53 protein-coding genes and 1 other RNA gene (2 of these 54 running past the window's edge) are annotated in these 57,091 nt (G+C 72.3%); 34 read left to right on the forward strand and 20 right to left on the reverse strand.

Annotated elements, in window-relative coordinates:
- Positions 1–945: the 3' end of an ATP-dependent helicase gene (locus A6A25_RS30575; RefSeq protein WP_073896037.1), read on the forward strand. Its footprint begins 2,508 nt before the window's first position; the window shows 945 of its 3,453 coding nt (coding positions 2,509–3,453); its start codon lies beyond the left edge, outside the window; it ends in the stop codon at positions 943–945.
- A gap of 10 nt (positions 946–955) precedes the next feature.
- Here the strand turns inward: A6A25_RS30575 and A6A25_RS30580 are convergent, their stop codons facing one another.
- Complete coding sequence (locus A6A25_RS30580; RefSeq protein ID WP_073896039.1) at positions 956–1,495, reverse strand: hypothetical protein; 540 nt, start codon at positions 1,493–1,495, stop codon at positions 956–958.
- Between the two features lie 79 nt (positions 1,496–1,574).
- Complete coding sequence (locus A6A25_RS30585) at positions 1,575–1,955, reverse strand: DoxX family protein (RefSeq protein WP_073896040.1); 381 nt, start codon at positions 1,953–1,955, stop codon at positions 1,575–1,577.
- A gap of 69 nt (positions 1,956–2,024) precedes the next feature.
- Between A6A25_RS30585 and A6A25_RS30590 the strand changes: the two genes are divergently transcribed.
- Complete coding sequence (locus A6A25_RS30590) at positions 2,025–3,437, forward strand: M20/M25/M40 family metallo-hydrolase (protein ID WP_073896042.1); 1,413 nt, start codon at positions 2,025–2,027, stop codon at positions 3,435–3,437.
- Complete coding sequence (locus tag A6A25_RS30595) at positions 3,434–4,498, forward strand: potassium channel family protein (RefSeq protein WP_073896044.1); 1,065 nt, start codon at positions 3,434–3,436, stop codon at positions 4,496–4,498. The genes A6A25_RS30590 and A6A25_RS30595 overlap by 4 nt, the downstream gene beginning before the upstream one ends.
- On the opposite strand, the gene A6A25_RS30600 is transcribed toward A6A25_RS30595, so the two are convergent.
- Complete coding sequence (locus A6A25_RS30600; RefSeq protein ID WP_241828990.1) at positions 4,465–6,228, reverse strand: ATP-binding protein; 1,764 nt, start codon at positions 6,226–6,228, stop codon at positions 4,465–4,467. The genes A6A25_RS30595 and A6A25_RS30600 overlap by 34 nt on opposite strands.
- Positions 6,225–6,902, reverse strand: a complete 678-nt coding sequence (locus A6A25_RS30605) for a response regulator transcription factor (protein ID WP_443217072.1) — start codon at positions 6,900–6,902, stop codon at positions 6,225–6,227. Before A6A25_RS30605 ends, A6A25_RS30600 begins: the two co-directional genes overlap by 4 nt.
- Before the next feature lie 796 nt (positions 6,903–7,698).
- On the opposite strand from A6A25_RS30605, the gene A6A25_RS30615 reads away from it, so the two are divergent.
- Positions 7,699–8,136: a hypothetical protein gene (locus tag A6A25_RS30615; protein ID WP_143193496.1), complete on the forward strand. Its 438-nt coding sequence runs from the start codon at positions 7,699–7,701 to the stop codon at positions 8,134–8,136.
- Here A6A25_RS30615 and A6A25_RS30620 read toward each other — a convergent pair.
- Positions 8,106–9,005, reverse strand: a complete 900-nt coding sequence (locus tag A6A25_RS30620) for a neutral zinc metallopeptidase (protein WP_073896052.1) — start codon at positions 9,003–9,005, stop codon at positions 8,106–8,108. The two genes, A6A25_RS30615 and A6A25_RS30620, sit on opposite strands and share 31 nt — an antisense overlap.
- Before the next feature lie 15 nt (positions 9,006–9,020).
- Positions 9,021–10,076 carry a neutral zinc metallopeptidase gene (locus A6A25_RS30625; RefSeq protein ID WP_073896054.1) on the reverse strand — a complete coding sequence of 352 codons (1,056 nt, stop codon included), beginning with the start codon at positions 10,074–10,076 and terminating at the stop codon, positions 9,021–9,023.
- Positions 10,077–10,370: 294 nt separating this feature from the next.
- Here A6A25_RS30625 and A6A25_RS30630 point away from each other — a divergent pair, with 294 nt between their 5' ends.
- From A6A25_RS30630 to A6A25_RS30650, 5 genes are all read left to right on the forward strand, one after another.
- Positions 10,371–12,011: a DUF2207 domain-containing protein gene (locus tag A6A25_RS30630; RefSeq protein WP_073896056.1), complete on the forward strand. Its 1,641-nt coding sequence runs from the start codon at positions 10,371–10,373 to the stop codon at positions 12,009–12,011.
- Between the two features lie 346 nt (positions 12,012–12,357).
- Entirely contained in the window at positions 12,358–13,644 is a 1,287-nt protein-coding gene (locus tag A6A25_RS30635; protein WP_073896058.1) for a M16 family metallopeptidase, read from the forward strand.
- Positions 13,641–15,029, forward strand: a complete 1,389-nt coding sequence (locus A6A25_RS30640) for a M16 family metallopeptidase (RefSeq protein ID WP_073896061.1) — start codon at positions 13,641–13,643, stop codon at positions 15,027–15,029. Before A6A25_RS30635 ends, A6A25_RS30640 begins: the two co-directional genes overlap by 4 nt.
- Entirely contained in the window at positions 15,026–15,988 is a 963-nt protein-coding gene (gene nudC / locus A6A25_RS30645; RefSeq protein ID WP_073896063.1) for an NAD(+) diphosphatase, read from the forward strand. Before A6A25_RS30640 ends, nudC begins: the two co-directional genes overlap by 4 nt.
- A 137-nt stretch (positions 15,989–16,125) precedes the next feature.
- Entirely contained in the window at positions 16,126–17,328 is a 1,203-nt protein-coding gene (locus tag A6A25_RS30650) for an ROK family transcriptional regulator (RefSeq protein WP_073896065.1), read from the forward strand.
- A gap of 40 nt (positions 17,329–17,368) precedes the next feature.
- On the opposite strand, the gene A6A25_RS30655 is transcribed toward A6A25_RS30650, so the two are convergent.
- Positions 17,369–18,442: an alkene reductase gene (locus tag A6A25_RS30655; protein ID WP_073896067.1), complete on the reverse strand. Its 1,074-nt coding sequence runs from the start codon at positions 18,440–18,442 to the stop codon at positions 17,369–17,371.
- A gap of 112 nt (positions 18,443–18,554) precedes the next feature.
- Here A6A25_RS30655 and A6A25_RS30660 point away from each other — a divergent pair, with 112 nt between their 5' ends.
- A complete protein-coding gene (locus tag A6A25_RS30660; RefSeq protein ID WP_073896069.1) occupies positions 18,555–18,932 on the forward strand; it encodes a MerR family transcriptional regulator in 378 nt (125 codons plus the stop codon).
- Positions 18,933–19,093: 161 nt separating this feature from the next.
- Here the strand turns inward: A6A25_RS30660 and A6A25_RS30665 are convergent, their stop codons facing one another.
- Genes A6A25_RS30665 through A6A25_RS30675 form a run of 3 tightly spaced genes read right to left on the reverse strand, consistent with a single transcriptional unit; the run spans position 19,094 to position 25,949 of the window.
- The gene (locus A6A25_RS30665) at positions 19,094–23,305 is read right to left on the reverse strand and encodes an SbcC/MukB-like Walker B domain-containing protein (RefSeq protein WP_073896071.1); all 4,212 of its coding nucleotides are present in this window, start codon (positions 23,303–23,305) and stop codon (positions 19,094–19,096) included.
- Entirely contained in the window at positions 23,302–24,468 is a 1,167-nt protein-coding gene (locus A6A25_RS30670) for a TIGR02678 family protein (protein WP_073896073.1), read from the reverse strand. The genes A6A25_RS30665 and A6A25_RS30670 overlap by 4 nt, the downstream gene beginning before the upstream one ends.
- Positions 24,468–25,949, reverse strand: a complete 1,482-nt coding sequence (locus A6A25_RS30675; protein ID WP_073896075.1) for a DUF2397 domain-containing protein — start codon at positions 25,947–25,949, stop codon at positions 24,468–24,470. The genes A6A25_RS30670 and A6A25_RS30675 overlap by 1 nt, the downstream gene beginning before the upstream one ends.
- Before the next feature lie 51 nt (positions 25,950–26,000).
- On the opposite strand from A6A25_RS30675, the gene A6A25_RS30680 reads away from it, so the two are divergent.
- Positions 26,001–26,993 carry a cobalamin biosynthesis protein gene (locus tag A6A25_RS30680; protein WP_073896077.1) on the forward strand — a complete coding sequence of 331 codons (993 nt, stop codon included), beginning with the start codon at positions 26,001–26,003 and terminating at the stop codon, positions 26,991–26,993.
- Here the strand turns inward: A6A25_RS30680 and A6A25_RS30685 are convergent.
- The 4 genes from A6A25_RS30685 to A6A25_RS30700 all read right to left on the reverse strand — a co-directional run bounded on the left by A6A25_RS30685 (position 26,911) and on the right by A6A25_RS30700 (position 30,244).
- Positions 26,911–27,738, reverse strand: a complete 828-nt coding sequence (locus tag A6A25_RS30685) for an SURF1 family cytochrome oxidase biogenesis protein (RefSeq protein ID WP_073896079.1) — start codon at positions 27,736–27,738, stop codon at positions 26,911–26,913. The two genes, A6A25_RS30680 and A6A25_RS30685, sit on opposite strands and share 83 nt — an antisense overlap.
- Before the next feature lie 16 nt (positions 27,739–27,754).
- Entirely contained in the window at positions 27,755–28,318 is a 564-nt protein-coding gene (locus A6A25_RS30690; protein WP_073896081.1) for a DUF1349 domain-containing protein, read from the reverse strand.
- A gap of 4 nt (positions 28,319–28,322) precedes the next feature.
- Positions 28,323–29,126, reverse strand: coding sequence for a fructosamine kinase family protein (locus A6A25_RS30695; RefSeq protein WP_073896227.1), 804 nt, complete (start codon positions 29,124–29,126; stop codon positions 28,323–28,325).
- Between the two features lie 662 nt (positions 29,127–29,788).
- Positions 29,789–30,244: a low molecular weight protein-tyrosine-phosphatase gene (locus A6A25_RS30700; protein ID WP_073896229.1), complete on the reverse strand. Its 456-nt coding sequence runs from the start codon at positions 30,242–30,244 to the stop codon at positions 29,789–29,791.
- Positions 30,245–30,309: 65 nt separating this feature from the next.
- Here A6A25_RS30700 and A6A25_RS30705 point away from each other — a divergent pair, with 65 nt between their 5' ends.
- The 8 genes from A6A25_RS30705 (at position 30,310) to A6A25_RS30740 (ending at position 38,123) form a co-directional block, all read left to right on the forward strand.
- On the forward strand, positions 30,310–30,777 hold the full coding sequence (locus tag A6A25_RS30705; RefSeq protein ID WP_143193498.1) for a hypothetical protein: 468 nt from the start codon (positions 30,310–30,312) through the stop codon (positions 30,775–30,777).
- 296 nt (positions 30,778–31,073) lie between these two features.
- Complete coding sequence (locus A6A25_RS30710) at positions 31,074–32,063, forward strand: polyprenyl synthetase family protein (RefSeq protein WP_241828991.1); 990 nt, start codon at positions 31,074–31,076, stop codon at positions 32,061–32,063.
- Between the two features lie 40 nt (positions 32,064–32,103).
- A complete protein-coding gene (gene cobC / locus A6A25_RS30715; RefSeq protein ID WP_073896084.1) occupies positions 32,104–33,147 on the forward strand; it encodes an Rv2231c family pyridoxal phosphate-dependent protein CobC in 1,044 nt (347 codons plus the stop codon).
- A complete protein-coding gene (locus A6A25_RS30720) occupies positions 33,144–33,971 on the forward strand; it encodes a Nif3-like dinuclear metal center hexameric protein (protein ID WP_073896086.1) in 828 nt (275 codons plus the stop codon). Before cobC ends, A6A25_RS30720 begins: the two co-directional genes overlap by 4 nt.
- Positions 33,968–34,705, forward strand: a complete 738-nt coding sequence (locus A6A25_RS30725) for a zinc ribbon domain-containing protein (protein WP_073896088.1) — start codon at positions 33,968–33,970, stop codon at positions 34,703–34,705. Before A6A25_RS30720 ends, A6A25_RS30725 begins: the two co-directional genes overlap by 4 nt.
- Positions 34,702–35,829: a bifunctional RNase H/acid phosphatase gene (locus tag A6A25_RS30730; RefSeq protein ID WP_073896090.1), complete on the forward strand. Its 1,128-nt coding sequence runs from the start codon at positions 34,702–34,704 to the stop codon at positions 35,827–35,829. Before A6A25_RS30725 ends, A6A25_RS30730 begins: the two co-directional genes overlap by 4 nt.
- A gap of 82 nt (positions 35,830–35,911) precedes the next feature.
- Positions 35,912–36,312: RNase P RNA component class A (gene rnpB / locus A6A25_RS30735), an RNA gene on the forward strand.
- A gap of 200 nt (positions 36,313–36,512) precedes the next feature.
- The gene (locus A6A25_RS30740; RefSeq protein WP_073896092.1) at positions 36,513–38,123 is read left to right on the forward strand and encodes a DUF6345 domain-containing protein; all 1,611 of its coding nucleotides are present in this window, start codon (positions 36,513–36,515) and stop codon (positions 38,121–38,123) included.
- A 294-nt stretch (positions 38,124–38,417) separates the two neighbouring features.
- On the opposite strand, the gene A6A25_RS30745 is transcribed toward A6A25_RS30740, so the two are convergent.
- The gene (locus A6A25_RS30745; RefSeq protein ID WP_073896094.1) at positions 38,418–38,762 is read right to left on the reverse strand and encodes a hypothetical protein; all 345 of its coding nucleotides are present in this window, start codon (positions 38,760–38,762) and stop codon (positions 38,418–38,420) included.
- Between the two features lie 383 nt (positions 38,763–39,145).
- Here A6A25_RS30745 and A6A25_RS30750 point away from each other — a divergent pair, with 383 nt between their 5' ends.
- From A6A25_RS30750 to A6A25_RS30805, 12 genes are all read left to right on the forward strand, one after another.
- Positions 39,146–39,421, forward strand: a complete 276-nt coding sequence (locus A6A25_RS30750) for a hypothetical protein (RefSeq protein WP_053721548.1) — start codon at positions 39,146–39,148, stop codon at positions 39,419–39,421.
- 3 nt (positions 39,422–39,424) lie between these two features.
- Positions 39,425–39,898: a hypothetical protein gene (locus A6A25_RS30755; RefSeq protein ID WP_143193500.1), complete on the forward strand. Its 474-nt coding sequence runs from the start codon at positions 39,425–39,427 to the stop codon at positions 39,896–39,898.
- A gap of 25 nt (positions 39,899–39,923) precedes the next feature.
- Positions 39,924–42,740: an ATP-binding protein gene (locus A6A25_RS30760; RefSeq protein ID WP_073896232.1), complete on the forward strand. Its 2,817-nt coding sequence runs from the start codon at positions 39,924–39,926 to the stop codon at positions 42,738–42,740.
- Between the two features lie 73 nt (positions 42,741–42,813).
- On the forward strand, positions 42,814–44,718 hold the full coding sequence (locus A6A25_RS30765; RefSeq protein ID WP_073896096.1) for a hypothetical protein: 1,905 nt from the start codon (positions 42,814–42,816) through the stop codon (positions 44,716–44,718).
- A complete protein-coding gene (locus tag A6A25_RS30770) occupies positions 44,718–45,326 on the forward strand; it encodes a hypothetical protein (protein WP_073896098.1) in 609 nt (202 codons plus the stop codon). The genes A6A25_RS30765 and A6A25_RS30770 overlap by 1 nt, the downstream gene beginning before the upstream one ends.
- Before the next feature lies 1 nt (position 45,327).
- On the forward strand, positions 45,328–46,329 hold the full coding sequence (locus A6A25_RS30775; RefSeq protein ID WP_143193502.1) for a C40 family peptidase: 1,002 nt from the start codon (positions 45,328–45,330) through the stop codon (positions 46,327–46,329).
- A 12-nt stretch (positions 46,330–46,341) separates the two neighbouring features.
- Positions 46,342–46,869 carry a hypothetical protein gene (locus tag A6A25_RS30780; RefSeq protein ID WP_073896100.1) on the forward strand — a complete coding sequence of 176 codons (528 nt, stop codon included), beginning with the start codon at positions 46,342–46,344 and terminating at the stop codon, positions 46,867–46,869.
- A gap of 37 nt (positions 46,870–46,906) precedes the next feature.
- The gene (locus tag A6A25_RS30785) at positions 46,907–47,095 is read left to right on the forward strand and encodes a hypothetical protein (RefSeq protein WP_241828992.1); all 189 of its coding nucleotides are present in this window, start codon (positions 46,907–46,909) and stop codon (positions 47,093–47,095) included.
- Between the two features lie 20 nt (positions 47,096–47,115).
- Positions 47,116–48,525, forward strand: a complete 1,410-nt coding sequence (locus A6A25_RS30790) for an RNB domain-containing ribonuclease (RefSeq protein WP_143193503.1) — start codon at positions 47,116–47,118, stop codon at positions 48,523–48,525.
- Complete coding sequence (locus A6A25_RS30795) at positions 48,522–48,770, forward strand: TetR/AcrR family transcriptional regulator C-terminal domain-containing protein (RefSeq protein ID WP_143193504.1); 249 nt, start codon at positions 48,522–48,524, stop codon at positions 48,768–48,770. Before A6A25_RS30790 ends, A6A25_RS30795 begins: the two co-directional genes overlap by 4 nt.
- 52 nt (positions 48,771–48,822) lie before the next feature.
- A complete protein-coding gene (npdG, locus tag A6A25_RS30800) occupies positions 48,823–49,491 on the forward strand; it encodes an NADPH-dependent F420 reductase (RefSeq protein WP_073896106.1) in 669 nt (222 codons plus the stop codon).
- Positions 49,491–50,240 carry a helical backbone metal receptor gene (locus A6A25_RS30805; protein ID WP_073896108.1) on the forward strand — a complete coding sequence of 250 codons (750 nt, stop codon included), beginning with the start codon at positions 49,491–49,493 and terminating at the stop codon, positions 50,238–50,240. The genes npdG and A6A25_RS30805 overlap by 1 nt, the downstream gene beginning before the upstream one ends.
- Here the strand turns inward: A6A25_RS30805 and pip are convergent.
- The 3 genes from pip to A6A25_RS30820 form a co-directional block, all read right to left on the reverse strand.
- Positions 50,230–51,171 (reverse strand): prolyl aminopeptidase, encoded by a 942-nt coding sequence (gene pip, locus A6A25_RS30810; RefSeq protein ID WP_073896110.1) that lies wholly within the window; start codon positions 51,169–51,171, stop codon positions 50,230–50,232. The genes A6A25_RS30805 and pip overlap by 11 nt on opposite strands.
- Positions 51,172–51,263: 92 nt before the next feature.
- Positions 51,264–52,118, reverse strand: coding sequence for a 3-methyl-2-oxobutanoate hydroxymethyltransferase (gene panB, locus A6A25_RS30815; protein WP_073896112.1), 855 nt, complete (start codon positions 52,116–52,118; stop codon positions 51,264–51,266).
- Between the two features lie 228 nt (positions 52,119–52,346).
- On the reverse strand, positions 52,347–54,035 hold the full coding sequence (locus tag A6A25_RS30820) for a right-handed parallel beta-helix repeat-containing protein (RefSeq protein WP_073896114.1): 1,689 nt from the start codon (positions 54,033–54,035) through the stop codon (positions 52,347–52,349).
- Between the two features lie 58 nt (positions 54,036–54,093).
- Here A6A25_RS30820 and A6A25_RS30825 point away from each other — a divergent pair, with 58 nt between their 5' ends.
- Positions 54,094–54,906 carry a TetR/AcrR family transcriptional regulator gene (locus A6A25_RS30825; RefSeq protein ID WP_073896115.1) on the forward strand — a complete coding sequence of 271 codons (813 nt, stop codon included), beginning with the start codon at positions 54,094–54,096 and terminating at the stop codon, positions 54,904–54,906.
- 27 nt (positions 54,907–54,933) lie between these two features.
- Here A6A25_RS30825 and A6A25_RS30830 read toward each other — a convergent pair whose 3' ends face one another.
- A complete protein-coding gene (locus A6A25_RS30830) occupies positions 54,934–55,683 on the reverse strand; it encodes an SDR family oxidoreductase (protein ID WP_073896117.1) in 750 nt (249 codons plus the stop codon).
- A gap of 120 nt (positions 55,684–55,803) precedes the next feature.
- On the opposite strand from A6A25_RS30830, the gene A6A25_RS30835 reads away from it, so the two are divergent.
- Together A6A25_RS30835 and A6A25_RS30840 are read left to right on the forward strand one after the other, a co-directional pair.
- A complete protein-coding gene (locus A6A25_RS30835; RefSeq protein WP_380733783.1) occupies positions 55,804–56,415 on the forward strand; it encodes an MmyB family transcriptional regulator in 612 nt (203 codons plus the stop codon).
- 9 nt (positions 56,416–56,424) lie between these two features.
- On the forward strand, positions 56,425–56,706 hold the full coding sequence (locus tag A6A25_RS30840) for a DUF4287 domain-containing protein (protein ID WP_073896118.1): 282 nt from the start codon (positions 56,425–56,427) through the stop codon (positions 56,704–56,706).
- Here A6A25_RS30840 and A6A25_RS30845 read toward each other — a convergent pair whose 3' ends face one another.
- Positions 56,707–57,091, reverse strand: partial view of an alpha/beta hydrolase gene (locus A6A25_RS30845; protein ID WP_073896120.1) — the 3' portion only. 1,178 nt of this gene lie beyond the right edge of the window; only the last 385 of its 1,563 coding nucleotides appear in the window; its start codon lies off the right edge, out of view; the stop codon is at positions 56,707–56,709.

The raw sequence follows: 57,091 nt of genomic DNA on the forward strand, positions 1-57,091 counted from the left end.
CTGGGCAAGCGCCGTGCCGCCGTGGCCGAGGGCGCCGAACTGGTCCTCACCGCCCTGGACCGCCACCTCGCCGAACCGGACCCCGTCCTCCCCTCTGCCCCTGCCCTTACCCTCCCCTCGGACCCCGACCTGCCTCCGGAACCCCCGGACGACGACCTGCCCCCGGAACCCCTCGACTTCGAGCCACCCCCCGACGACCAGGACCCGCGCGAGTCGAACACCCAGGACCCGCGTGTCGAACCTCCAGGACCCCCGAACTCCACGTTCGAGGACCCGGAAGGCTGGTCCCGCGACGTCGACGTGCTCCTCGCCGAACGCGCCGCCGCGGCCGACCGCCGGGAACGCGTCGTCCTGCCCGACCACCTCTCGGTCAGCCAGCTGGTCGAACTCGCCGCCGACCCGGACCTGCTGGCCCGCCGGCTGCGCCGTCCCCTGCCGTTCCCGCCCAACCCGCTGGCCCGCCGCGGCACGGCGTTCCACACCTGGCTGGAACAGCGGTTCGGCGCGAGCCGCCTGTTCGACCTGGACGAACTGCCCGGCGCCGCCGACGAGGGCGCCGCACCGGACGCCGACCTCACCCGCCTGCAGGAGGCGTTCCTGGCCAGCGCCTGGGCCGACCGCGTCCCGCACGACGTCGAGGTGCCGTTCGAAGCGGAGATCGACGGGCTGTCCGTGCGCGGCCGGATGGACGCCGTGTTCGCCGACGACGACGGCGGCTGGACCGTGGTCGACTGGAAGACCGGCGCCGTGCCGGACGAAGACCGCCTACCGGCGCTGTCGGTGCAGCTCGCGGCCTACCGGCTGGCGTGGGCGGCGTTGACCGGCACCCCGGTCGAGAAGGTGCGGGCGGCGTTCCACTACGTCCGCCAGGACCACACGCTGCGCCCCGCCGACCTGCTGGACGCCGACGGCCTGCGCGAGCTGATCCGCTCGATCCCGAACTAGGGCCGCGGCACTAGCTGTTGACCCGCGCGTTCGCGGGCACTTCCTTCAACACCCGGTCGTAGAGCACTTCCAGCAGCCACCGCCCGAACAGCGACGGCCCGAACTCGGTCGACCGGTCCTCCGGCGGCACCAGCAGCTCGGCCGCACCCGCCGAGTCCACCGCGACCACGCCGATGCCGTAGTAGTCCAGCTCGATCAGCGGCCACGACTGCGTGCCCTGCGGCCCGGCGGGCAGCACCACCGAGCACGGCGCGAGCGTCATCAACGTCCCGCACGACTGCAACGCGCGGTCGACCGTCGACTCGCCCACCAGGACGCCGACCAGCTCCACCGCGGGCACGGGCAACCGGTCGTGCGCGGCCGGCTCGAACCACGAGCGGAACCACGACGGGTCGGCCTGCGGAGGCCAGCCGTTCGCGCTGCGCCACTCGTGCACGTCGGCACGAACCCGCACGACGGCCGACACCTGGTGGCCCAGCACGGCGACGTCGGGCACGACGATGCCGCGCCAACCCAACGCCGACGCGGCATGGTGGAGGAGCGGTTGCACTCGGGCATCCTAGGACTGGTTTCGGTTTCAATGACAGACCCTCGGCCGCGCTGGGTGTCGAACCCGCTGCCGAGAGTGATCAGGGAGTTGAGCGCCCCACGCGCAAGGCCCACAGGACCAGCGGCACCTGCAACGGCAACCGGCCGTAGGCGATGGCCTTCGCCCTGCGTGACTTCGTGCGGTAGTCGTAGGCCATCTTGACGTTGGCCGGGAACACCGCCGCGAAGAACCCGGCCGCCAGCTTCCCTCCCACGCCCCGCGTGCGCGGCACGGCGACCGCTGCCGCCAACGCCAGCTCCGCGGCACCGGACAGGTACGTCCAGGTCCGGGGCTTGCCCGGCAGCGCACGCGGCACGATCGCGTCGTACGGCTTCGGCTTGGCGAAGTGCGTGACACCCGCGGCGCCGAGCAGCCCGGCCAGCGCGAGCGCCGACCGGGAACGGGAACGAGTGGGTTCCATGCGACCACCCTGTCACGTCGTCCGCCGCACGGCGCTCGCAGGGTTGTCGCGGGGCTATCCTCCCGCACCGTGAGCGGTGATCCCGAAGAACCCGGACATCCCGAGCGGGCGGCCGTGGCCGCGTTCGCCGACGACTTCCTGATCGGCCTGCGCGAGTGGCTGGCCATCCCGTCGATCGGCGTCGATCCGGCGCACCACGGCGACGTGGCCGCCTCCGCGCACTGGCTGGCCGACGCGTTGCGCCGGGACGGGTGGCCTGACGTGCGGGTCTGGGACGAAGGTCCGGCGTTGCCCGCCGTGTACGCGTGCTGGCCCGCCGCCGATCCGGACGCGCCGACCGTGCTGGTCTACGGCCACCACGACGTGCAGCCGGTCGACCCGGTGGAGCAGTGGCACCACCCGCCGTTCGAGGCGACGTTGGTAGGCGAGGAGCTGTTCGGGCGGGGCGCCAGCGACGACAAGGGCCAGGTCGCGATGCACCTGCTCGGGTTGCGGGCGCACCTCGCGGCGACCGGCGCGGCGCAGCCGGCGGTGACGGTGAAGCTGTTCGTGGAGGGCGAGGAGGAGTCCGGCTCGCCGCACCTGACCCGGCTGCTCGACGACCACCGCGACGACCTCGCGTGCGACCTGGTGGTGTTCACCGACACGCCGCTGTACGGGCGTGACGCGCCGACCGTGTGCACGGGGCAGCGCGGGGTGTACGGCGCGGAGGTCGTGTTCACCGGCGGCACGTCGGACGTGCACTCCGGGCGTTCGGGCGGCAGCGTGCCGAACCCGGCGACGGCCATCGCGCGGCTCGTCGCGGCCCTGCACGACGCGGACGGGCGCGTTCAGCTGCGTGACTTCTACGCCGATGTGATCGAACCCACCGAGGCCGAACGCGCCGACTACGCGGCGCTGCCGTTCGACGAGGCGGTGTGGCTGGCGAACGCCGGTGGCGCCCAAGGGCTGGCCGGTGAACCCGGTTGGTCGACCCTCGAACGGGTCTGGGTGCGGCCCACGGCCGAGGTCAACGGCATCCACGGCGGCTACACCGGGCCGGGGCTGAAGACGATCGTGCCCGCGCGGGCGTCGGTGAAGCTGTCGTTCCGGCTCGTGCCCGACCAGCGGCCCGAGCGGGTGGCGGACGCGTTGCGCGAGTTCGTCGCCGAGCACACCCCGCCCGGGCTGCACGCCGAGGTCCTCGCGCGCGGTGACGGCGCTCCGCCCTATGCGGTGGACATCTCCCACCCGACCGTGGGAGCGGTGCGTGACGCTCTGCAGGCCGCGTTCGACCAGCCGGTCAGGTTCAGTCGGACGGGTGGCTCCGGTCCTGCGGCGTTGCTGCACGGGTGGCTCGGCGTGCCGGTCGTGTACCTCGGGGCGACGTTGCCGGATGATCGGATCCACGCGCCCAACGAGCGCGTCGTCGTGCCGCTGCTCCTCCGCGGCGCCGAGGCCGCCGCCCTGCTGTGGCGACTACTCCCGGAGAGGTTGTCATGATCCGCCGCACCAGTCCGGGCGAACCGCTGGCCAACCGGCCCGGCCACTCGCTCGTCGGCGTGATCCGGATGCCGGACGCGGCGCAGAGCCCGGTCCGCGCGATCCTCAAACGGGTGATCGGCGCGCTCACCGCGCTCATGGCCGCCGTGCTGATCGTCTACCTCGACCGCGACGGCTACCGTGACGTCAACGGGGACGGACTGTCCCTCTTGGACGCCGTGTACTACGCGACGGTGTCGCTGTCGACCACCGGATACGGTGACATCGCCCCCGCCAGCTCCTCGGCGCGGCTGGTCAACGTCCTGGTCATCACACCCTTGCGGGTGCTGTTCCTCATCGTCCTGGTCGGTACGACCCTCGAAGTGCTCACCGAGCGTTCGCGGCAGGCGCTGCGCATCCAGAAGTGGAGGACCAAGGTGCGGGACCACGTGGTCGTCATCGGGTACGGCACGAAGGGCCGGTCCGCGGTCAGCGCCCTCATGGGCGACGGGGCCGAGCCTGGCTCGATCGTCGTGGTCGACACGACTCAGGAGGCCCTCGACGCCGCCTCCGCGATCGGCCTGGTCACCGTGCACGGCTCGGGGACCAGCAACGACGTGCTGCGCGTGGCGGGGGTCGCCCGCGCGCGGGCCGTCGTGGTCGCCGCGAACCGCGACGACACCGCCGTCCTGGTCACCCTCACCGCCCGCGAGCTGGCGCCGAAGGCCCAGATCGTGGCGTCGGTGCGCGAACGCGAGAACGAGCACCTGCTCCGCCAGTCCGGCGCGGACTCGGTCGTGGTCTCCAGTGAGACCGCGGGCAGGCTCCTGGGCATGGCCACCGCCACCCCGTCCGTGGTCGACATGGTGGAGGACCTGCTGACCCCGGACGCCGGCCTGGCCATCGCCGAACGCGACGTCGAGCCGTCGGAGATCGGCGGTTCCCCCCGCCACCTGCCGGACATCGTGCTGGGCGTCGTGCGCGACGGCACCCTGTACCGGGTCGACGCCCCGGAAGCCGACGCCGTGGAAGCGGGCGACCGCCTCCTCTACGTCAAGAAGGTCACCCCACCGAAAGACTGACCCCGCTCACCGGGCCACTCACCGGCCAACGGAATCCGCACCTCGAACACGGCCCCCGACACCTCCGCACCACCCCGCCCGGACGTCTCGGACACCCCCTCCGGCCGCGAGACGCCCCCGCCCTGCAACTCCACGGCGGAGTCGCCCTCCCCGGCCACCTCCGGCGCAGCACTCCCGCCAACCGGGTCCGCCGCCGGCCAGCGGTCGTCGGCGATCGCGTGGTGTTGTCGCGCGGTCGCCGCCGGGTGGGGGTCGTCGGGCAGGTCGGCGACCGCACGGTGCTGTCCTGTGATCGCGGCCGGCCGGGGGTCGTCGGATGCGCCGGTAGCTGTGCGGTGGCCGGGGTTGGTGGCTGGGCGGGGGTCGTCGGGCGAGTCCGCGACTGCGCGCTGTTGTCCTGCGTTCGCGGCCGGCCGGGGGTCGTCGGATGTGCCGGTAGCTGTGCGGTGGCCGGGGTCGGTGGCTGGGCGGGGGTCGTCGGGTGGGTCGGCGATTGCACGGTCTTGCCCGGGTGCGATGCACGACAGTTCGCCGCCGTGTGCCCGTACCACGCCGCGGGCGATCGGCAGGCCGAGGCCCGACCCGCCGGAACGCTGGTCCCTCGCCTCGTCCAGCCGCACCAGCCGGTCGAAGATGCGTTCCCGGTCCTCCGCCGGCACGCCCGGACCGTTGTCGGACACGACGAGCACCGCGAAGCCGCCCTCCTGTGACACGCGCAGCCTGACCCGACCCGACAGGCCGGTGGCCTGGCGGGCGTTGTCGGCCAGGTTCGCCAACACCTGCGCCAACCGCTGCGGGTCGCCTCGGACGAACGCGGGCTCACCCTCGGCGGCGATGTCGAAGTCCGGCGCGAGCAGCTGCGTCCGCCCCACCTCGGCCTCGGCCAACGCGAGCAGGTCGACCCGTTCCCGGTGCAGTTCGAGACCGGCCTCGATGCGCGCCAACGCCAGCAGGTCATCCACCAGTCGCCCGGCCCGCCGCGACTCCCGCACCAGCAGCAGGTTCAACCGCTCCCGCTCCTCGGCGCCGGCCGTCTGCATCAACGCCTCCGCGACCGCCTGCACGCCCGCGATGGGTGTCCGCAACTCGTGCGCCGCGTCGGCCACGAACCGCTTCGTCCGCTCCTCCGATCCCTCCAACGAGTCCAACATGTCGTCGAACGCGGCAGCCGTGCGACCGAGTTCGTTGTCCGCCCGCGACGGGTTGAGCCGGTAGCCCCGGTTGCCGCGCGCGATCGACCGGGCCAGCGTGGTCATGGCGTCCAAGGGCGCCAGCGCACGCCGGACCGTCAACACCATCGCCCCGGCCGTCACCGCCAGCGCACCGAACCCGGCCAGCAGCAGCAACCGCCGCAGCCTGGTCTGCGCCACCGTGATGACCGACGACTCGGCGTACACGGTGATCGTCGACCCATCGCTCAACTGCCTGCTGACTTCGTTCGCCACCTCCTCGTTCGGCGCGTTCCCGAGCACCGTCCCGTCCGGCATGACCAGCCGGACCTCCACGCCCCGGCCTTCCAGCCGGTCCACCAGGTCGGCCCCGCGCACCCGCTGCTTGACCAACTGCTGCGCCACCCGCGCCTTCTCCAGCAGCGCGGTGTCGACGTCCCGCTTGGACTGCGCCGCGAACAGCCCGTCCACCGACAACACGACCCCGATCAGCACCACGGCGAGCACACCGATCGCGGAGAGCGTGACCCGCCGCCGCAGCGAGACGGTCCGCAGGCTCACGTCTCGTCCGCCCGCAGCACGTAACCGAGCCCCCGCACGGTGTGCAGCAACCGCGGACCGTGCTCCTCCAACTTCCGGCGCAGGGCGCTGACGTGCACCTCGACCAGGTTGGGGTCGTAGTCCTCGTAACCCCAGACCGCGGTGAGGATCTGCGTCTTGCCGACCACCCGCCCCCTCTGCGCGGCCAGGTACCGCAGGAGGCGCAGTTCGGTGGCGGTCAGCTCGACCGGTACGTCGCCCCGCAGCACCACCGCCGAGTCGGCGTCGACCACGAGGTCGCCGATCTGGACGGTGGACGGTGTCCGCCCCAGCCGCCGCAGCACCGCGCTCACCCGGGCGACCAACTCGGCCAGCACGAACGGCTTCACCACGTAGTCATCCGCGCCCCGGTCGAGCCCGCGCAGCCGGTCGGACACACCGTCCCGGGCGGTCAGCATCACCACCCCGGCACCGCACGCCCGCCGGATGACGTCCAGCAGCATGAAGCCGTCCCGACCGGGCAGCATCACGTCGAGCACCACCAAATCCGGCCGGAACCGGACCAGCTCGCCCTCCAGGTCACGACCGTCCGGCCGGACCTGCACCTGGTAACCCGCATCCCGCAAGGCGGAACTCACGGCGGCCGCGATCGCCTCCGCGTCCTCGATCACCAGCACCCTGGCAGCAGTCGACACCTCCATATTCTGCGTCGCGTCGCCTGCCGCGGCGGTGAAGCCGCGACAAGCCTGACCAAACCGACTTCCCCTCACCCACACCCACCGCCGCCGATCACCCTTCAGCCGCGGCGCGACCGACCGTCCGGGCAACCGACCGACCATGCGGCCAGCCAGTTGGCCGGCCGGCGGCCAGCCGACCGACCGGCGGACCGACCGGCGGACCGACCGGCGGACCGACCGGCGGACCGACCGGCGGACCGACGAACCGGCCGTGCGACCGACCCACCGGCCACCGACCGACCCACCGGCCATGCGCCCGCCGACCGACCGTGCGGGCGGCGACCGACCCGCCGACCCAGCAACCCCGCCGACCCAGCGACCCCGCCGACCGACTGTGCAACCGGCCAGCCGAGCCACCGATCCGATCCACCGACCCACCGATCGTGCGGGCGGCTGACCCGCCGACCGTGTGACCGGTGCAACCGCCCCCACCGACCGACCGTGCGGGTCGGCGTTGTGGACTGAGTGTTGTGGGCCGGTCTCCCCCGACGTGGGCGCGGAAGGGAGAGACCGGCCGTCCGTGGACCCCGCGGGCACCTCGGGTCGACGTGCGGTGATCGACGGCCGGTGGGCCTGCGGGATCGGAATCCGATGTGGACGAGTACTGGGCGGGTGGGCGTGGTGTGAGCCGTGAGATCAGTATCGAACAGCAGTTCGAGGGTGGGCAAGATCACGATCGAGTGATGTTTGAGCGGGCGGCGGACGGCCTCCGCCCCCACGACAACCGGCCACCCCGTCTGCGACCATCCACGCTGTGGCGGTTCCGCGAAGCCCGGTCAGGTGGGCGCTGGTGCTGCTGGTCGTGGGGCTGACAGCCGTCGCGGCAGCGGTCGCGTTGTGGTGGCCGCGCACGTCCACCGAGGTCCGCCGGGCCACCGCCACCGTCGTCGCACCCGCCTCCTGCGGTGACGCGGAGGCCTACGACCGGGTCGAACTGACGATCGGTGACCGGACGCACACCGCGAAGCTCGACGGCTGCGGCCACCAGCGGGACGAGGTCGTGGAAGTGGTCCTGCCCGCCGACACCAGCGGCGAGTTCACCGTCCAAGCCGCCGCCAGCACACCCCAGGGCATGCCGTTCGACGTCCGGCTGACCACGTTGCTGATGTGCCTGAGCGGCCTCGCCGGCGGCCTCTACGCCTACCTGCTGACCAGGCGCTCTCAGCCCACGGCCTCCGCCGAAGCCGCGTAGGTGTTGCACGACGACGTCTCACCCGTGGTGAACCCGAGCGACGCCCACTCGGACTGGTTCTCCGGGCTGCCGTGGGCGTTCTTCTCCGGCGGCTCCTCCATGGCGTACTGGAAGTCGTCCGCCGCTTCCCGCGCGAGCCCCGTCCCGATCGACTCGGACGCCGCCACCAGGAACATCCCGGCGAAGCAGTTGGCCTGCAGCTCGATCCGCCGCGACATCTCCAGCCCCGCCGGCGTCTGCTCACCGGCCGAAACGATCTTGCTGTCCGCCGCGCGCAGCATCCCCGACAACGCCTGCACGTGGTGCCCGTACTCGTGCGCCAATGTCGCCAGGTGCGACCCGGCGCGCTCACCGCCACCGTTGTCGCGCAGCCGCCGCGTGGGCATGTAGATGGTCCTGTTGCGCCCGCAGTAGTACGCGACCGCCTCGCTCTCCGCGGGCGCCGAGCCGCACGGTCCCTCGACCAGGTCCGGCGACGTGTCCAGCGCGGGCGGGTCGAACGGCAGGTTCGCCTGCTCCAGCGCGGGCCGCCACGCCTGGTCCAGGCACACCACCCCGGCCTTGTAGTACGCCGACAGCTCCGCGTCCGACACCCCGAACCCCGGCAACGCGCACGTCACGGCGGGCAGTCGAACGGGCGCGGTGAGCAGCGGGTGGTCGGCCAGTCGGTGCACGGCCCGCGGCCGAGGTGCCTCGGTCTCCGACGGCTGCACGACCCGCACACCGGGCGCGGCCACCGCGTGGCCGTTGATCCGCCGGGACGTTTCCAGCTGAGTGATGCCGCCCAAGCCCAGTACGCACAACACGATCAACGAGAACACGCCGATGAGGACGATCGGGTTGTTCTTGGTCTCCTCGGGCGTGTGCACGGTCCTCCAGTCGGGTCAGCTGACGTCCGCCGCGCTCGCTACCCAAGTGTTGCACGCGCTGGTCTCGTTGTTTTTGAACCCGTGGTTGACCCACGCCGCGTTCTTCTCCGGCGCACCGTGGTCCCGGTTGGGGTAGATCGGGTAGTCGCCCCGGTTACCCGCGTCGGTCAGCGCCACCGAGATGACGTCACCGGGCACGGCGCCGTGCGACAGCGGCGCCAGCGTCATCCCGCCGAAGCACGTGGCCTGCAGCTCCTTGCGCCGGTTCAGGTCGAGGCCCTCGGGGGTGTCCCAGCCGCCCTTCTCGTACTGCGCCTGGCTGGACGCGCGCAGGATGCCGGACAGCCACTGGATGTGGTGGCCGTACTCGTGCGCGAGCTGCCCCAGGTACTTGCCCGGGTGGTTGGGGTTCGCCGAGCCCTGCTCGTTGGCGTAGTGGTTCGGCGTCCAGTAGATCGTGCCGTCGCAGTACATGGCGGTGCGGTCCGGGCCCATGTTGCCGCACGTGTTGGTGATCTGGGACGTCACCATGACCAGCTCGACCGGCTGGTAGGGCAGGTTCGCGCGCTCGAACGACGGCTTCCACATCGCCTCGATGCACGGCAGCGCGGCGCGCAGGAACCGGTCCTGGCCGGCGGGCGAGTAGTCCATCGCCGGCAGGGGGCAGCCGTCGATGTTGAACGCGCCGAGGCCGGCGGCGTGGATCGGGTTGTCGCCCAGCGTGATGGAGGCCTTGGGGCCCGCCTTCTGCGTGCTGGTCGGCGTGGACCGCCTGCTGGTGCTCGCCTTGGACGTGGTCGTCGTCGTGGTGGTCGTGGTGGTGGGTTCGGGCGTGTACGTGTAGCTCGCGTACCCGGCGTTGCCCGAATCGCTCGCCTCTTTGCTGCCGCTGGTCGCGGCCACGATGCCGATCGTGGCGACGCCGAGCACGAGGAAGCCGACGACCAGCACCGCCACCAGCGGGCCCTTGCTCTTCTGCCGCGGCAGCGGCGGGTAGGGCATCGGCGCCGGGCCCCAGTTCGGCGGCGGTCCGGCCGGCGGCCCCCAGTTCGCCGGTGGCGGCTGCGGCATCGCGGGCGCCTGCCCGGGCCACTGGGGAGGCTGCTGGAACTGCTGGGGCTGCTGCGGTTGCGGCCCGGTCGGAGGCGGCGGCTGCTGCGTCGGCCACTGACGGGTCGGCTGAGGTTGAGGCTGGGCCGGGGGCTGCTGCTGGTGCAGCGGTGCGGGCATCGGCGGTGGCCCAACCGGTCGTGGCGGTGGCCAGCCACCCGGCGGCGGTGGTTGCGTCATCGCTGGTGGTCCCCCATATCGCGGATGCCCGAATCAGCACAAGAGCTTAGGGGAACTCCGCTATTCTCCGCGGCCGTGTTGAAAAACTGGGGAGCGGCGGCACTGTGCGCGGTCGCGCTGTGCACGGGCGTCGGCACGGCGTCGGCGCAGCCGAGCGGCACGGCCGGACTGCCCGGGACGGTCGGCGCGGACGTGCGGCTCAAGTTGGAGCGCGACGGCAGGCTGACCGTGACCGAGGTGGTCACCGTCCCCGACGGCGGGACGGCCACGCGGGTCGTTCCGCTGCGGGTGCCCGTGTCCGCCGAGCGCGACCGGGTGTTCCAGGTCGCCGACGTGACCGTGGAGGGCGAGGGCACGGCTTCAGCATCGGACGACGAGCTGACGATCGCACTCCGACCCGGCACGTCCACCGTCCGGTACTCGGTGATCGGCACCGTCGCGAAGATCGGCGACACGCTGGAGCTGCGGTGGCAGCCCGCGAGCGGCTGGGACACCGCGCTCGACTCGGTGAAGGTCTCCGTGATCACGCCGGACGCGCCCAGGTCGGTGAACTGCCTGGCCGGCGAACCGGGCACCTCGAAGCCGTGCACCAGCGCGGACCTCGGCGACGGGCGCGGTGTGCGGGCCACCGAGATCGGCCTGGCCGCCGGTGAGCGGGTCGACGTGGCGGTCGGGTTGCAGGAGGGCGCGGCGCCGGCCAACGCGCGGGTCGAGGAGACGTCCGGGTTGGCGGCGGCGTTCGCGTTGACGCCGTTGACCGGCGCGGGGCTCGGTGGGCTGGTCGTGCTGCTGCTGTGCGGCGGGTTGTTGTTGTGGTACCTGCGGGGGCGGGACGCGCGGGCCTTGGCCGGTGAGGTCGGGCCGGTGAACATGCTGGTCACGGACGGTTCGGGGCGGATGGTGTTCGCCTCGCCGGACGGAGTGCTGCCCGGCCAGGTCGGCACCGTGGTGGACGAGCACGTGGACGTGGTGGACGTGACCGCGACGATCGTGGACCTCGCGGTGCGCAACTACGTGTGGATCGAAGAGGTGGACGGGCACGACTGGCGGTTCGTGCGGCGCAACCCGGCCGATTCGGCGCTGTCGGGGTACGAGCGCGCGGTGTACGAGGCCTTGTTGCCCGATGGTGTGGACGTCGTGACGTTGTCCGAGCTGAGGGGCAGGCGGATCGACCTGTCCCGGGTGCGGGACGCGTTGTACGCCGACGTGGTGGCGAAGAACTGGTTCGCCCGCCGGCCGGACGCCGAGCGCAGCCTCTGGTGGTGGGTCGGGGTCGGGGTCGGTGTGCTGGGCGCGGCGCTGACGGTGGTGTTGGCGCTGGTCGGAGGCGCGGCGCTGTTCGGGCTGGTGGTCGTGGTGGCCGGGGTGGCGTTGGCGGTGGGTGCGCGGTCGATGCCCGCGCGGACCAAGCGCGGCAGCGCCTTGTTGGAGCACGTGCGCGGGTTGCGCGGGTACCTGCACACGGCCACTCCGCAGGACATCCCGGAGTCCGACCGGGAGATGGTGTTCTCGCGGTCGCTGCCGTACGCGGTGGTGTTGGGGGAGACGGAGCGGTGGCTGGCCACGTTCGCCGGCACGCGGCCGGGGCTGTACTGGTTCGGCGAGGCCGAGCAGGGCGGTGACCTGCGGCGATTCGCGCAGCGGTTCCCGGCGTTCCTCGGTGCGGTCGACGGTGTGCTGGCGCAGGCGGGGCACCTGAGGTCGCTGCGCGGCTGACCCGCGGTCCCCGCGTTTCACCCGAAAGTGATCTTGCGCTACCTCGAACAGCAGTTCGACCATGGACGCATCCCACGAACACGGACCCGAGGGCGGCGGGCGAAGGTTCGAGGGGGCAGGGCCGAAGTCATCCCGCTGTCCACACGCGCCGGCTCCACCGGGTGGTCGGCCTGCTGAGACAGGCGGTGGTCCGGACCGGTGCGGGCGTGTGCCCGGTCCCGGATCGGCCGTCGAGCCGCTGGTCGGCCGGTCCGAACCCGGTCGGTTCGCGCTGGGCGTAGCGGCACGCCCGGATGGGTGGGCGACCATCGGGCTGGGCAGTGGTGTGAACCCGTAGGCTGCGTTCATGGCGCTACCCGAACTGCACAGGTTCACGCTTCCCAACGGTCTGCGGGTGGTGCTCGCACCCGACCGCAGCGCCCCGGTCGTCGGGGTGAGCGTGCACTACGACGTCGGCTTCCGCTCCGAGCCCGAGGGGCGGACGGGGTTCGCGCACCTCTTCGAGCACCTCATGTTCCAGGGCAGTGAGAGCTTGGAGAAGCTGGCCCACTTCCGGCACGTGCAGTCCTCGGGCGGCACGTTCAACGGGTCGACGCACCCCGACTACACCGACTACTACGAGGTGCTGCCGTCGGCGGCACTGGAGCGGGCTCTGTTCCTCGAGGCGGACCGCATGCGGGCGCCGAAGATCACCGAGGAGAACCTGCGCAACCAGATCGACGTGGTGAAGGAGGAGATCAGGCTCAACGTGCTCAACCGACCGTACGGGGGGTTCCCGTGGATCCTCCTGCCGCCGGTCCTGTTCCAGACGTTCCCCAACGCGCACAACGGCTACGGCGACTTCACCGACCTGGAGAACGCCACCGTGGACGATTGCGCCGCGTTCTTCGACACCTACTACGCGCCGGGCAACGCCGTGCTGACGGTGGCGGGCGACTTCGACCCCGAGGGGGCGAAGGCGCTCGTCGAGAAGCACTTCGGTGACGTGCCCGCCCGTCCGGTGCCGGTCCGGCCGTCGTTCGCCGAGGCCGCGCCGAAGGGCGAGCTGCGCGCCGAGCACACCGACAAGCACGCGCCGATGCCCGCCATCGCCGTGGGCTACCGGATCCCGGACCCGGTGAACGAGGTCGAGGGCTACCTCGCCTACCTGGTCCTGGCCGGTGTGCTCACCGACGGCGACGGGTCGCGGCTGCAGCAGCGGCTGGTGCACCGTGACGCGATCGTGGTCGACGTGGGTGCGGGGTGCGGTCTGTTCGGGCCGCTGGAGGCGCGCGACCCGGACACGTTCAGCATCACCGCAATCCACCCGCCGGAGGTCACCTCCGAGCAGGTGCTCGGGGCGGTGGACGAGGAGCTGCTGCGGTTGGCCGAGGAAGGGCCGACGGAGCAGGAGCTGGCGAAGGTCGTCGCGCGCTGGGTGTCGACCATGCACCGCGAGCACGACCGGCTCACCAGCCGGACGCTGGGCCTCGGGTCGGCCGAGCTGCTGTACGGGCGGGCCGAGCTGCTGTACGAGCTGCCGGACAAGCTGGCCGGCATCACCACCGACGAGGTCGCCGCGGCGGCCAAGGCGCTGCGGCCGGACTCGCGCGCCGTCCTGATCCTCAACCCCGCCGACGGAGGTACCGAGTGAGCGCCCCGACCAAGCACCGCAGCGCCGAGGAGATCGGCCGTACGGAGCTAGGGCCTCGCCCGTTCCCGGAGTTGGGCGAGCAGCGGGCGGCGGCCGACCTGGACACGGTCGACACGACGCTGGCCAACGGCCTGAGGGTGCTGGCGGTGCGCCGGTCGTCGGTGCCGCTGGTGGAGGTGCGGCTGCGGATCCCGTTCGGCGACCCGGCGTCGAGCAGCGTCGGCTCGACGCACGCGGCGCGCGCCGAGGTGCTGGCGAACACGATCCTCACCGGCACCGCCACCCGCAGCCGGGTGGACGTGGACACCGAGCTGGCGCTGGTCGGCGGCGAGCTGGACGCGGTGGTCGACCCGGAGCGGCTGGCGCTGTCCGGCAACGCCCTGGTGTCCGGTTTCGGCACGGTGCTGGACGTGCTGCGGGACGTGCTGACCGGCGCGACCTACCCGGCCGACGAGGTCGAGCGGGAACGCGCGCGGCTGGTGGAGCGGATCCGGTTGGCGCGGTCGCAGCCGAACGTGATCGCGCGGGAGGCGTTGCAGCGCCACCTGTACGGCGACCACCCGTTCGCCAAGGAGATGCCCGAGGCGGACGAGGTCGCGGCGGTGACGCGGGACGACGTGCTGGCGCTGCACTCGTCGGCCGTGCTGCCGCGCGGGTCGGTGATCGTCGTGGTCGGCGACGTGGCGCCGGACGCGGCGGTGCGCGCGGTCGAGGAAGCGCTGGGCGGCTGGACCGGCGAGGGCACCGCGGTGGCGTTGTCGCCGATGCCGCCCGTGCGGGGTGGTGACGTGCTGTTCGTGCACCGTCCCGGCGCCGTGCAGTCGCAGATCCGGCTCGCCGGGCGCGGCCTGGAGCGCACCGACCCCCGCTACCCGGCGTTGCAGCTGGCGAACCTGGTGTTCGGCGGGTTCTTCTCGTCCCGGCTGGTCGAGAACATCCGCGAGGACAAGGGCTACACCTACAGCGCGCGGTCGCACCCGGAGTTCACGCCGGGCGGCGCGACGCTGCTGGTGGACGCCGACACGGCGAGCGAGGTGACCGCGGCGGCGCTGCTGGAGACCCGCTACGAGCTGGGCAAGCTGGGTCTGGTGCCGCCGACGGAGTCCGAGGTGGACACCGCGCGCCGGTACGCGATCGGGTCGCTGCTGACCGCGACGTCGTCGCAGGGCGGGCTGGCGTCGTTCCTGATGAACCTCGCCGGGCTCGGCCTGGACGTGGAGTGGTTCACCGGGCACCCCGGTCGGCTGGCGGAGGTCACCGTCGAGCAGGTCACCGAGGTGGCGTTGGAGTTCTTCGCGCCGACGGCGTTCACCGGCGTGCTGGTGGGCGACGCGGAACTGCTGACCCCGCAGCTCCGGGCGCTGGGCGGTGTCATCCTGCCGTGAGCTTCGAGTTGGTGGAACTGCCCGCGCTGTCGCGGTTCGCGGTGGACCGGCACGAGCCGTTGCGGGGCGACGCCGAGCGCATCGCGCAGTTGTGGCCGAAGGCGCGCGTCCTCACTGTGGACGCGCACGGCCGCACGTTGGTGGCCGACCGGGCTTCGCGCCTGGTCGACCGCCCCGCCACCGAGTTCGGCGACGGCCCGCCGGACACGGCGGTGCTGCTCGGCGAGCAGGACGGCGTGGCGTACTGGGCGGTTCCGCTGACCGAGGACGAGACGGACGTCAGCGCGCCGTCCGGCCGGGCCTGGATGCGGCCGGAGCTGACCGACGAACCGCAGTGGCTCGACCTGCGGGCGTGCGGCGCGCTGCTGGACGACACCGGCGCGGGCCTGTTCACGTCGGCGGTCGCGTTGTTCCACTGGCACCGGTCGGCGAAGTTCTGCGCGGTGTGCGGCGGGGGGACGGAGTCGATCAAGTCCGGCTGGGCGCGGGTGTGCGAGCAGTGCGGGAACGAGGAGTACCCGCGCACGGACGCCGCCGTGATCTGCCTGGTGCACGACGGCGCCGACCAGGTGCTGCTCGCCCGTGGCGCCGGGTGGCCCGAGGGGCGGTACTCGGTGCTGGCCGGGTTCGTCGAGGCGGGCGAGTCGCTGGAGGCGTGCGTGGCGCGGGAGATCGTGGAGGAGGTCGGCGTCGAGGTCGGCCGCATCCGCTACCTGGGCAGCCAGCCGTGGCCGTTCCCGCGGTCGTTGATGGTGGGGTTCGAGGCGGTGGCCGACCCGACCGAGCCGCTGCGGCCGGCGGACGGTGAGATCGCGCAGGCCAAGTGGGTCAGCCGGGCCGACGTGCGGCAGGCGCTCGCCGAGCCGGGCAGCGTGCCGGACCTGCTGCTCGCGCCGGGCGCCTCCATCGCCTACCGGATGATCCAGTCCTGGGCGGCGGCAGGCGAAGCCGCTGAGTGATCGCGACCTCCCGGGGGTGGCCCGCATCGGGCGAAAACTGCTGGAAGCGCACGGCAAATGGGACACCAAGCGGATCGTCACCGACTAACGTCGGGGCTTCGACACGCCCGTGTGGCGGCCGTGGTCCTACTCGCCCGATGGGGGTCGCCGTGCACCGCAGACTGACCGTGCGCGACCTGCGTGCCGGCAACCGGGCACGGGTGCTGCGCGCGCTGTACTTCGACCAACCGCGCAGCCGGCAGGAACTCGCGGGCGTCACCGGGCTCAGCCAGGCATCGGTCAGCAACGTGGTCGCCGAGCTCATCGCCGACGGCGTGGTGGTCGAGGCCGGGCAGGTCGACTCGGACGGCGGGCGGCCCCGCGTGCTGCTGCGGGTCGACCCGGCGCACGCGGCGGTGGTGGGTGTCGACGTCGGTGAGACGCACGTGCTGGTCGAGGTGTTCGACCTGACGTTGCAGCGGCTGGCGGAGGCGACGTTCCCGATGGAGCCGGACGTCCACTCGGTCGACGACGTGGCGCGGCGGGTCCTCGAAGGGCTCGACCGGTGCCTCGCCGCGAGCGGGGTGGGTGACGTGCTCGGGGTCGGCATCGGTGTGCCCGGGCAGGTCGAGCGCGGCCGGGTGTACGCGCAGACCGTCGGCTGGCACGGCGTCGCGCTGGAGCAGCTGTTGCGGACCGGCACCGACCTGCCGTTGTTCCTGGACAACGGTGCGAACACGTTGGGGCAGGCCGAGGTGTGGTTCGGCGCGGGCCGCGGCACGGGTGACGCGGTGGTCGCGTTGATCGGGTCGGGTGTCGGCGCGAGCGTCATCACCGGTGGCGTGCTCTACCGCGGTTCGTCGGGCGGCGCGGGGGAGTGGGGTCACACCACGGTCGCGCTGGACGGCCGCCCGTGCCGGTGCGGTGCGCACGGGTGCCTGGAGGCGTACATCGGCGCGTCGGCCGTGGTCGACCGGTACCGCGCGGTGAAGGCCGACGTGCCGGCCGAGCAGGAGGCGGCGTTGGCGGCGCTCGTCGCGGACGGTTCGCGTGCCGCGCGGGACGTCCTCGCCGAGACCGCCCGCTACGCCGGGCTCGGCATCGCGAACCTGATCAACCTGTTCAACCCGTCGCAGGTGATCCTCGGCGGCTGGGCCGGGCTGCTGCTGGGCGCGCGGATCCTGGACGACGTGCGCACCCAGGCCTCCCGCCACGCCCTGCACCGACCGTTCGAGCAGGCGTCGATCACCCTGTGCGAGCTGGGGCCCGAATCGGTCGCACTGGGTGCGGCGACGCTGCCGGTGGCCGACTTCCTGGCCGCGGGCGGTGTGCGCCGCCGCACGCCCAGCCCCGTGGTCTAGCTGGTGTGGATTCCCGGCCGGGAACGCACCACTGCCCTGGTCAGGCGGCGTACTGGTAGGCCGGGTAGGTCAGGTAGCCCGCGTCACCGCCCTGGTAGTACGTGTCCGGGTCGACGGGCGCGATCGGCAGGTCCCCGCGGAGCCGTTCCACCAGGTCGGGGTTGGCGATGAAGGCACGGCCGAAGCTGATCAGCTCCGCGCCCAGGTCGAGCCAGTGGTCGGCGGCGGTCCGGTCGGTCTGCTCCGGGCCCATCGGCACCACCGGGTTCATGACCAGGGTGCCCGGCCACGCGCGGCGCAGCCCGATCAGCACCTCCTCGTCGGCCGTCGCCTCCAGGTGCACGTAGGCGAGGTCGAAGCGGGCGAGTTCCGCGAGCAGGGCCGCGTACAGCTGCGGCACCTCGGTCTCCTCGACGCCCCAGAACGTGCCGCCGGGCGACAGCCTGATCCCGGTGCGGGCCGCGCCGACGGCGTCCACCGTGGCGGCGACCGCCTCGACGGCGAACCGGATGCGGTTGACGATCGGACCGCCGTAGGAGTCGGTGCGCAGGTTCGCGTTGGACGACAGGAACTGCGAGATCAGGTAGCCGTTCGCGCCGTGCAGTTCGACGCCGTCGAACCCGGCTTCGACGGCACGCCGGGCGGCGTCGGCGTACGAGCGGGCGTGCTCGGGCACCTCGGAGGTGGCCAGGGCGCGAGGGATCGGTGTGGGCTGCGGTCCGTTCGGGGTGAACACGTCCCCCACGGCGGCGACGGCGGACGGCCCGACCGGCTGGAAACCGGTGGTGTCGGGGTGCGAGACCCGGCCGCCGTGCATGATCTGGGCGAAGATACGCCCACCGTTGGCGTGCACGGCGTCGGTGACGGGCCGCCAGGAGGCCACCTGCTCGTCGGTGTGCAGGCCCGGCGTGCCCGGGTTGGACTGCCCGACCAGGCTGGGCTGCACCCCCTCGGAGACGATCAACCCGGCGGTGGCGCGCTGGGCGTAGTAGGCCGCCATCGACGGGGTCGCGAGGCCACCGGCCGCGGCCCGGACCCGCGACATCGGGGCCATCACGACCCGGTTGGGCAGGTCCAGGTTCCCGAGGCGGTAGCGGTCGAACAGCGTGGTCATGCCGGACTCCTTCGTACTGGTCGAGGCCCTTGAGGGACCGACGAGTACGCTAAAACCTGACGTCAATGTGAGAGGCAAGTCGTGCGGCCAGGGTCACAGCGGGGAGGGTGAGATGCGGATCGGCGAGCTCGCGGCGCGGGCCGGGGTCAGCGTTCGTTCGCTGCGGTACTACGAGGAGCAGGGTCTGCTCCGCAGCACTCGCAGCGCCGGCGGGCAGCGGCTGTACACGGAGGGCGATGTCGAGCGGGTCGCGTTCGTGCAGCGCCTGTACGCGGCCGGACTGTCCAGCCGCACCATCACCGAACTGCTGCCGTGCCTCGACTCGCCCAGCGACGAGAACTCCGACGCCGCGATGGAGCGCATGGCCAAGGAACGCGAGCGGCTCTCCGCCCACATCGAAGAGCTGCTGCGCACCCGTGACGCGCTCGACGCCCTGATGGTCGTGGCCCAGGCGCACCGCGACGCCCGGCAGGTCGCCTGTGTGAGTTAGTGCCGCGACCGGCAGCCTTCACCTCGTCTTCCGGCGCCCAGCGGGGCGCCTCGGGGCACCGGCCCCACGCCCCCATCCGACCAGGATGAGGACGTGGGGCCGGCACCCCGATCCACCCATCTGACCGGCGGAACACGGGGCGAAGGCCACCGGTCGCGGCACTAGGGGTCGACCCGGTCCAGCGCCGCGCCGTCCCACGTGGTCTGCGTGCACGCCACACCACGCCCGTTCTTGGGCCGCAGCACGTCGTAGATGTGCATGCGCGGGATCTTGTCGGACACGCCCCAGCCGCTCGGCCAGGTGATCACCCAGTCCATGTCGAGGTCCACCAGCAGGCCGAGCATGCGGGCGATCGTGGGGTCGTCCAGCCGCTCGAACGCCTCGTCCAGCAGCACCAGCCGCAGCGGTTCGAACTCGCCGCTGACCGCGTCGTAGAACGACGCCGCCGCCGCGAACAACGTCACGTACGAGATGAGCCGCGTCTCGCCGGACGACAGCTGGCGCAACCGGCGTTCGCGCGGGTTGCCGTCCGGGCCGGTGTCGGCGACCGTGACGGTGAACTGGTGCCACGTGCGGTAGTCGAGGGCGCGGGACAGGATCTCGGCGTAGTTGCCGGTGTGCGCGTCACGTTCGGCTTCGATGCGTTCGGTGAACACGCGGCGCAGCGTGGCGTCCTGCTCGGGGTCCCGTTCCGCGTAGGGCAGGCGGACCAGCGCCAACGCGTCGCGCGTGTCCTCCTCCAACGCCGCCGACGGCTTCCACGCCAGCTTCACGTGCACGCCCTGGCTCGAGCGGGCCTTGCCGAGCACCTCGTTCATCCGCTTGCACAGGTCCTCGGCGACCGCGATCTGCCCGCGCAGCCACTCGGCGAGGTCGCGGATCAGGTAGTCGGCGAAGATGTTCTGGTACTGCTCGTCGAGGAAACCGCGCTGTTCGGCCAGCTTCGCGGTGACCCGGCGGGCGGCGACGGCGACCGGGCGGGCGCCTTCCTCTCCGGTGACCGTGACGGTGAGCAGGCCGACGTGCTGCTCGGCGGCGATGTCGTGACTGCCCGCGAGTGACGTCTGGAGCGCCTGGAGCTTGGTGATCACCGTCGCCTCGCCCGCGCCGCGCCGGTCGGAGGTCATGAGCGCGGCGCGGACCGACGTGACGTCGTCGGGGACGTCCGGCAGTGCGGCGACGAGGATGCCGGGTGCCTGCACGGTGGCCTTGAAGTGCTCGGTCGCGCGGGTGAGGGCGTCCTTCGCGGAGGCGAGCTGTTCGGCCGAGGTTTCGAGTTGGGCGCTCAGCTTCGCGGCTTGCTCGCGCGCCGACGCGACCTGCTCGCGCACACCCTTGAGCTCATCGCGCATCTCCCGGCGCGAACGCTCCAAAGTGGACAGCTGCTCCGCGATTTCCCTCGCCTCACCGCCGATCGCGTCGGTCAACTCGGCCAACGTCGACGCCTGCGACGCGTAGTCGACGCACCGCGCCTCCGCATCGACCTCCGCCGCCACCCGATCCTCCACTGCCGCGTGGTACCGGTGGGACGCATCGGTGAGATCGGCCACCGTGCCGCGGCACTGGCGGCGCAGCACGTCACCCAACCGGTCGGCCGTCCGCTGCGCCTCGGCTGCCGCCTGCTGGGCCTGCTGCAGGCCCTCGGTGGTGGCGGGCAGGCCCGCGTCGCCGGCCTGGCGCACGACCTCGGCCGCCGCCGCTTCACCGCGCGCTTGGGCGGTTGCGAGCTCGTCGCGCAACTCCTCCGCTCGGCGGGCGGCGCGATCGGCGGATTCCTGCGCGGCCTGCAGGCGCCCGTGCCGCGCGACCAGTTCGCGGTCGGCGGGGAAGCGCTCAAGATGACCCTCCCACCGCTCGACCAGACCGTGTGCAGCCGCGAGGTCCGCCTCCGCCACGCCGAGTTCGGCGCGCAGGCCGGCCAGCTCGTCCTCCAGTTCCGCGATCCGGCGCCGGCGCGCCGCTTCCCGGGCACCCGCCCCGATGAACTCCGCCGCGTCCTTGTGCCACGCGCCGGTCAGCACGCCCGCCTGCCAACGCCCGTCCGGCGACACCGCGAACGCGGCGGGCACCGGTGCCAGGGCGCGCAGGGACACCGACGCGAGCAACTCCGCCACCACCGCGGCCGGTACCGGCGAGTTCGGCTCGACGGCCGGGATCAGCACCGTCGCCAGGGACGGGCCGTCCACCGGGGTGCCGGGTACGGCGAGCACGTCGTGCGGCGCAGGCACAGGCGCAGGCACGGGCGCGGAGACGACCGGCGCGTCGCTGCCCGGGGTGGCCGGCGGGTCGTGGGGGACGGGATGGGTCGAGGCAGGGGTGGTGGTTTCGGCGGGTCCGCTGGTTTTCAACCGAGGTACGAGAACAGTGTTTCCGTACATATTCGGGTCAGGTTCACCCGATGGTGTGGCGGTGACCCAGGCGTCCAGGAGGCCGGAGGCTTCCAGGGCCGCCTCCAAGCCCGCGCGGGCGGAGTCGTCGATGGTCGGGTGGAAGTCGACCAGGCGGTAGAACGGGGCGCCGGTCGTGTTGTCCCTGTCCGGCGCGGTGAAGCGGCCGCGGTCGGGGGTTTGGGCGGTTCCGGAGCGCAGGCCGGACAGTTCGGCGTCCAGCGTGTTGATCGACGTGATCAGGTCGGCACGGCGTCGCACGACCGTGTGGGCGCCGTTCCGGGCGGCGGTGACGAGAGGTGCGACCCACTCACGGGCGGCGGTGGTGAGGGTTCGGGCGGCGGTCGGGTCGACCGAGGTGGGCAGGACGAGGGGGGAGTCGGGCTGGGTTTCGGCCAACGGGCCGGAGTCGCGCCACGACCCGACCTCGGCCAGCCAGCCCTGCGCCACCTCGGCCAGTTCCTGGGCCTCCTGGTTGCGCAGCGCCGCCGCCTCGGTCGCCGCGTGTTGCGCGTCCCGCGCCGTCTGCCGGAGGGCGTCCACCTGCCGCTGCGCCACGTCCAACTCCGCCGCCTGCGCGGCCAGCGCCAGCGCCAGCGCCCCGCGCTGCCGGGCCGACGAACCGATCTCCGAAGCCCGAGCCGCCACTGCCTCCAGCACGTCCGAGTCGACGTCGGACGCCGGCGGCACCCGCCGCTCGATCGGCAACGGCTCGGCTTCCGGGTCCGGCTTCGCCCGCACGGACTCCGTCCGAACCACAGCGTCGAAAGTGGACACGACAGGCACGTCGGGCACCGCGGCAGTGGACAGCCCGGCCACGCGCAAGTGGTGGCGCAACGGCTCGACCAGCTCTTGCGCCGACCCCAGGTCCTCGGCCAACCGCCGCAGCAGCCGCAGCACGCCGTCGACCGCGCCGTCCTCCTGCAACCGCTGCTTGTTCGCCATGTCCAACGCCGCCACCGCCGACGAACGCTTCTCCGCCACCAGCTTCTCGCGCGTCTGCAAGTCCTGCAGGTCGCGGAACGCAGGCAGCTCCTTCAACGCGCCGATGGTCTCCTCGGCCTGCTGCTCACCGGCCTCCAACGACGCCAACGAGTGCTCCGCCGCCGCACGCGCCGCCAGCGTCTCCTCCAACGACGCCGACAGCCGAGCCGCCGCGCGCTCCAGCTTCCGCACCCCGTCCTCGGCGCCACCCAACCGCTCCGCCGCCGCACGCAACCCGCCGAACGCGTAGTCCGAGTACGTCTTCAGGAACGTCCCCAGCGCCGCATCGGCCGCCGACAGCCGGGTGATGTTCTCCCGGATCGACTCCAGGTCGTCGAACGAGGTCGCCAGCTGCTCGACCATCGCCGCGTCCAACGGCGGCAGCGCGTCGGACAGGATCTGCTCCAGCTGCCCTTCCAGCACCTTCAGCCCGACGTCCGGGTTGCGCAGCGTCCGCTGCAGGTGCAGCAGGTCGCCGTACCGGGCCGCGGGCACGCCGTACACGGTCTCGGCGACGCGCGCCCGGAACGCCGCCTCCTCCAGCACGCAGTCCGCACCGATCAGGTCACGCAGCTGCGCCGGTCCCAGCGGCGTGCGGTCCGGGCCGACCAACGTCAAGCCGTGCCCGACCCGGGACGACGTGATGAACCGCCAGGAGTCGGTGATCGCCTGCGACGTCTTGGACGCCTTCACCCCCAACCCGCAGGTCAGGTACTCGTCGTCACCCCGCGTCAGCTCCACCCACGCGTACCCGATCCGGTTGGGCCCGCCGTCGTAGTCGTCCAGCATGAGCCGCCGCAGCGACACCGTGTCGAAGCCCTTGGAGCCGACCTGCCGCAGGTCACCGTCCAGGCACAGCGGCAGCAGCAGTTCCAGCGTGCGCGACTTGCCGGACCCGTTGGTGCCCTGGAAGATCGCGCGCCCACCGGAGAAGTCGAACGTCTGCTCGGTGTACTGCCAGATGTTGACGATGCCGCCCCTGTGCAGCCGCCACCTGTTCACGCGGTCTCCTCATCGAACAACGACCAGCTGGGCACGTCCGGCACGACCACAGGCTCCACTTCGCGTTCCGGGTCGCCGTCGGGCGACGGCAGCCACCGGTGCGCCGCGGCGTTGAGCAGCCACTCCCCGTCGGAGTGCACCGCCAACCCCATGCGGCGCAACAGTTCCAGCACCTCGGCGACCAGCCGCTCCAAGTCGTCGGTGAACTGCTTGGACCACGCGGTCGGGTAGTCCTCGACCAACCGCGCGCACACCTCGCGCAGCTCCGAGGGCACCACGACGTGCCGCCCGTCAGCACGGGGATCGGACTCCAGCAGCTCCGGCAACGCGAGCAACGCGATCCGCGCCACCGTGGACGTGCCGGGGAAGTACAGGTCGGTCAGGTAGTCCTCGGGGTCGGCCGCGAGCACGCCCTCGACCCGGCACTCGGTGTGCAGGCCGAAGCACGTCTCCAGCAGCGCGGACTCCTTGCGCTGATTGCGCCGCAACCACTCGGCCTGCTCGGGCGGCAGGTCCGCGTACAGCACGACGGGGTTCTCCACCAGCTTGCGCCGCACCGCGTGCTCGACACCGCGCGGACCGGGCCGGGCCGCCAACTCCACCAGCCGTTCGGGCGACGACGCCTCCGCCACCGGCCCGGTGAACAGCTGGCCGAGAAGGTCGGTGTCGATGGTGATCAACGCCTCGGTGTGCACGTCCACCGTGCCCTCGGTCTCGTGCAGCACGCCCAACGACACCAGGTGCCGCAACGCCGCCGTCAACGCCCGCCGGTCGGCCACGTCGTCCACGACGGTCAACCCCGCTTCCACCGCCGCCGCACGGATGTCCGCGACCAGCCGCGACAGCAACGTCTGCCGACCGATCCCGGTCAGCACCGCCGCCGTCAGCGCCACGTACGCGTACCCGCGCGGCGACATGCCGAGCACGCCGCGCGAGTCGTCGGGGCCCGGCCCGGCCTTGTAGAGCCGCGCGAACCGCCGTTCCACCACGAGCCGGTAGCCCAGCAGCCGGGCGAACAGGTCCTGCAGCGCCGCGCGGTGCCGGTAGACCAACGCCACCAGCTCGCCGTCCGGCCCGTCGGCGCGCAGCAACGGCCGCCGCAGCAGCGTGCGGGCGCAGCGCACCACGTTCGCCGCGTCGATCTCGGAGAGGTCGTCGAACATCAGTCGAGCACCAACGTCGAGTCGTGCAGCGTCAACGTCCCCGCCGCGGACCGGATCCGCGTGGCCCGACCGGCCGCGTGCTCCACCGTCACCCGCAGTCCCCGCACGGGGTCGGTCGCCGAACCGGAGTCGGCCGCCGTGTCGCGCTGCGCCATCGCCAACGTCAGCAGCTCGCACAGCACCCCGAGCGCTTCACCGGACAACGTCGTCTCGGCCAACCGGGGCGCCGCCGCCGCCAACTCCGCCACCGAAGCGGCCCGCCGTTCGTCGGCCTCACGTGCCTCGGCCAGCAGCGACTGCTCGGTCATCGGGTCGTCCAGGATCTTCGACGTCCGCCCGCGCGCACCCCGGTCGCTGCGGCTGCGCACGCTCACCTGCACGTCGACCACCGGCCCGTCGCGCCACGGCGTGCGTTCGTTGTCGCTGTCGTGCTCGGGCGCGGGTGACACGTGCCGCGCCGAGTACAGCCCGAACGCCGCCGCGTACAGCTCGTGCGCCCGCTCACGCGTGCCCGCGTCGAACCACGCGGCCAGCTTCAGCAGCTCGGCCCGCCGGCTCGGCAGCAGCCCGCCACCGGACGTCGCCCGCTTCACGCTCGCCAGCAGCGACCCGATCGCGCGTGCCGTCGCCTCGCGCAGCGCCGTCACCTGGCTCGGCCGCCCGGGGCGGTCCACGAACCAGTCGGTCAGCTCCTGCCAGTCCTCCGCCGACCGGCCCCGGGCCCGTTCGACCTGGTCACCGAGGTCGGCCCGGCCCAGCAGGCGCAGCAGCTCCGAGCGCGCGGAGTTCACCCTCGCCAGGGCGTCGGCGATGGCCGGGGTGTGCCGCAGCACGTCCTCGACCACCATCTGGATGTACTCGACGAGCAGGTTGCGGAACCCGGAGATCTCCTCGGCCGCCAGGTGGTGCCGCGTCACGACCTGCCCGAGGTAGGCGTAGAAGTCGCGCACGGTCGCGGCCAGCTCGGCGTGCTGCAGGAACAGCGTGGTGACCTGCTCGGCCAGCACCTCGCGGGTGCGGGGCGCGCCGCTGATCAACGCGTCCGACAGCGACCGGCCCAGCCGGTCCAGGCCGCGCTCCACGGCGGGCAGCAGCTCCCGCGACACCTCCCGGGCGCCCTCGGGCACGCGCAGCAGCTCGTCCACGTCGCGCTGGACCCGGACCGCGAGCTTGCTGACCTGGTAGCGGACGCTGCCGTGCTGGAACTCGGCGATGCTGGACGCCACCACCTCGCGCCTGCCCTGCACCAGGTTGCCCCACTCGACCAGCTGCCGGAGCCGGTTGACCACGTTCTCGATGCGCGACTCGCCCGGCTCGACCCGACCCTCCCGCTCGGCGCCCGCCAACGCGCCCGCGACCTCGCCCGCGGACAGGTCGGCCAGCAGCGTCGACGTGAACAGCCGCATGATCGCCAGGTACGTGCGCTGGTGATCACGGGCGTCCAGGTACGCGTAGAGCTTGAGGCGGCCGGCTGGTTCCACGGTGCGCCACCCTAATGCGGCGGTCCGACACGTGCGGGCTACCGTGCCCGTGTGAGTCTGGGGCGGGCGGTGGGGTTGGTGCTGGGCGTGGCCGCTGACGCGGTGTTCGGCGACCCCAAGAGGTATCACCCGGTAGCGGGATTCGGCCGTGCGGCGGCGGCGCTGGAGCGCAGGCTGTACCGCGACCACCAGGTGGGCGGTGCGGCGCACACGGCGGTGCTCGTCGGCGGCACGGTCCTGGCCGGGGTGGCGGTGGAGCGGCTCGGGCGACGCAGCCCGGTCTTCCAAGCCTTGAGCACGGCCGCGGCGACGTGGGTGGTGCTCGGCGGGGCGTCGTTGGCCGACGAGGGCACCGCGATGGGCCGCGAGCTGGACGGCGGCGACCTCGAAGCGGCGCGCAATCGTTTGCCCAACCTGTGCGGGCGGGAACCGCGCAAGCTCGACACGATGGGCCTGGCGAAGGCGACCGTCGAGTCCGTGGCGGAGAACACGTCCGACGCCGTGGTGGCTCCGCTGTTCTGGGGCGCGGTCGCGGGCGTGCCAGGGCTGCTCGGCTACCGGGCGGCGAACACCCTCGACGCCATGGTCGGCCACCGCAACGAGCGGTACCGGCGGTTCGGCTGGGCGGCGGCCCGGCTGGACGACGTGGCGAACCTGCTGCCGTCACGGTTGGCCGCGCTGCTCACCGCGGCCGGCGCACCGGTGGTCGGCGGGTCGGCGAGTGAGGCGTGGCGGACGTGGCGGCGGGACGCGGCGGCACACCCCAGCCCGAACGCCGGTCAGGTCGAGGCGGCGTTCGCGGGCGCGTTGGAGGTGCGGCTGGGCGGGCGCACGGTGTACGCGCACGGCGCGGAGGACCGGCCGGTGCTCGGGCACGGCCGCAACCCCGACGCCGGTCACGTCACGCGGGCCGTGGAGCTGTCGCGGGTGGTCGGCGCGTCGGCGGCGGCCGTGACCGCGGTCATCGCGCTCGCGCGGCCCGGTTCTCGTCTTGGGCGAGTCGTTCGTCTTCGGCGAGTTGCTCGGCGACGGACTTCCGCCTGACCTTCGCCGTGCCTGCTTCCTGGCGGAGCGCACCGCCGGGGCGGATCTCGCGCACGGTGAAGTACAGCCAACCGCCCAGCGCCATCGCGCCGAACGCGATCCACTGCAACGCGTAGGAGAAGAACGGGCCCGCGTCGAGCTTCGGCAGCGGCAGGGCCTCCTCCACACCGGGCTGGCCCTCGGTGAGCTGGAAGTAGCCCGGTCGGAGGTCGAGCCCGGCGGCCCGGCCGACCACGGCGGCGTTCACCGAGTACACCTGCCGGTGCTGGTCCTCCTGGAACGCGTCCCGGTTGTCCGACTCGTCCCGGCGGGCCAGCGCGACCAGCGTGACCTCACCGGTCGGCACGGGCTTGAGGTCGGGCACCTTGATGCCGTTGACCGGCCGCACGTAACCCCGGTCGACCAGCACGGTCGGCCCGTCGGTCAGCCGGAACGGCGTCAGCACCTCGAACGCCGCCTCACCCTGCACGGTCCGCAGCCGTGCCACCGCCTGCCCGTCCGGCAGGTAGCGGCCGGTCAGCGTGACGCGGCGCCACTCGACCTCGGCGTTGGGCCGGTCGAGGAGCGTCGTCACGGGCACCGGGTCGGTCCGCAGGGACGAGGTGACCGCGTTGTTCTGCGCGTCGCGCTCGGTGTCGCGGTCGAACTGCCAGGGCGCGAGCAGCGTGAAGCACGCGCCCGCGAACACCCAGACGGCCAGCGTCAACGCCAGCCAACCGGGCTGCAACAGGAACCTCAACCGCACGTGACCACGGTAAGCCCTAGGCCGTTGTGACCTGCACCCGGTCGAAGCGGGCGGTGAAACCGGGGCCCGTGGGCGCGGCCACCATCACGCCGACCAGCGTCTGGACCTCGGGCGGGAAGTACGCCAGCCGCAGCAGGGTCGTCGGCTCGGCGTCGCCCACGCCGTAGCGGACGGTCACCGCGTCACCCTCGCGCACCGCGGCGATCGTGACGCGGCCCACGCGCCCGGCGGGCACCACGGACCAGTCGGAGAAGTCCCTGGTCACGACCGTGCTGACCTGGAACTCGTCGTCCACGAGCTCGACACCGGCCTTGATCCAGTTGCGGTCGTCGAGCCACAGCGCGATGCCGGCCTGGTCGTACTGGGCGGCGTAGTCCGCGGTGAACGAGGCGGCGATGGTGAAGTCACCGGCCAGCGGCACCCCGAGCACGTGGCCGCTGCCGCGGTCGTAGCCGTAGTGGGTGGTGCGCCAGAAGTCGGTCTCGGGGTCGCTGGTGACGGTCAGGCCGTCCTCGTCGGTCCAGGTGCGCGGCTCGTTGAGCCACTGCCAGTCGTCGCGGTCGAACGCCGTGATCTTCATGGGGTCATGATGGCAGCGAACGGGCTGCCGACAACGCCTGTTGGGCGTAGCCGCGGCCGAACAGCACGGCGTGCACGAGCAGCGGGAACAGCTGGTGCAGCGGAAGGCGGTCACGCCACCCGTCGGCCAGTGGTGCGGCCTCGTGGTACGCGGCGAGGATGCGGTCCAGGTGGGGGCAGCCGAACAGGGCGAGCATGGCCAGGTCGGTCTCCCGGTGGCCGCCGTGCGCGGCCGGGTCGATGAGCCACGCGCGGCCGTCCGCGGCCCAGTGCACGTTGCCGCTCCACAGGTCGCCGTGCAGGCGGGCGGGCGGTTCGTCCGGGGCTTGGACTCGGACGTTCTCGATGGTGCGGGCTTCGGCTGGGGTGAGCGTGCCCGCGTCGAGCGCGAGCTTGGTGTAGGGGGCGATCCGGTGTTCGGCGAACCACTCGGCCCAGTCTCGGGAGGCGAGGTTGCGCATGGGTGCGAGGCCGATCGACGCCTCGGTCGGGCCGCCGGGTGGTGGGGCGCCGAAGGCCGGTGCGCCGGAGGCGTGCAGTGCCGCCAGCCGACGGCCGAAGTCCTCGGCGGCGGTGGGGGTCGGGTGGCCCGGTTCGATCCGGTCCATCACGAGCCAGTGGTCGGTGTGGTTGCGGAGGTGGGGGAGGGGTGGGGCTTCGGCGGTGGCGGTGGCCAGCCAGGTCAGGGAGGTTGCCTCGGCCAAGGCGGCGTTCGGGTCGTCGTGGCGTTTGACGACTACTTGGCTGCCGTCGGGCAGGTGCGCTTCCCAGACCGTGCCGCCGAGTTGCCGGAGGGAGGTTGCCGGCATTCCGGTCAGCTGCTCGATCGCGCCGGTCAGCTGCTCGGTCGCCGCTCGCGTGGGTCGCGTGGGTCCGAGGTTGTCCACAGGCGCTCCCTCGGTTTGGCGGTTGTCCACAGGTGCGAGGTTGGTGCTTCCGGATTGTCGGTCTGGGGTGGCAGGGTAAAAGCAGGGGTCCCCTTGGCGGGGACGTCTGCGTAGCGGTGGCTGAGGGCCGGTGCGGGGTGGGAGCTCGAAAGATCAAAAGAGTCCTCGCCGGACGGGCAGATCAGCAGGATGACATCCCCCGGTGCCGTTCGGGGTCTGGTTGTGTCGGGAACTCCCGTTGCGCTGTGGGTCCGGACTCCGTGTCATCCCACCGACCTCCCTCCGGGCTACCACACGCGTCAAGGGGCCGTTCCAGCCCGACGCGCCGGTCATGCCGGCAGGTGCCCCCTTGACACGTGCGGTAGGGCTGCGCCAGGTCGGCGGGATGACACGAAGCCCTCCTTTTGTGAGGTGAGCAAGTGCGTCCTGGTTGCACACGCGCCGGTATGACCGACTCCGCGCTCGTCGGCGACGTCCCGCGCCGTCCGGGGCGGGGGGTGTGGGTGTGGGGAGGCCGCCGAGGGTAGGGGAGTGGTCGAACAGGGGTTCGGTGATGAAGCTCGCGTGGTGCGGGTGGGGTCGGGTCAGAGGCGTTCGCGGACCCAGGCCAGCAGGCCGGGGACGGCGGCCTCGACCATGTCCACCACGAGGTCGAAGCCGGGTTTGTCGCCGTAGTAGGGGTCGGGGACGTCGGTGCCGTCGGCGTTCGGGTCGAACGAGCGCAGCAGTCGGACCCGTTCCGGGTCGGTGATCATCCGCCGCAGTGATCGGGCGTGACCGGAGTCCAGTGCTACCAGCAGGTCGGCGTCCAGGTGGTTCTCGTCGACCTGGGCGGCGACGTGGGTGGTTGGGTAGCCGTTGTCCGCCAACGACTTGGCGGCGCGCGGGTCGGCCGGGTCGCCCACGTGCCAGCCGCCGGTGCCCGCGCTGGTCACCTCGACCAGGTCACCCAGGCCGGCTCGGCGCAGGTGCTCCCGGAATATGATCGCGGCCACGGGGGAACGGCAGATGTTGCCGGTGCAGATGAACGAGACGGTCAGCGTCACGGCGGGTCAGTCTGCCAGGTCCGGGCGCTTGGAGGACCGCTCGCGTTGGGGGTCGGAGCATGTCCGGGGTTGTGGTGTTGGTTGTCGTGCTGCTCGTGGTCTTGGTGGTCGTCGGGGTGGTGGTGCACCGCCGGTCGTGGCCGGAGACGCCCGCGTTCGCCCGACCACGGCCCGTGACATCGCCTGGTGGGCTGGCTCCCGACCCGAACGCCGGATTCTTCACGCACCACCGTTTCGGGTTCCGGAAAAGGCATTTCTTCGTCGGTACGGGGTGCCCGCCGGTGCTCGTCGCCGATTTCTCGTCACTCGACGTGTTGCGGCGGGAACAGCCTGTGCGCATTGCTCGGTACGGCATTCGGGTGTGGTGGTGGTTCGGGGAGGATTTCTACCGTGAAGCGGTCGGCTTGGGTGCCGACGACGTGCGAGCATGGGTGCGGGAGCGGGACCGGAAGCGGTTGGCCCGGCAGGACCGGGCGCGGCTGCTGTCGGCGGCGGAAGAGAGTCTGCGAAAGCGTGATAACGAGTAACGAGCCGGCCCGCGATTCCGACGCCAATGGTGTGGGGAATGTGTCGGGAAGGAATGTGAATGACGCGCACAAGCGGCGGGCGGCGGGGTCGTCCGTCCAATTCGGAGCCGTCGACGCGAGGACAGGGCGGCGAGCGGCCATGACCGAGCCGCCGCTGTGCCGTGCCGGGAGGTGCGAGGTGCCCTCGGTCGTGCACCTGGTGCTGAGCCTCGCGCTGGTGTTCTTCGCGGTCGCGGTCTCGATGCTCTGACGGTCGTCTCAGCGGGCTCTCAGGTCGGGCGCGCGACGATCATCGTGTGTCCACAGCGCAGACGACCATGCCGACCATGCCGGCGCTCGCCAGGGCGTTGCCGCGGGTCGAGGACGAGATCCGGGCTTTGGCGACGTCGTCGTCCCTGCCGATCGTGAACGACTTCTCCGGCCGCATCACCGCGGCCGGTGGGAAGCGGCTGCGCTCGGTGCTGGTGCTGTCCGGGTCGCTGGCCGTGTCCGGCGCGATCACCGACAAGGCCGTCACCGCCGCGGCCTGCGTCGAACTGCTGCACGCCGGTTCCCTGGTGCACGACGACCTGATGGACAACGCCGAGGAACGGCGCGGCGTGCGCACCGTCAACGCGGACTGGGGCACCGGCCCCGCCGTGCTGGTCGGCGACTTCATGCTCGCCCGTGCCAGCCAGGCCGCGCTGGACCGGATCTCGCCGTTCGCCGCGAGCAGGCTCGCCCAGGCCGTGACCGACCTGGTCGAGGGCCAGGTGCTGGAGGTGGTGGACCTCTACGACGCGCACCGCAGCCCGGAGAACGCCCTGCGGTCCATCGAGCTGAAGACGGGTGCGCTGTTCGAGGTGGGGTGCGTGCTGGCCGCGCACTGCGCCGACGCCGACGACGCGACCACCGCCGGGATGGCCCGGTTCGGCGCGCTGTTCGGGTTGATGTTCCAGGTCCTCGACGACCTGCTGGACCTGGCCTCGACGTCGCAGCGGCTGGGCAAGCCGGTCGGCAACGACCTCCGCCAGGGCGTCTACACGTTCCCGTTGCTGCGGGTGTTGACCGACGACCAGCGCACGCTGCTCGCCACGCGCGGCCGTGAGCTGACCGACGCGGAGGTGGCCGGGCTGCTCGCGGAGCTGCGGCAGACCAGCCTGGTCGCGGACACGCTCGCGCACTGCACCTCGCTGGCAGCGCAGGCGGTGCACGCGCTGCCGGACCTGCCGGAGTCGGAGGCGCTGGGCATCCTGCGCGAGCTGCCGGGCGCCTACCTGGACTGGGCCGCCTCGCAGATCGGGTAGAGCGCGGATCGCCCGGCGCGGATCGCCTAGACTCGCGGCGATGACCAGCCAGGATTCCGGCCGGGCGCTGCTGCGCCACCACGGGGACGTCGACGCCGCGCCCGGGCTCGCGGACTTCGCGGTGAACGTGCGGCTGCCCGCGCCGCCGCCGTGGCTGCGGGAACGCCTGGTCGCCGCGCTCGACGGCCTCGGCTCCTACCCGGCCGCCGCCGCCGACGAACGCGCCCGCGCCGCCGTCGCCGCCAGGCACGGCCGCACCCCCGACGAGGTGCTGGTCCTCAACGGCGCCGCGGAGGGCTTCGCGCTGCTGCCGAACCTGCACCCGTGCCTGGCCGCGGTGGTGCACCCGTCGTTCACCGAGCCCGAGGTGGCGTTGCGGGACGCGGGCGTGCCGGTGCAGCGGGTGCAGCTGTGGCCCGAGGACGACTACGGGCTGCGGCCCGACCTGGTGCCCGACGAGGCCGACCTGGTGGTGCTGGGCAACCCGACCAACCCGACGTCCGTGCTGCACCCGGCGGACGTGGTGGCGTCGCTGAGCAGGCCCGGCCGGGTGCTCGTGGTGGACGAGGCGTTCGCCGACACCATTCCCGGCGAGCCCGAGTCGCTGGCCGGCCGCGCGGACGTGCCGGGGTTGCTGGTGCTGCGCAGCCTGACCAAGACGTGGGGCCTGGCGGGGCTGCGCGCGGGCTACCTGCTCGGCGCGCCGGAGCTGCTGGCCAGGCTCGCGCTGCCCCGGCCGCAGTGGCCGGTGGGCAGCCTGGTGCTGGAGGCCGTCACGGCGTGCTGCGAGCCGTCGGCCGTGGCGGAGGCCGAGGAGCTGGCCCGCCAGGCCCAAGAGCACACCGCGCACGCCGTCGCCCGGCTGGGTGATCTGGTGGTCGTGCCACCGGACGCGCCGTTCGTGCTGCTGCGCGTGCCGCAGGGCGAGCGGGTGCGGGAGGCGTTGCGGGACAAGGGGATCGCGGTGCGGCGCGGCGACACGTTCCCCGGCCTGACGCCCGACCACCTGCGGGTCGCGGTCCGCGCGCCCGAGGAGTTCGCGCTGCTGGTGGACGCCCTGCGAGTCGTGCTGGAGGAGCTGTGACCACGCTCGGGGACGTGCTGGCCGTGCTGGAGGCCGCCTACCCGCCCGCGACCGCCGAGTCCTGGGACGCCGTCGGCCTCGTCTGCGGCGACCGCGCCGAACCGGTGTCGAAGGCGCTGTTCTGCGTCGACCCGGTCGAGTCCACAGTGGACGAGGCGCTGGAGGTGGGCGCGCAGCTCATCGTGGCCCACCACCCGCTGATGCTGCGCGGCGTCACCGGCGTGCCCGCCGACGACCCCAAGGGCGGGCTGGTGCACCGGCTCATCCGCGCCGGCGTCGCCCTCTACACCGCGCACACCAACGCCGACGCGGCCAAGCCCGGCGTCTCGGACGCCCTGGCCGACGCCCTCGGCCTGCGGGTCACCGGCCCGCTGGTGCCCGCCGACGAGGGCGCCGACACCGGCATCGGCCGCATCGGCGAACTGGACCGCCCCGAACCGCTGCGCGACTTCGCCCGACGAGTCGCCGAGGCCCTGCCCACGACGGCGTGGGGCGTGCGCGCGGCCGGTGACCCGGACCGGCCCGTGCGCCGGGTCGCGGTGTGCGGCGGCGCGGGCGACAGCTACCTGACGGCCGCGGCACGCGCGGGCGTGGACGCCTACGTCACCGCGGACCTGCGCCACCACCCGGCGGGCGAGCACCTGGCCGCCGGCGGGCCCGCCCTGGTCGACGTGGCGCACTGGGCCAGTGAGTGGCCGTGGTGCGGACAGGCGGCCCACGTCGTGCGCACCGCCCTCGGCGGTACCGTCGAAGTCCTCGTCTCGACCCGCCGGACCGATCCGTGGACCGTAGGCGTGACGAGCCGAACAGGAGGACCCCAGTGAAAGCCGATCCCGCCGTGCAGCGCAGGCTGCTCGACCTCGCGCAGGTCGACGCCGAACTGTCGCGCGTCACCCATCGGCGCCGCACGCTGCCCGAGATCGCGGAGATCGCCGAGGCGGAGAAGCAGTTCCGCGCCAAGCAGGACGCGCTGACCACGATCGAGACGACGCTGGGCGACCTCAACCGCGAGGTCAAGCGGCAGGAGACCGAGATCGACCAGGTCCGCGCCCGCGAGGAGCGCGACCGCAAGCTGCTGCAGGGCGGCTCGGTCGGCGCCAAGCAGCTCACCGACCTGGAGCACGAGCTGGCCACCCTCGGCCGCCGCCGCGGCGCGCTGGAGGACGACCTGCTGGAGCTGATGGAACGCCGGGAGGCCGTCGAGGCCGACATCCAGCACGCCCGGGTCGCGTTGGACAAGGCGCAGGAGGCGCTGTCCGACGCGGCACGCCGCCGCGACAGCGCGCTGGCCGACCTGGAGTCGACCGAGGCCAAGCGCACCTCCGAGCGCGGGCTCGTGACCGGCCAGTTCCCGGAGCCGCTGCTGGCGCTGTACGAGCGGGTCCGCACGCACAAGGGCATCGGCGCGGCGCTGCTGCAGTCACGGCGCTGCGGCGCGTGCCGCATCGAACTGGACCGCAACGCGTTCGCCAAGGTCAAGGAGTCGGCGGCGGACGAGGTCATCCAGTGCGAGGAGTGCGGCGCGATCATGGTGCGCACCGGGGAATCGGGTCTGTGAAGGTCGTCGTCGAGGCCGACGGCGGCTCGCGCGGCAACCCCGGGCCCGCCGGGTACGGCGCCGTCGTGCTGGACGCGTCGGGCGCGGTGCTGGCCGAGCGGTCCGAGGGCATCGGCATCGCGACGAACAACGTGGCCGAGTACCGGGGCCTCATCGCGGGGCTGCGAGCGGCGGCGGAGCTCGGTGCGTCCGAGGTGGACGTGCGGATGGACGCCAAGCTCGTGGTCGAGCAGATGTCCGGCCGGTGGAAGGTCAAGCACCCGTCCATGCAGCCGCTCGTCGCCGAGGCGCGCGAGGTGGCGCGGGGGTTCGACCGGGTCGGCTACACGTGGATCCCGCGTGAGCGCAACCAGCGCGCCGACCGGCTGGCGAACCGGGCGATGGACGACCAGGCGGGCGTTCCCCAGGAGGAACGGGCACAGCCGGAGAAGGCCGAGGCCGTTCGGCCGGAGCCGCAGCAGCCGGACGCGGCGGCCACCCAGTCACCGGTGTCGTGGACCGGCGCGGTGGGCGAGCCGACCCGGCTGTACCTGCTGCGGCACGGGCAGACGGAGCTGTCGGTGGCCCGCCGCTACTCCGGGCGCGGCAACCCGCCGCTGACCGAGGTCGGCCGCGGGCAGGCCGAGGCCGCCGCGCGCCGGCTGGCCAAGGTCGAGGGCCTGGTCGCGGTCGTGTCGTCGCCGCTGGGCCGGGCGCGGGAGACGGCGCGGGCCGTGGCCTCGGCCACCGGCGCCGAGCTGACCTGGGACGACGACCTGATCGAGACCGACTTCGGCGCGTGGGAGGGCCTCACCTTCGCCGAAGCCGCCGAACGCGACCCCGACGTGCACCGGCGGTGGCTCGGCGACCCGTCCGTGCCCGCGCCCGGCGGCGAGAGCTTCGAGCAGGTGCACCACCGGGTGCGGCGGGCGCGCAACGCCGTCGTGTCCCGCTTCGGCGGCGCGAACGTCGTGGTCGTCAGCCACGTCACGCCGATCAAGTGCCTGCTGCGGATGGGACTGGACGTCGGCCCGTCGCTGCTGTTCCGGCTGCACCTCGACCTCGCGTCGCTGTCGGTGGTCGAGTTCTACCCCGACGGGCACGCGTCCGTGCGGCTGGTCAACGACACGTCGCACCTGGGCTAGCCGGGTCCGTTCGCGCCGGAACCGGGCCTGCGCGACCGCCGGCGTCAACCGGTCCACCGCGCCGGTATCCTGGTGCCGCGGATGAGTCGGCAGGGCGGCCGCGTCGGCGGTGCGCGAGCGCCGTCGCCGAGGAAAGTCCGGACTCCACAGGGCAGGGTGGTTGTCAACGGCAACCAGGGGCGACCCTCGGGACAGTGCCACAGAGAACAGACCGCCCCGGTGCGAGCCGGGGTAAGGGTGAAACGGTGGTGTAAGAGACCACCAGCGTTCCCGGTGACGGGAACGGCTAGGTAAACCCCACCCGGAGCAAGGCCAAGAGGGTGCCCCAGGGCACCTGCGCAGGCGTTCGAGGACGGCCCGTCCGATGCCTGCGGGTAGGCCGCAAGAGCCTGTCGGCAACGGCAGGCCGAGATGGATGGCCGCCGAACGGGACCGCCGCGAGGCGCCCGGGAACAGAATCCGGCTTACATGCCGGCTCATCCGCCCTTTCCGCCCATCGGGCGCGTCCATTCGGCCTTTCCGGCTCCCCGGCGGGCTACTTCTCCGCCTGTAGATCCCATGCGCGCCAACGGCGTTACACAAATGAGGCCGTTCGAGTGGTTGTCGGTATCAACCCCGGCCGGCCGCCGTCCTCCCCGCAGACCACGGGCCCTGCCCCGCGGTACCACGAGGAGGGAACCGCAATGTCCACGAACAGCAGGCGGGCCGCCACCTGGCTCGCCCTGACCGGCCTGATGGGTGCGGCGGCGATCACGGGGGCCACCGCCACCGCCACGGCCGCACCGGCGGAGTTGCCGGTGTACGAGGTCCGGTCCGCCGGGCGCACCCCGGACGAGGCCGCCGCGCTGCAGCGCGCGTTCGGCCTCAAGGACGTCCGGCTCGCCGAGGACGGCACGGTGTCGTTCGCCGACGAGTCGACCTACCTGCGCGTGCCCGGCCTGGACCTGGGCGCGGGCAAGCCGGACGAGGAAGGCGCCGAGACCGCGCAGACCGCGCTCGACGTCGAAGCCCTGAGGCGGCTGCGCGCCATCCCCGTCGAGGACGCCACCAAGCGCGCCCTCGAAACCCTGCGCGGGGTCGGCCTGCTGCCCGCCAACGCCACCCCGACCGCCCGGCAGACGACGTTCGAGATCGTCGATGCGAACCAGAAGGCGGTCGTGACGGCACCGCTGGACACCGCGGTGTCGTTCGCCTTCACGCTCGACGGCGTGCCGCTGGAGGGTCCGGGCGCGAAGCTGCGGATCGCGTTCGACGGCCAGGGCGCCGTCGCCGGTCTCACCTACGCCACCCGTGAACTGGTGAAGGCGGGCAGCGTGCCGGTGCTGGGCCTGGACGAGGGCCGCGAGCGGTGCGCGAAGGTGTTCGGCGCGAGCGTGCGGCCGACCGGGGTGTCGTACGTGTACGAGGCGCCGGCGTTGAGCGAGAAGGTCGACGAGCTGGAGCCCGGGTTCCGGTGCGACGGCGTGAACTCCGACGGCGCTGCGGTGCAGTCGGTGGTCGTCGGCGCGGCCGTGGACGCCCGGCTGCCGCAGCCCGGCCCGGTGGACCCGCCCCGCGAGGAGGGCGCGTTCAGCCCGCAGTGGACCAGCCGGATCGACGTCGGCAGCGAGGGCACCGGCCCGTGCTCCGGCCTGCCTTGGACGGCGGACAACCTGGCGTCGTTCAACAACCGGTTCACCGCCGCGGGCGTGCCCGTGCAGTTCAGCTGGGTCAACCACAACGCGTGGGAGCGGGACTTCAAGGACCCGGTGTTCCCCGGCGGCCAGGACCACCTCTACGCCGACGACGTCGACATGACCTACTGGCAGGGGCACGGCTCGCCGACCGGCTTCTCGTTCGCCGGGTGCAGCAGCAACACCGACACGTTCCTGTCCAAGGACGAGGCGCGCTGGGGCAACAGGGACGTCGAGTGGATGAGCCTGTTCACCTGCTCGATCCTGCAGGGCTCGGCGGGCGGGCAGAGCTGGGCGGCGCGCTGGGGCAAGGCGTTCCGGGGGCTGCACCAGATCAACAGCTTCGACACCGTGTCGTACCACTCCGCCGTGCACGGCGGGAAGTTCGCGAACTACCTGGTGCGCACGCCGTTCCTGTGGTGGAACAAGCCGATGAAGGTCCGCGACGCGTGGGCGCAGGCGTCGATCGACACCCAGCCGGCGTCCGTGACGTGGGCGACCATGGGCCCGATCGGCTCCGGTGGCCTGGCCAACTTCGACGACTACTTCTGGAACAAGGGACCGGTCGGCCCGGACACGCTGCCGACGTACGGCTACTGGCGGATCTCCGGCGCCAGCTGACCCGGCACGCGTGAGCCGAGGGGGTCCCTTCCCCACTGGGGGTGGAAGGGACCCCTTCACCTTCGAGAGTCCAACGCTCACCTCGCGCGTGTCCTACGTTCGCGTCGCGCGTGTCCTACGTTCGGAACACCCGAGTTGAACACTCAGAACAAGATCGACTGTGCTGAGTGTTCAACTCGGGGTACGTGAACGTAGGACACACGCGTTCTGAACGTAGGACACGCGCGTTCTGAACGTAGGACACGCGCGTTCTGAACGTAGGACACACGCGTTCTGGACGTAGGACACGCGCGGTCAGGTGCGGCGGGAGGGGCGGCCCGGTGGCATGCGGAACACCGGGCGGAACGCGGCGCCGCCGTTGTAGCGGCGCTCCAGCTCGGCCACGTAGGCCTCGACGGCCGGGTTCACGATGTCGGCCAGGCTGCGCACGCCGGCCTCCGCCTCGTACGCCGCCAGGTAGGTCGCCGCCGCCCGCGCCCGCTCCAGCACGTCCTGGTCGAAGTTGACCGTCCGCTGCACCCGCCGCCCGGTTTGCCGGTCCACCCCGGTAACCTGATCACTGCCCGAGACGGTCACGGAGACGGTGATTTCGTTCACTCCGTCGGCTGGTTCGGGCACGGCCTCGGGCGGCTGGGTCATCGGCGAGCCTCCTCGGCGTCGTCACTCCGGCCTGCGGACCGTTCGGGTGCCCGTCGCTCGGCCGGACGGGGGAGTCGACGTGGCCGGCGAGAAGTGGGCTGGAGGTCGTGCACACTGTGCGTGACCAGGGGGTTCGCAGTCGGGTGAACTATCTCAGCAATCGGGAGAATCCGGGGACGTCGGTTCTCCACCGGCTCCCCCCGAACGATGATGGCTGTGGTCAGATTAGACGTAATCGAGTGCCAGGGGAACGGTTATTGATCTACCCACCGCTAGCCGACCGATACACCTCGTGACGAAGACGTGTTCTACTCGATAGCGCACCAACCGGACGGGCACCCCTCGGCCCGCCCGGCGAAGTCCTGCGTACTCAGGAGTACGAGATGACCGCCATGACCCTGGTAACACTCGCCCAGCAGCCGCCCGCCCTGGGCACAGGCGGGGTGCGCCAGTGGATCCTCGACAACCTGGTCCCCCTCCTCTTGTTGACCGTCGCGGTGCTGCTGCTCTGGCTCGGCGGAGGCAAGGGCGACAACGCCGGGGTCATGCGCCGCCTGGGCGGCGTCATCATCGCGTTGGCGATCATCGGTCTGGCCGTCACCACGAACGCGGGCGCCAACATCGGCCAGTGGATCGCCGGCCTGTTCACCGGCGGGTGACCCTTGCGGGTACGCACTGACGACGAGGTCTACCGGGTCGACGCCGTCTGGCTCGGCCCGCCCAGAGCAACCTTCCCGTGGCGTGCGCGGTACGTCGCGTGGGGTGTCGGCATCGTGGTCTTCCTGCTGGTCACCGCGGTCCAGCGCCAGGTCGGCTTCGGCTTCGACTTCATCAACACCGGCTGGGGCTTCGTGATCACGATCGCCCTGACGAGGTTCATCTGCTCGCGGATCAGCCACGAGCGCCCGCTGTCGTCGGTCATGGCGATGTGGGTGCGCGAGCTGACCGCGCCGCGGGAGACCACGGCGGGCCGTGGCGGCGCGGCCAGCGCGGCGCGGATCCGGGTCAACCCGGAACGCCCGCGCAAACGTCACAAGAAGGGGGCGAAACGCGCGAGCGCCCCCACCCGATCCCAGCACCGTGGGCAGCAAGACCGCCGTCAGAAGGAGGTGCGCGGTGTTCGGACGCCGGCGTGACCGTGACCGACGATCGGCCGCACACGTGGCGCAGCACGCCGCCGCCGCGCGCGACGACCGCAAGGTCTACAGCAAGCGCGGCCGCCGCCTGCCGGGCGAGCAGTCCGTGCCGAGCTACACACCGTCGATCGCCGCGCGCAGCATCGACGGCCACCTGCTGCGCACCGGCCAGGAGGTGTACGCCTGGTACAAGCTCGCGCCGCAGCGCTGGTCGTTCCGGTCGGACTCGCAGCGCCAGGACCTGATCGCGGCGATCGCGGGCCAGTACGCCGAGCTGCAGGGCCGCTGGATGCACCTGCGCGTGACGACCCGGCCGTACCCGATCCGGATGTGGGCCGAGGCGCACGTGCACAACGCCGTGCGCCGGCTGCCCGACACCCCCGGCACGTTGAGCTTCGACGACTACATGGTCGGCGAGCAGCAGCAGCTGATGGGCCGGTCGATGGCGGAGAAGGAGGTCTACCTCGGCGTCCAGGTGCAGACCCGCAACATGATGGACCGCGCGGTCGAACGCGCCGCGCCCGTGCTGCGCAAGGTCTTCCCGGACGCGGTGGACGCCGAGCTGGTCGCGATCGAGTCCGAGATCGACCACCTCGACCAGGTGATCGGCTCCGCGGGCCTGGAAGGGCGCCCGGCCACGGCCGAGGAGATGTCCTGGCTGATGCACCGGTCGTGCTCGCTGGGCCTGCCCGCGCCGCGCAACATGCCCGCCGTGCCGGGCGCGCCGTGGGAGCCGGAGGACCTGGCGTCGTTCACCGACGCGGCGGACTTCCACCAGGAGCCCTACTCGCCGACGGTGACGGTGCGCGGTCGCACGGGGTCGAACGCGGGCATCAAGCGGCACGTCGCCGTGCTCACCGTGGGTCTGATGCACGGCCTGCAGATCCCCGAGCAGGACGACCCGTGGGTGCAGCGCTCGGACCGGCTGCCCGCCGCCGTGGAGTGGTCGGCGCGGATCTACGTGCGGCGCCCCGAAGAGGTCTCCGGCGAGCTGCAGCGGCAGATGAGCAAGGTGCGCTCGCAGGTGCGCCACTACACCGACGAGCACGAGCTGGACCCGCCGCAGTCGTTGGCGCGCCAGGCGTCCCGGGTGCTGGAGATCGACGACGAGATGACGTCGGGCTTCACCGCGCTGGGCACGCGGGTGCGCAGCTGGTGGCGCCTGGCGGTGTCCGGGCCGACCGAGCGCGAGGCGCTGCGGCTGGCGCAGGGCCTGCTCGACCTCTACAAGCCGAAGGTCGCCATCGAGCACCCGGAGGCGCAGTACGCGATCGCGCGGGAGTTCATCCCGGGCGAGCCGCTGTCGTCGTCGGCCTACCTGCGCCGCGGTTCGGTGCTGTGGGCGGCGTCCGCGGTGCCGACCGCGACGGCCGAGGTGGGCGACCGGCGCGGCATCCTGCTCGGCGAGACGGTGACCGCGACCCGCCGCCCGGTGGCGTGGGACCCGTGGATGGCGCAGGAGCTGCGCGACTCGTCCGGCCTGACCGCGATGGTCGCCGGGCTGGGCGCGGGCAAGTCGTTCCTCGGCGGCGGCATCGTCTACAAGACGTTGCGGGCCGGGGCGCACTGGACGCTGCTCGACCCCTCCGGCCCGCTGGCGGCGCTGTGCGAGCTGCCCGAGCTCAAGCCGTACGCCCGGCCGATCAACCTGCTCAACGCGCAGGCGGGCATCCTCAACCCGTACCGGGTGGTGGCCGAGCCGCAACTGGACCACTTCGTGGACGAGGAGGACCCGGAACGGGCGTGGCGGCGGGAACGCGCGCTGGCCGCGGCCACCCGGCGCCGCCTCGTGCTGGACGTGCTGTCCGGCCTGCTGCCGTTCGAGGTGGCCCGGCTGCCGCAGACCAGGATCGTGCTGCTGCGCGCGGTCCGCACGGTCGGCGGACGGCCCGACGCCCACCCCGGCATGGTGTTCGAGGCGCTGCGGCGTGATTCGAGCGAGCACCACGAGCACGCCGTCGTGGTCGCCGACTTCCTCGACGAGATGCGGGAACGCATGTCGCTGCTCATCCCCGAGCAGGACGCGGACCCGTACAACGAGGTGCGGGACGACCGGTTGACCGTGCTGACCATGGCGGGCCTGAACCTGCCGAAGGACGGCGTCGGCCGCGAGCACTGGACGGACGCGGAAGCGCTCGGCGTGGAGATGCTGAACCTCGCCGCGTGGCTGACCCAGCGGTCGATCTACGAGCGGCCGAAGGACCTGCGCAAGGGCGTCTGGATCGACGAGGCGTTCTTCCTGTCCGAGGTGCCGACGGGCCGCGTGCTGATGAACCGCTTCGCCCGCGACTCCCGCAAGTGGAACGTCCGCGTGCTGCTGTCGTCCCAGATCCCGGCGGACTTCCTCAAGATCCAGGGTTTCGTGACGCTGCTCGACTCGGTGTTCGTGGGCCGGTTGGACGACGACCAGGCCCAGGCGGACGCGTTGCGGCTGCTGAAGGTCCCGGTCGGGGCGGGCTACGAGCAGGTCGTGGCGTCGCTGGGCCGTCGGCCGGGCGGTGTCCGCACCAACGTCGAACGCGACCGCGCGCCGCGCCAGTTCATCTTCGGCGACGGCGCGGGCGGCGTGGAGCGGATCCGCATCGACTTCTCCGGGCCGCACCTGGAGCACCTGCGCAACGCCCTCGACACCACCCCGGACGCCCTGCGCGACGGCGCCGAGCCGGCCGAGGTCGAGGTCTCCTCCCCACCGCAGGACCCGTTCGCGTACGCCGAGCAGTACACCGACGAGTACGACGACGAGCTGGCCGCCGACCTGGAGGTCGGGTTGGTCGACGAGCTGGTCGACTCGGCGCACGGCGAGGGAGGAAACCGCCGGACGGGCCGGGAAGGTCGCGCATGAGCGAGCTCGCGAGCGATTCGTTGAACACAGTGCTTCGTGCGCTTGCCGCACCGAGCCCTGACGAGGTGCGTGCATGAGCACCCTCTTCTTGGTGGCGCTGGTCGCCGTCGCGCTCTATGCGCGACGGCGATTCAGACACGCTCAAGAGCACGCGGTGGCACACGGCCGACCGGCGCGCGCCCGCTGGCGCGCGATGGCCGTGGTGGTGGCGATCGTCGGCCTCCAGGTCGTCATCGGCGCCACGCCCGCCAGCGCCGCGCCGTGCGGTGAAGCGCCCAACCCCGAACGCCCCGGGGCGGGCATGGTCGGCGCGATCGACCCGCCGATCGGCAACGGCCTGCCGGAGACGCCGTACCTGAACCACGGGTACGCGGGCATGGTCTGGCACACGTACCAAGAGAAGTGCCTGGTGCCCAACGCCACCCCGGTGCTGGACACCTGGATGGGCAACGAGCTGTTCAACGTCGCCAAGAACATCGTCGGCGCGACGAACGCCCTGCACTACACGGTCGTCGGCCAGGGTCTGCTGCAGCCGCTGGACGAGGCGGTCAAGAGCGGCGTCCAGCGCGTCTACGACAACGTCTACCTGCGCTGGTTCGGCCTGATCGCGTTGATCCTGGCGGTGTTGATGTTCCGCCAGATCTGGCAGGGCGACCTGGCGTCGATCAGCAAACGCGGGCTGTGGGCGCTGGCCGCGATGTGGTTGGCGTCCTCGACGCTCGCGCTGCCGCAGTTCTACAACCTGATAGACGGCACCCTGGTCACCAGGACGTCGGAGATCCAGGCCGGGTTCGTCGACGTGGACGAGGGCAAGGACCAGCTCGACGTGCTGCCGTCGCAGCTGCACGACACCGTCGTCTACCAGAGCTGGCTGCGGGGCGAGTTCGGCACGCCCGAGGCGCCGCAAGCGACGGAGTTCGGCCCGCGGCTGCTGGCCGCGCAGGCGTGGACGGTGCAGGAGCTGGCCGAGCACAAGGACGGCGACCAGGCCGCGCTGGACGCGAAGAAGGCCGAGTACAAGAACATCTACGCGCAGCTCGGCCCGGCGAAGGGCTACTTCAGCGGTGACGACGGCGGCCGCACCGGCGCCGGGTTCCTGTCACTGCTGCAAGCGGTCGCGTTCTCGCTGTTCCAGATGTTCGCGAAGGCCGCGGTGCTGCTGGCGCAACTGCTCCTGCGGGTCCTCACGCTGGCCGGTCCGCTCATCGGCCTGGTCGCGTTGATCCACCACGACCTGCTGCGCAAGGTCGCCCGCGCGGCGGCCGTGACGGTGTTCAACGTGCTGCTGCTCGCGGTGCTGGCGGGCGTGCACGCGTGGCTGCTCCAGGCGATCTTCGGCGCCACCGGGTTGTCGTTGCTGGCCAGGACTCTGCTCGGGCTGATGCTGACGGTGGTCCTCTTCATCGCCGCCAAGCCGATGCGCCGGATGTGGCAGATGGTGGAGATGTCGGTCGGCTCGGTGGGCAACGCGCTGCCGATGCGCGGCGGGATCCTGTCGCGGCTGCGGAAGAAGAAGGAAGGGTCCTCGCCGCAGGAGGAGTTCTGGGACACCGTGCGCGAAACGGACCCGGACGGGCCCGAGGTGCCGCAGCGGGACCGGCGGCGGGTGCGGCCCGAGGCGGCCAACCCGGTGGCGGCGACCGCGCAGCGGTTGGACCGGGCCGGGAACAGCGTGGGCGAGCTGGGTGTCGGCGGCACCGGTCGCAACGGTGCGGCGGCGTTGCCCTCCGGCGGGTACGGCGGGCAGGCGGCGTTGCCGTCCGGGCGGTCCCGGGTGGTCGACGCGCCGCCCGTTGCCGACCGGAACTACGACCGGCTGGACGACGCGGTGCTGGTGCCGTCACGGGTGAACGGTCGGCTCGTGGACTCGCCCACCTCCGTGCCGGGGCCGCGGCGGGCCGAGACGGAGGTCGTGGCGGGACGGCAGGTCCACGTGATCTACCGGCCGTCACGCGGGCTTGAGGTCAGGGACAGCTGATGCCGATCCGCACCAATCGCGGCCGGGCGGCCGTGTACCGACGCCTGTGGGGCTGGCCGTTGCGCTCGCCCCGGCACCTGGTGGCCGCGATCGTCGGCGTGGTCGTCCTGGTCACGACGATCAGCGTGGTCATCCCGAACGCGATCAAGCCGCGCCAGACCGGCAACACGGCGGGCACCACGTCCACCACCAGGACCGACGGTGGTGGCGGCAGCCAGATCGGCGTGCTGCCCACCGTCACGTCCACCCCGCTGCCGACCAAGGCGCCGAGCCCCACGGCCGCGCCCACCTCGGCACCGGTCAACGCCAACGCGCAGCTGCGGGCCGACATGTGGGTGGACGCGTTCAGCCGCTTCGAGCCGGGCAAGACCACCAAGGAGCAGTGGCTGGCCGGGCTCGAGGAGCACACGGCCGACGAGGTGTTCCCCCGGTTGGAGTCCGTCGACCCGGCGAACGTGCCCGCGGTGATCGACGAGGCCGTGAAGCCGATCAAGTCGTTCACCGATTCGGCGGAGTTCGAGGCGAAGCTCGAGGACGGCAGGCTGATCGTCACGGTGGCGAAGCTGCCCGAGGGCTGGGTCGTGACCGAGTGGACCAAGGTGGGGTGACATGCTGAAGATCGGGCTTGTGGTCGTCGCGGTGGTGGCCGTGGTCGCCGTGACCGTGACCAACGGCGTGTCCACCGTGCTCAGCGAGAACACCCCGTCGGAGGAAGCCGCCAACATCCGCATGGCGAGCTGCAACGCCTCGATCGGCCCGTGGGGCGGTGGCGGCGAGGAGAAGGGCCGCAAGGAAGCGGAACGGCTCACCGAGGAGCAGCGCACCACCGTCGCCAACATCATCTCCATCGGCCGCGAGCGCAAGCTGCCGCCGCTGGCCTGGCAGATCGCGATCCAGGCGGGCATGACCGAGTCGGGGTTGCGCAGCCTCAACTACGGCGACCGGGACTCGCTGGGCATCTTCCAGATGCGCCCGTCGATGGGCTGGGGCACGCCCCAGCAGGTCACCGACCCGCACTACGCGATCAACAAGTTCTACGACGTGCTGCTCAAGCTGCCGGACTGGCAGGAGCAGCGGCCGGGTGACTCGGCCCAGGACGTGGAGCGGTCGGCGTTCCCCGACCGGTACCACAACTGGGAGGCCATGGCGGCGTTCCTGATCAGCAAGGAAGGCGACGTCAGCGACCCGGCGGGCTGCGGTGAGAGCGTCGGCGACTACCTGCTCGCGTCGAACGCGGCGGGCACCGCGATCGAGTTCACGAAGGAGCAGCTGGGCGAGCCGTACCTGTGGGGCGGCAACGGCCCGGACGCGTGGGACTGCTCGGGCATCCTGGTCAAGGCGTTCGCCAAGGCGGGCGTGAAGATCCCGCGGGTGGCGAACGACCAGTACATGTCCGGTGGCGCGTACCTGCCGGTGCGCGAGGCCAAGGCCGGTGACCTGATCTTCTGGGCCACCAACCCGGCCAACCCGGTCACCGTGCACCACGTGGCCATGTACCTGGGCGACGACGAGTACATCCACGCGCCGCAGACCGGTGACGTGGTGAAGATCAGCAAGATCAACTGGGACTACCACGAGTTGATGCCGCTGGCCGTCCGGCCGGGCGTGTAGGGAGGCACGACGGTGTTCAACCACGAACCCATCCAGCGGCACGCGGGGCCGCCCGCGTCCAGCACCCCGACGCGGGACTACCTCAACACCCGGCCGCCGGGCACCGACCAGTCCTACGCGGTGCTGCCGCGGTCGCTGGTCGAGGCGATGCCGCTGCCGTGGCAGCAGCAGATGGCGCACCTGCTGGCCGACTTCCACCGCACGTACGCGCACCTCAACTGGCCGGTGTACCGGGTCGTGCCGTCGCGGGTGGAACGGCTGGTCGACCTGGACGAGGACCAGCTGGCCGAGGTCGGCGCGATCGTCGAGATCGACTCGGACGGCGAGCTGGTCTACCGGGACCGCGGCGGCGCGCTGATCGACGACCCGGAGCACCGCACGGTGCTGGTGTCGGTGCTCGACCCGATCCCGGGCGAGTACGCCAACGCCAACCAGAACACCCCGCCGCGCGGCTTCCCCCAGCCGCCGGTGGTGCCGCAGCCGACGTACCCGCAGTCGGGTCCGGTGCCCGTGCAGGCGCCCCAGCCACCCCAGTGGTGAACATGACATGCGCACCCGCGCATGGAAACCTGGGCTCATGGCTTCTGACCCGAACGCTTGGTACTACTGCCTGACCCACCGGACGGTCGAGCACGGTGTGGGCTGCCGGGGCGGGGACCGCATGGGCCCCTACCCGGACGAGGCCACCGCGCAGCGCGCGCTGGAGCTGGCACGGGAGCGGACGAAAGCCGAGGACAAAGCCGATAAGGAGTGGGGCAAGCGCTGAGGCCGGCTTAGGGTGCACCCATGGTAGTGATCCGCACCGGCCGAGCGGACCTGGACTTCGGCGGCATCCGGACGGAGTTCGGCCTGCCCGGGGAGTTCCCCGCCGAGGCGCTGGCCGAGGCGCAGGCCGCGGTGTCGCGCGATGTCGGCCGGGACGACCGCGAGGACGCGACCGGGCTGCCGTTCGTGACCATCGACCCGCCCGGCGCGAAGGACCTGGACCAGGCGCTGCTGGTGCAGCGGGTCGGGTCCGGGTTCCGGGTGCACTACGCGATCGCCGACCTCGGCGCGTTCGTGGTGCCCGGTGGCGCGCTGGACACCGAGGTGCGCAAGCGCGGCCAGACGCTGTACCTGCCCGACGGCAACGTGCCGCTGCACCCGCCGGTGCTGTCGGAGGGCGCGGCGAGCCTGCTGCCCGGTCAGACGCGGCCGTCGGTGCTGTGGACGTTCGAGTGCGGCCCGGACGGCGAGCCGACCGAGGTGCGGGTGCGCCGGGCGATGGTGCGGTCGACGGCGCAGTTCGACTACGAGGGCGTGCAGGCGCAGTTCGACGCGGGCACGCCGCACCCGTCGATCGAGGCGCTGCCCGACTTCGGCCGGCTTCGGCGGGAACGCGCGGCCGAGCGCGGCGCGGTCGAGTTGCAGCTGCCGGAGCAGGAGATCGTGCCCAACGGTGACGGTGACTGGAAGCTCGTGGTCCGGCCGCGGGCCGACGTGGACGCCTGGAACGCCGAGGTCTCGCTGCTCACCGGCATGTCCGCGGCCAAGATCATGCTGACCGCGAAGGTGGGTGTGCTGCGCACGCTGCCGGACGCGGACGACGGCGCGGTGGAAGCGTTGCGGCGGTCCGCGCACGCGCTGGGCGTGCCGTGGCCGGACGGGGTGACCCCGGCGCGGCTGCTCGCGGGCCTGGACCCGAGCCGGCCGGAGTCGTTGGCGCTGTTCGTGGACGCGACCCGGCTGCTGCGCGGCGCGGGCTACACGGCGTTCAACGGCGAGGTGCCCGCCGTTTCCACGCACGCGGGCCTGGCCGCGCCGTACACGCACGTGACCGCGCCGCTGCGCCGGCTGGTGGACCGGTTCGCCACCGAGGTGTGCCTGGCCGTGACGGCGGGGCAGGACGTGCCCGAGTGGCTGACCAGCGCGTTGCCGCTGCTGCCGGGCCTGATGGGCGGTTCGGACGCGTTGGCGGGCAAGGTCGACCGGGCGTGCCTGGACCAGGTCGAGGCGTGGGTGCTGGCCGACCGGGTCGGCCAGTCGTTCGAGGCGGTCGTGCTGCGGGCGGAGGCGAACGGGGCCGACGTGTTCGTCGCCCAACCGCCCGTGATGGGCCGCTGCACGGGTGAGGACCTGCCGGAAGGCGAGCGGATCGCGGTGCGCCTGGTGCAGGCCGACCCGGAGCGCCGGAAGGTCGTCTTCGAACGGCTGTGACGCCTCACGCGTCGAGCGAGATCGAGCGGCAGGCGCTCGGCGCGTCCGGGCTGTCCGAAGACGAGTGGCTCGACGGCCAGGCGCCCGCGATGGGCGAGATCGTCGGGTCCGGCCGCTACCCCACGTTCGCGCGGATGCTCACCACCCTGGCCGCGGAGGGCTACGACCTGGACCTGGACGAGCTGTTCGAGCTGGGCCTGCGCTCGCTGCTGGACGGCCTGGCCCTCCGGCTCGACCGGCTGTGATCACGCACGCGATCGGCGGGCTCGGCCCGTTCGGCTGTGATGTGATGGCCGGGTGACTGAGATTCGTGAGCTCACCGTCGGGGTGCTGGGCGGCACCGGGGCGCAGGGCAAGGGCTTGGCGTTGCGGTGGGCCAAGGCGGGCCTGAAGGTCGTCATCGGGTCCCGCAACGCCGAACGCGCCGAGGCCGCGGCCGAGGAGGTGCGGTCCCAGACCGGTGTCGGGCACGTCAGCGGCGCGGACAACGAGGGCTGCGCGACGCAGGCGGACGTGGTGCTGATCGCCGTGCCGTGGGACGGGCACGCGGACACCGTGGCGTCGTTGCGCGAACCGCTGCGCGGCAAGGTCGTGATCGACTGCGTGAACCCGCTCGGCTTCGACAAGCAGGGCCCGTTCGCGCTGCCCGTGCCGGAGGGCAGCGCCGCCCAGCAGGCCGCCGCGCTCCTGCCGGACTCCCGCGTCACGGCCGCGTTCCACCACGTGTCCGCGGTCAACCTGGCCGACCTGTCGATCGAACGGGTCGACAACGACGTGCTCGTCCTCGGTGACGACCGCGAGGCCACCGACCTGGTCCGCGCGCTGGCCGAGACGATCCCCGGTTTCCGCGGCGTCTACGGCGGGCGGTTGCGCAACGCGCACCAGGTGGAGGCGTTCACCGCGAACCTCATCGCGATCAACCGGCGCTACAAGGCGCACGCCGGCCTCAAGATCACCGACATCTGATGCTGCCGGTCGACGACCTCGGCGAGCCGGTACCGCTGCCCGGCCCGCCGGAGCGCGTGGTCAGCCTGGTGCCGTCGCTCACCGAGGCCGTCGCGACCGTCGGCCAGGCCGAGCTGGTCGGCGTCACGGACTACTGCACGCACCCGCCGGACCTGGACGTGACCCGGGTGGGTGGCTCGAAGTACCCGAAGGTGGACCGGGTGCTGGCGCTGCGGCCGGACCTGGTGCTGGCCAACAGCGAGGAGAACCGGCCGGAGGACGTCGAACGGCTGCGCGCCGACGGCATCCCGGTGTGGGTCACCGCCGCGCCCGCCACCGTGCCGGCCGCACTGGGCTCGCTGCGCCGCCTGCTCGGCACGGCGTGGGACGTGGAGCCGGACTGGCTGGTCGAGGCCGAACGGCTGTGGCGTGACGTGACGCCGCCGTGGACGCGCGCGGTGATCCCGGTGTGGCGCAAGCCGTGGGTCCTGCTGGGGCGCGATACGTTCGCCGGGGACGTGCTGCTGCGCCTGGGGGTGGTCAACGCCTTCGCCGACCACCCCGACCGCTACCCACGCCCCGACCTGGCCGAACTCCAGGACGCCGAGATCGTCGTGCTGCCCGACGAGCCGTACCTGTTCACCCCGGACGACGGCCCGCAGTTCTTCCCCGGCCTGCGCCCGGTCCACGTCTCGGGCCGCTACCTGACCTGGTACGGCCCGTCGCTGGTGGCAGCGCGCGCGTCCCTCGAAGCGGCGCTCAGGCCCTGAACCGGTCCGTCGCGTCCAGCAACGCCCGCAGGACGCCCGGTTCGTCGAACGCGTGCCCGCCGTCCGGCACGATCACCAGCTCCGACCCCGGCCACGCCCGGTGCAGGTCCCAGGCCGTGGTGGCGGGGGTCGCGAGGTCGTAGCGGCCCTGCACGATCACGCCCGGGATGCCCGCCAGCTTCCCCGCGTCACGCAGCAGCCGCCCCTCCTCCAACCACCCGGCGTGGCGGAAGTAGTGGTTCTCGATCCGGGCGAACGCCACCGCGTACCGGGGCTGCGCGAACGCCTCCACCAGCTCCGGCCGGGGCAGCAGGGTGACCGTCGACCCCTCCCACACGCTCCACGCCACCGCGGCCGGTTCGTGCACGGCGGGGTCGGGGTCGGCCAGCAGCCGCCCGTAGGTTTCGATCACGTCGGCGCCCTCGGGCACGCGCGCCACGACCTCGTCCCACAGCTCCGGGAACAGCGCACCCGCGCCGCCGCCGTAGTACCAGTCCAGTTCCTTGCGCCGCAACGTGAACACGCCCCGCAGCACCAGCTCGGTGACGCGGTCCGGGTGGGTCTGGGCGTACGCCAGCGCCAACGTCGACCCCCACGACCCGCCGAACACCTGCCACCGGTCGACGCCGAGGTGCTCGCGGACCTTCTCCAGGTCGGCCACGAGGTGCCAGGTGGTGTTGGCCGACAGGTCCGCGTCGGGATCGGACGCGTGCGGCACCGACCGCCCGCAGCCGCGCTGGTCGATCAGCACGATCCGGTACGCGGCCGGGTCGAACAGCCTGCGGTGCACGGGCGCGCAACCACCACCGGGCCCGCCGTGCAGGAACACCACGGGCTTGCCGTAGGGGTTGCCGCACACCTCCCAGTAGACGCGGTTGCCGTCACCGACGTCGAGCAGTCCCTGGTCGTACGGTTCGGTCTCGGGGTACATGCGCACCACTCTGCCCGAGAACCCGCCCCGAGTGGATCAACGCCGGACCGCGCCGACCCCGGAGGGCCGACGCGGCGACGACGTTCACACGATCAGTGGAAGGTGTGCTCGGGGCCGGGGAACTGGTGGCCCTTCACCTCGGCCGCGAACTGCTCCGCCGCCGACTTCATCACGCCCGCCACGTCGGCGTACCGCTTCACGAACCGCGGCGCGCGACCCCGGCGCAGGCCCATCATGTCCTGCCACACGAGCACCTGCGCGTCGGTGTCCGGTCCCGCGCCGATGCCGACGGTGGGGATGCGCAGGTCGTGCGTGATCTGCTTGGCGACCTCGCTGGTCACCATCTCCAGCACCACCGCGAACGCGCCTGCGGCCTCGACGGCGTGCGCGTCCTCGACCACCGAGTCGAAGGCGTCGTTGCGCCCCTGCACCCGGTAGCCGCCGAGCTGGTGCTCGCTCTGCGGGGTGAAGCCGATGTGCGCCATGACCGGGATGCCCGCCCGCACGATGGCCTCGATGTGCGGTGCGAAGTGCTTCCCGCCTTCGAGCTTCACCGCGTGCGCGCGGCCTTCCTTCATGAACCGCACGGCCGTCGCCACGGCCTGCTCCACCGACACCTGGTAGGAGCCGAACGGCAGGTCGGCCACGACCAGCGCCCGCTTCACCGACCGCGTCACGCCCCGGACCAGCGGGATCAGCTCGTCCACGGTCACCGGCAGCGACGTGTCGTAGCCGTAGACGTTGTTGGACGCGGAGTCGCCGACCAGCAGCACCGGGATGCCCGCCTCGTCGAACAGCTCCGCGGTGTACATGTCGTACGCGGTGAGCATGGGCCACGGCTCGCCGCGTTCCTTCATCTCCCGCAGGTGGTGGATGCGCACCTTCTTGCCGGTGGGGGCGCTGCCCGCCCCGTTGCCGTAGGGTGCGGTTACCTCTGTCGAGGTCATCGTCGACCGTCCTCCCTCGGGGCCTGCTCCGTCGCGGGTCCCCGGGCCTTGTTGCACGGTTACCCGACCAGCGTGACACCGACACCGGGCGAATTGCGCGGAGTGCGAGACGCTTCACATGCCTCGCCCACCACCTCGCGAGCCCGGCTGATCAGGAGTACGGTGCCGCCCGCCCGACCGCCCCTCCCGGGGCTGCCGCGGCACGGCGGGCGGACCGCCCGGCAGTCGTCAGGCCCTCGGCGTGAGCAGTCCCGCCCGCGCCCGGATCTCCGCCGTGGCGGCGGCGAGGTCGGTCGGGTCGGTGATGGTGGTGTTGCCCTCGTAGGTGACGCCGTCCGGCACGGCGTCGCTGCCCACCGGGTCGGCGTCCCAGAAGTTGCCCCGGTAGGTGACGTGCTCCAACGGCGGGTAGACGTGCAGGACGGAGGTGTTGTCCGCGCGGGCGACCACGTTGCCCTCGACCTCCACCCACGTGGCCCCGTAGTCGGTGTAGAGGCCGAAGTTGTACGGCGTGCGGGTGTCCTCGATCACGTTCCCGCTGATCACGGCCCCGTGGTCGGCCGAACCCTGCGGGCCGGACAGGTACACGCCGCCGCCGTCGGCCAGCACACCCATGGTCCGGGTCACGAGGTTGCGCGTGACGCTGGTGCCGCCGCGCGACGGACCGGCCACGATGCCGTTGTGCGGCACGTCGTGCACGTGGTTGTGCGTGACGACGCAGTCCTCGGTGTCCAGGAACGTGATCCCGGCCGATCCGGAGTGGTCCAGCCCGACGTGCCGCACCAGGTTGTCCTCCACCAGCGCCTTCCGCGTGCCGGTGACGGCGATGGCGGACGCGGCCAGGGAGTCGAAGTCGCAGCCGCGCACCACGAGGTCCGCGCCGCCGGTCGCGCCGAGCCCGGTCGCGCCCAGCCTGGTGAACCGGCAGCCCTCGAACCGCACCCCGGTCGTCCCGTCCAGCCGCACGCAGGCCGGGATCTGCTCCGTCTCCTCCGGCACGGTCAGCCACGCGCCCTCGGCGGGCTCGACCTTCCCGATCCGGCCACCGTCGTAGTAGCCGTTCGAGTGGTAGTGCAGGAAACCCCGGTCACTGCCCGGCCGCAGCCACGTCGTGTCGGCGAACACCACGCCCCGGAACGCCACGTCCCGGACGCCGGTGGCCCGCACCAGCACCTCCAGCACGGGCACGACGACGTGCGGCTCCTCGTCCGGGAGGGGCAGGTAGTGCAGGGCGTGCCTGCCGGGCCGCGAGCGGTCCAGCGCGAACGTGCCCCCGGTCAGGAACGTCGGGTCGTTCTCCACCCTGGTCGGCGCCGGCGGACCCGACATGGTCTGGCCGAACCACTCGGAGTTGTAGACGTCCACGGCCCAGCCGAACGCGGGCTGCGCCATCGTGATCTCGCCGTCCGGGCTGACGGACGCGACCGCCGTGCGTGCTTCCGTCCACGGGTAGACGCCCCGGTGCACGAACTCGACGCTCGACGCGTTGCGCCAGTTCAGCGGGGCGTCCGTGGCGTAGCCGGTGGCCGTGCGGCGAACCGCGCCGGGCAGCCCGTCCACGCCGGCCCGTTCGACCCGCCGCCCGTTCACCACGAGGTGGCGGGTGACCAGGTCGCCGACGTCGGCCACCCACACGCCGTCCGGCCCCCGCCGCCCGGCGACCTCGCGCCCGCCGCTGACGACGACCTCCTCCCGCGCGTCGGTGCCGTAGCCGAACGCCTGGTAGACGACCCGGGAGTCCTCCTCGGTCAGCTCCAACGGCTCGGTGAGCACGTGCGTGCCCGCCCTGAGGTGCACGGTGACGTCACCGCCCACCTCCCGGGCGGCGCGTCGTGCACGCTCCAGCGTGCGGAACGGGTGGTCGGCCGTGCCGGCGGCGGAGTCGTCCCCGGCAGGGGAGACGTGGAAATCGGTCATGAGCAGTCCCCAAGGTTGTTTATGCCGTAAACAGCAAGAGGTATACCATGGAGGCGTGATGGGGAAAACGGGCGATCCCGACCGCTCGGTCGAACTGCTGTGGGACGGGCGGGGAGGGCTGAGCCTGGCGGCGATCGTGGGCGCGGCGGTCGAGGTGGCCGACGCGGAGGGCCTGTCCGGGCTGTCCATGCGCAAGGTCGCCGAACGGCTCGGCTTCACCACCATGTCGCTGTACCGGCACGTGCCGGGCCGCGACCACCTGGTCGACCTCATGCGTGACGCCGTGCTCGGCGACCCACCCGAAGTGACGGGCGGTGGCTGGCGGTCGGACCTGGAGGTGTTCGCTCGGCACGCCTGGGAGCTGCGCAAACTCCACCCCTGGCTGGCCGAGGTCCCCGCTCGGTCCGTGCCCGGTCCCAACGCCCTGGCGCACTACGAGCACGCGTTGGGCATCCTCGCCGATACCGGACTGGAACCGGCCGAGGTCGTCGCGGCGGTCGGGCTGGTCGGCCGGTTGGTGGACGCCGAGGCGTCCGCGCTGGTCGAGGCCGCGCGGGCGGAACGCGGCACGGGTGTCAGCGATGAGGAGTGGTGGGGCGCGCGGGACACGCTGTACGCCCACTTCGACCGCTACCCGACCCTGACCCGGCTGTGGGAGACCGGTGGCTTCGACCAGTCGGACTCGTTCGGGTTCGGCTTGGCGCGGGTGCTCGACGGCATCGAGCTGCTGATCGAAAAGCGTGATGTAAAGCGTGATGAAACCTGTCAAGTGTGTGGCAAACCGGTGGCGCGAGCCGCGTCCGGGCGGCCCCGCGCGTACTGCTCGCGGGCGTGCCAGCAACGCGCCTACCGCAACCGCCGGTCGACGTGAGCCGACCGGCGGGCGGCTCGGCCGTCCTCAGACCTGCACGGTCGGCAGCACGATGAGCTGCCGCAGGTTCACCTGCTTGGGCCTGCTGGTGGCGAAACCGACCACGTCACCGATGTCGGCCGCGTCCAGAGGCGGCACGTCCTGCCGCCACTGCGCCAAGTGCGCCGACACCTCCGGGTTGTCGATGTGGTCGGGCAGCTCGCTGTGCACCAGGCCGGGCTCGATGTTGGTCACCCGGACGCCCTTCGGACCCAGCTCGGTGCGCAGGTTCGCCGACAGGTGCGTGACGGCGGCCTTCGTGGCGGTGTAGACGGCGTAGTTGGGGAACGTCAGGTGCGCGGCGATGGACGAGATGTTCACCAGGTCGGCAGTGCCGGTCGCACCCGCCTCGACCAGGTCGGCGGTGAACGCCTTGGTCACGTTCAGCAGGCCCTTGACGTTCGTGTCGATCATCCGGTCCCACTCGTCGTCCCGGCCTTCGGTGAGCGGGTTGGCGAGCATCACGCCCGCGTTGTTGACCACCAGGTCGACCCGCCCGAAGGCGGTGTGGATCGCCTTCACGGCCACGGTGAGGTCACCGGTCACGTCGGCGGCGACGGCGAGCGCCTGCCCACCCTCGGCGGTGATCTTGTCGGCCAGGTCCGTGAGTCGCTCCGCCCGACGGGCCAGCAGCGCGACCCTGGCCCCCGAACGGGCGAGGACGAGCGCGATCTCGGCGCCGATGCCGCTCGCGGCACCGGTGACAACAGCAGTGCGGTTGTTCAGGTCATAGCTCATGGCAACAACATTGGACCTGGTCAGCCCTGGTACCAGAGGCTCTGCTCAGCCTGTGGAGCGCCGTTCCCTAGGACTGTCGGTACCCAGGCTCCGGACCCCGATCGCGGCCATACTGGAGAGGTGAACCACGACCTCGGCGAATTCCTCCGCAGCCGCCGGGCGCGCGTCCGGCCCGACGACGTGGGCCTGCCCGGCGGTGGTCGACGGCGCGTCCCCGGCCTGCGCCGCGAGGAACTGGCGTTGCTGGCCGGCGTGAGCGTGGACTACTACATGCGCCTCGAACAGGGACGCACCCCGGCCGTGTCGGACTCGGTGCTCGACGCCGTCGCCCGCGTGCTGCGGCTGGACGAGACCGAACGCGCCCACCTGCGCAACCTGGTCCGTCCCGCACCGGCGAAGCGCCCCGCGCCCCAGCGCGTCCGGCCGGGCCTGCGGCGGTTGGTGGACATGATGGACGACGTGCCCGCGTTCGTGATGGGCCGCCGCACGGACATCCTCGCCTGGAACCCGCTGGCCGGGGCGCTGTACGGCTTCGACGACCTGCAGCCGGAGGACCTCAACTGTCGCGTGGGGTTTGGCGTTCGAGGAGAGCGCTCAAGTTGTGTCCGAAGACGGCAGCCTCCGGATGAGCCTGCAAGGTCCGGAGAGCTGCCTGCACCTGTTCAAGGGTTCCGAGCTGCTGTCGATCTGAGTCGACAAAAACTCTTGTCAAGACAAACTGTCTTGTCTTAGGCTCAGGGCATGTCCTTCCAGGCGTACCTCGACACCATCGAACGCAAGACCGGCAAGACCCCGGCCGAGCTGCTGGCCGAGGCAGGCGACCGCGGCTACGACGCGACCACCAAGGCAGGCGTCGTCCTCCAGTGGCTGAAGGACGACTACGACCTGGGCCGCGGTCACGGCATGGCGCTCTACCACGTGCTGAAGAACGGCACCACGATCAGCGACAAGCACGTCGGCAGCACCGGCGCCCACCGGGACGACTCCACGACCCTGCGGATCGACGGCCTCGCCCACCGCTGATCAGGAACAGCGCGTGCCCTCGGCCGGCAGCTCCAGCTCGATCAGGTAAGCGTGCCCGGCCTCGTCCACGCAGTCGTTGCCGTGGAAGTAGACGGTGTGCTGGTTGCCCTCGAACGTGAGCAGCCCGCCGCCCAACTCCTTCGCCAGGCTGACCCCGGCCTCGTACGGCGTGGCCGGGTCGCCCGTCGTCGAGATCACCAGCACGGGCGGCAGGCCGGACACCGGCTTGTGCTCCTGCACGCTCGGCGGCACGGGCCAGAACGCGCACGCGTCCAGCGCGGCGCCCGGCGGCTGGCCGTCGTCCAGGAACGGCGCCGCCGCCTTGTACCGCCGCGCCACGTCGTTCAGCACGTTCTTGTCCGTCACGCGCGGCTCGTCCACGCAC

This window comes from Saccharothrix sp. CB00851 (assembly GCF_001905065.1).
Lineage (GTDB): Bacteria > Actinomycetota > Actinomycetes > Mycobacteriales > Pseudonocardiaceae > Actinosynnema.

Bases quoted from the DNA above. Each gene is read 5' to 3' on its own strand.
- A6A25_RS30765 (WP_073896096.1), top strand. From the start codon at position 42,814: ATGAGCACCCTCTTCTTGGTGGCGCTGGTCGCCGTCGCGCTCTATGCG.
- A6A25_RS30830 (WP_073896117.1), bottom strand. From the start codon at position 55,683: ATGAGCTATGACCTGAACAACCGCACTGCTGTTGTCACCGGTGCCGCG.
- pip (WP_073896110.1), bottom strand. From the start codon at position 51,171: ATGTACCCCGAGACCGAACCGTACGACCAGGGACTGCTCGACGTCGGT.
- A6A25_RS30775 (WP_143193502.1), top strand. From the start codon at position 45,328: ATGCTGAAGATCGGGCTTGTGGTCGTCGCGGTGGTGGCCGTGGTCGCC.
- A6A25_RS30660 (WP_073896069.1), top strand. From the start codon at position 18,555: ATGCGGATCGGCGAGCTCGCGGCGCGGGCCGGGGTCAGCGTTCGTTCG.
- A6A25_RS30805 (WP_073896108.1), top strand. From the start codon at position 49,491: ATGCTGCCGGTCGACGACCTCGGCGAGCCGGTACCGCTGCCCGGCCCG.
- panB (WP_073896112.1), bottom strand. From the start codon at position 52,118: ATGACCTCGACAGAGGTAACCGCACCCTACGGCAACGGGGCGGGCAGC.
- A6A25_RS30770 (WP_073896098.1), top strand. From the start codon at position 44,718: ATGCCGATCCGCACCAATCGCGGCCGGGCGGCCGTGTACCGACGCCTG.
- A6A25_RS30695 (WP_073896227.1), bottom strand. From the start codon at position 29,126: ATGCCGGCAACCTCCCTCCGGCAACTCGGCGGCACGGTCTGGGAAGCG.
- A6A25_RS30650 (WP_073896065.1), top strand. From the start codon at position 16,126: ATGGGGGTCGCCGTGCACCGCAGACTGACCGTGCGCGACCTGCGTGCC.
- A6A25_RS30625 (WP_073896054.1), bottom strand. From the start codon at position 10,076: ATGCCGCAGCCGCCACCGGCGAACTGGGGGCCGCCGGCCGGACCGCCG.
- A6A25_RS30750 (WP_053721548.1), top strand. From the start codon at position 39,146: ATGACCGCCATGACCCTGGTAACACTCGCCCAGCAGCCGCCCGCCCTG.
- cobC (WP_073896084.1), top strand. From the start codon at position 32,104: ATGACCAGCCAGGATTCCGGCCGGGCGCTGCTGCGCCACCACGGGGAC.
- A6A25_RS30740 (WP_073896092.1), top strand. From the start codon at position 36,513: ATGTCCACGAACAGCAGGCGGGCCGCCACCTGGCTCGCCCTGACCGGC.
- A6A25_RS30790 (WP_143193503.1), top strand. From the start codon at position 47,116: ATGGTAGTGATCCGCACCGGCCGAGCGGACCTGGACTTCGGCGGCATC.
- A6A25_RS30595 (WP_073896044.1), top strand. From the start codon at position 3,434: ATGATCCGCCGCACCAGTCCGGGCGAACCGCTGGCCAACCGGCCCGGC.
- A6A25_RS30670 (WP_073896073.1), bottom strand. From the start codon at position 24,468: ATGTTCGACGACCTCTCCGAGATCGACGCGGCGAACGTGGTGCGCTGC.
- A6A25_RS30745 (WP_073896094.1), bottom strand. From the start codon at position 38,762: ATGACCCAGCCGCCCGAGGCCGTGCCCGAACCAGCCGACGGAGTGAAC.
- A6A25_RS30585 (WP_073896040.1), bottom strand. From the start codon at position 1,955: ATGGAACCCACTCGTTCCCGTTCCCGGTCGGCGCTCGCGCTGGCCGGG.
- A6A25_RS30820 (WP_073896114.1), bottom strand. From the start codon at position 54,035: ATGACCGATTTCCACGTCTCCCCTGCCGGGGACGACTCCGCCGCCGGC.
- A6A25_RS30840 (WP_073896118.1), top strand. From the start codon at position 56,425: ATGTCCTTCCAGGCGTACCTCGACACCATCGAACGCAAGACCGGCAAG.
- A6A25_RS30705 (WP_143193498.1), top strand. From the start codon at position 30,310: ATGTCCGGGGTTGTGGTGTTGGTTGTCGTGCTGCTCGTGGTCTTGGTG.
- A6A25_RS30655 (WP_073896067.1), bottom strand. From the start codon at position 18,442: ATGACCACGCTGTTCGACCGCTACCGCCTCGGGAACCTGGACCTGCCC.
- A6A25_RS30635 (WP_073896058.1), top strand. From the start codon at position 12,358: ATGGCGCTACCCGAACTGCACAGGTTCACGCTTCCCAACGGTCTGCGG.
- A6A25_RS30690 (WP_073896081.1), bottom strand. From the start codon at position 28,318: ATGAAGATCACGGCGTTCGACCGCGACGACTGGCAGTGGCTCAACGAG.
- A6A25_RS30785 (WP_241828992.1), top strand. From the start codon at position 46,907: ATGGCTTCTGACCCGAACGCTTGGTACTACTGCCTGACCCACCGGACG.
- A6A25_RS30825 (WP_073896115.1), top strand. From the start codon at position 54,094: ATGGGGAAAACGGGCGATCCCGACCGCTCGGTCGAACTGCTGTGGGAC.